This is a genomic window from Synechococcus sp. MIT S1220, from assembly GCF_047303025.1.
GTDB lineage: Bacteria > Cyanobacteriota > Cyanobacteriia > PCC-6307 > Cyanobiaceae > Parasynechococcus.
Genome location: NZ_CP138939.1, coordinates 969,726 through 1,023,596 on the forward strand (window position 1 = coordinate 969,726; position 53,871 = coordinate 1,023,596).

The window sequence follows — 53,871 nt, forward strand, 5'->3', positions numbered from 1 at the left end:
GAATGAAAGCAAGAACAGCGTGTCCTCCAATTACATCTTCCAAGCTGCTGATCGACAGGAAATTAGTCTGGTAACCCCAAACCATTGCAAGATCAATGTTTGGTTCAACTTTGCGTACTGCGCCGATTGCAGTGTCATAGATGCCATGACGCTGCGCCCATTCAACAAATGCGATGACCCCTAAGCCAAGGAAGATCAGATGATGGCCCAGAATGAAGGTCAGTTTTTTTGGATCATCCCATTCAAAGTGGAATTTGCTGGCTCGACCCTCCGCTTCTGATAAGTTTTTCGGCGCTCGCAATGTATGCCAAATGCCTGCAGCTCCAAGCACAGCTGACGAGACCAGATGAAATGCAGCTATTGCGATATATGGTTCTGTATTGATAATCACACCACCTTCACCAAGACCGAGTCCTAAGCCTGCGAGGTGAGGAAGAAGAATCAACTCCTGCTCTCCCATCGGTACACCACTGTTGTACCGCGCTAGTTCAAACAGTGTGAATGCGCCGGCCCAGAACATGATGAGGCCAGCATGAGCCGCATGAGCGGCAATGAATGAACCTGAGCGTTTGGCTACTCCTGAATTGCCTGCCCACCAGTCATACGAGACTGATGGGTTTCCATAGGACTGCATGAACGAGAGTGTCGGGCATAAAAAGAGTAAACATCCATGCTGCTTCTCTCATTGGTCAGTTCACATTTCTTTCTGGCACTGAATCAAATTACGCGTTCGATCTGCTCTTTTATACTAATCAATGTGACACATATTCCTTGCAACGATTAATATTTTATAACTTAAAAATGTGCTTTAATTACTTACAGAGCGTCAAAAATGCTACATCTGCCTCTTTAGGATTTTTGTCCTTGTTTGCCTTCTCAAGCTCAAAGAAACAAACTCCATTGCGAGCTGGCCCCAAAAGAATTACAGGACTCGCTGTCAGGTTTCTATCGTCGAGATCGGCCTTGTTTGTTGATCAGATAAAATCTAGTAAGGTGATTTTTGCTTTTTCACCACAATTCCTCTTCGCAGTTGGTTCGCACTACTAACTCTGAAGTAGCATAAGATACGCAAAGCAAAGAGTAGCCTTCTTTCAATTGTTCATCATCAAGGAAGCTTTGGTCTGACTGATCCAATGTTCCCGATATGATTTGCGCAACGCATGAGCTGCATGCCCCGGCCCTGCAGGAGTAGGTCATATCGATACCTGCTTCTTCGGCTGCATCAAGAATGTATTCATCATCTGGACATTCAAATTCTCGCATTCCAAGTGGAGTATGAAGTTCTACCTTGAAACTTTTCATTATAATGAAAATTCATCGTCGTACGATATACGTTTGTTTTCCTTTTTACAGTTGCATGTTCAACCTTCCTCGGAAAATAGCTTACCTCCGAACTTATCAAATTATACTAATTTCAAAAATTATGGTTTGCAAGGCATTAATTCTTAGAGGGATATTTGAATCGTCTGCTTGCTAAGTGTGTTAAATCTGGTCGTATTGGCCTGGGGCATTCTTTTAAGCTAAAAAAGTCTTAAATCAATTATGTCTGACAATTCTTTGCGAGTTTCTCATCGTTTAGGCCCTGTCCATGGATGGCGTTCAAAGCGGCTTAAAATTGCTGTTGCGCTAAGGAAACAAGGTTGGACATACAAAGCAATTGGTGAACATCTTTATATCCACCCAAAATCAATCATGCGTGACATAAAATGCTACGTGATTAAATCGCGTGAGAAAAAAATGTTACAAGAAGTCAAAGGATAAATTTCGAGTAGGAATCTCTGCTTGGAGCTTTGTTGGTCCTAGAGATTCTTCTTCGGAGGGGTAATTCCAGTGTTATCTTTGAGTGAGCTTCAACGAATCGTGAAGATTGCATTTGACAGATTAACGATCCCAACTGTGGCAAGCACAGAAATTATGCTTACACTCACAATCCATATCTGATAATAGACACCAGTTGGCTTTTCGTAAATCCATGCATTAACACCTATTTTCCTTGAGCTATAATTTAAATGTTCTTCTATAGACATCATTAGCCCTTTTTTTATGAGCGTATCCCTCCATATTTCGCCATATCTAGGCAGTGCTTGATAAACTGGTATTTCGCCAGTGGCACGACCAGTAATGCGACGATTTGTCTGGCTTGGAACACGATCATATCCAAATTTATTCATATATTCTTCACTTTCTAGGAGATAATCAACATAATTTGAAAAACCAATTTCTGCTATTTTTACTGCATAGGATCTTACTTCACTATCGGAATAGGTGTATCTGCCGAGGGCCCTTCCAATGACTTGCTTAACTACACGCTCATTATTATTACACAATACATATTTTTGGTAGAAGTAATCGGAGAGAAGAAGACCTCTGATGAAGTCTCGAATTGTTATGCTTCCATTGCGCAGCTGAGATTCTAAAAATTGATCGCGGTCTGATTGAAGAGGGCTGAATAAAATCTGCTTATAACATTTTTCGATGGTTGCTTCTATTGTTGATATTCTATCTGAAGGGTCAAATTTTTCTTTTTCTGCATTGAGTGTTAAAACACGCGAATTTTGAGTTTTCAGCTCGAACGGCAACGTTGGTAAGTTGGATTTCATACGGCGGGAGAATCGTCTTAACAGTAGGCCTTCTCGTCCAGAATCTGCTTGGTTGTGAATGCCAAGCAAATTATTTGCAAGCATTTTGTATAAAAAGTCAATCAGTAGTTGTTTAAAGAGCGTGGCGGCTGTTTCATTCGCTTCTCCAGTAATTTTCAATGATTTTGTACAAGTTTATTCTTTGAAAAATAATCCACCTGATTCGCTTTGTTTTAAAGTTGAGCCGGCTGATGTTTTCCTTGGCTTAATTCGTTATCGATGATGAGTAGAGCAGAAGGATGATTGTCTGCGAACCGAACACGTCCTAGCAAATGAGCAAACTCATGCTCGGCCTGATTTTGCTTTTCAATCATAGGATCAAGAAATACAGTTGTCCTGATGTCACTACTCCGTTCAGCCATTGCATAAAGTTGCTGAAGAGATGTTGTAAGATCTGATTCCATTAGGAAGGATGTTGCCACAGTATCTTCTATTGAGGTCCAAGACTGTTTTGGACGTTCGAGTGAATCAAGCTGGACCGTTTGCCCTCTAGAAATAAGGTATTCGCCAAATTTTTCAGCATGAATATGTTCATTTTTTGATTCTTCGCTGAAATAGCTTGCAAAACCTCTTAACTCTCTTTCTGCACACCAGATCGCAGCTGCAAAATAGGCAACATGTGCCTGCCGCTCCTGGTTCAAATGATGCTGAATTGCATGGAGAAGATCACTCTCCATCGCCTCCGCAATAGCTCGTCCGGATGGACCCAGCAGTAGGTCCACCGATGATTGAATCGATGGTTGTGGGGTCGGCATTCAATATTCTGCCCATTTGGGCGATATAAGTGTTTAAATGATACCGCTTGCCGTGCACCGCCGCATTGCTGTTGTGAGATTTGCACCATCGATTGCGATGTCCATTCTCAATAAAAAATAAGGTTGTAATCCACAATTAGATCACAACCTTAATTTCTCTTTCCGTTATTTCTGAATGGAGTTAGAACTTATTTCCAACCACTTGCCGCCATGATTTGTATGGCTTTTGGTTGTGTTTTGCCCAGTTGGCTTATCGATACATTATCTGGATTGAATTGACCAAATGCTTTTAACTGACTTGCATTCCCAAAACCTTTCAAAGGATATTCATAGGTTGGCCCTGAAATCTCTCGGCTTCCTTTCGCTGAAGCCAAATACTCGATCAGTTGTATGGCTTCTGATTTGTTTTTTGCTGACTTTGCCATTCCAGCTGCACTGATATTGACATGTGCTGGGTTGGGCATGATCAATTTGATTGCATTACCCAGCTCTTTGTCCTTTGCACCAGTTTTCCCTGCCTGCATTCTCGCTAGGTAATAGTGGTTAACCACACCAATACCACATTTTCCTTGACCAACAGCACGAATAAGGGAAACATCACCACTGAAGAATGGCTGCCCTACGTTGGCGACCATTCCTTTGACCCATTGTGTTGCTTTGGCTTGACCTTTCAGGATGATTTGGTCAGCAACGAGTGATTGGTTGTAGACGTTTTTGCGCTTACGAAGACATAATTGCCCTTTGAATTCAGGCTTTGCCAGGTCTGCGTATGTTTTGATTGAACTGGGATTAACTTTCTTTGGATTAACGATGATGGCACGAACACGTCGGGTTAATCCAAACCATCTGTTTTTTGGATCTCGGTACTTAGCTGGCACATCTTGTTGTAATTTTGTAGATTGAATTGGTGCAAGCAGCCCTGCATCAGCTGCATTATTAATCCGAGCAGCATCCACCAGCAAAATGACATCAGCTTTGGAATTGGAGCCTTCACGCTTAAGGCGTTCCACAAGCGAAATTCCTGTCGCTTCGATCAAACGAATTTTGATCCCAGTATTTTCACTAAAGGCTTTAAATACCTGGCGATCGGTGTTGTAATGGCGCCCTGAATAGACCCTTACCTCACGGGCACGTGAAGCCGAAGGTGTTGCGATCCCAACAGTGAGGAGCAAACCAGCTGCTGCAAGAGAAAGTTTTTTCATTCTTGTTAAACTCATACTTTTCAGGATAGTTATCGGGGCGGAGCTGCCAGTGATATTTGCACAACATAACTGTATATAATGTACGTGCTGTCCTTGGCTACGATCGCACTTAAGGTCTGTTGTCTATGGATATTCTGAGCACGTCTTTGCTCCACGCCGACGAGGTTGCACAGCTTGGTGATCTCTTGATCTCAGATGAAAGTTTGTGGCTGGACGGTCGTTTGACCGCAGGTGAATTTGCGGCAAAAGTAAAAAGCAATAAACAGCTGAATCCATCCTCCAAGGAATGCGAGAAGGCAACTCAAATTGTTTCAAGTAGGCTAAAAGCTCATCCCCTGATCAAGAGTTTTTCTCTCGTTCGCAGGGTCCATTCCATTTTGTTTTCGCGATCCGAGGTTGGCGATGGTTATGGATGGCATGTCGATAATCCTTTTGCAAAGCTGGGGCGCCGTGATTTGTCCTTCACTTTGTTTTTAACGGAGCCGTCATCTTACTGTGGCGGTGAACTTGAAGTTCAAAATATGCAGGGATCTGATTCCTACAAACTTGCTGCAGGTGAGGTTCTTATCTATCCAAGTACTGCCCTTCATTGCGTTCGAGAAATCACTTCTGGTGTCCGACTTGTCTGTGTTGGCTGGATCGAGAGTTATGTCCCCTCCCACGAAGATCGGCTTCTGCTTTTCAATCTTGATGCTGGTGCCAAGGGCCTGCTGGCCCGCCATGGTCGTTCAGCCGAATTGGATCTCATCTACCAGGCCTATGCGAATGCCGTTCGCAGGCTGGCCGGCTAATGATGTGACTTTTATTACTCAGGCTTGTGCGAAATGACTTTACTTAAGTTTTGAAGTCTGTCGATAATGTGGTATTGCATTGGCATCTATGGCTAAAGCTTCACCTGTTTCCATCTTCTTAGCAGCGTCTTCGCTTTTACTTGCTTCAAGTACAACTACGCTTTCCTACGCGCAAGATGCGGGTGGTTTAAAAGAGTGGAATACGGATCAGGGTGTTGATGAAAAGAGCACCCTCGATCAGGATGCTGAAGCTTTACAGAAAAAAGCTGAAGAGGAAGACATCTGTGTACCCATTGGTGAGGGTGAAAACTGCTGGTGATTGATACGTTCTTTTTTCACTGATTTCAAAGATTATTGGTTTGACTTGCAAAACGTAATGGAGTCAAAAAAAAGGCGCCAATTGGCGCCTTTCTATTTTGTTTCGATTGTTTAAATTAGAACTTGAATGAGGTCTTCACAAGACCACCAAGTTTGTTGGCACCGTCAACTTGCTCCTGACCCTTGGCATCATCAACCCAGAAGATTGCTGGGGTCACTGTGATGTTGTCGGTAACGCGGAAATCGTAATAAGCCTCGATGGCGAAGTTGGTGTCGTCTGGATAGCCCTGGCCCTTTACAGCTGTGGCATAGCTCGAGTAGGAGCCGAAGCCCAGGCCCAGCTTATTGCCTTCCATGAAGGCATCCTTCCAGTTCAAACCAACCAACCAGCCTTTGACGGCTTCAGAGTTACCGTCATATTCGCTCTCGGCCCAGCCGAAATCAATACCGGCGCTGATCGAAGGAACCCAGCCGGAATCATCAGGAGACCAGTAGCCGCGCAGGCCAACGGCGCTCAGAGGATGGCCAAGGTCCTTAGCCCTGGGAGTGGAATACCCCATCGCTGCTTTTGCCCCCGAACTGATACTGCAGGTTTCTACGCCTGCTTCGTCGGTAACGCAGACCTCTTTTTGTCCGGCATTTTTCAACGCATACAGAGCAGAGATGTACCACTTACGGTTTCCATAACCAATTTGGCTCAGGAAGTAAGCATCGGTATTTTCGCCGAACATGCCTTCCTTGGAATCGCCCTTGGCTCCATCGCCACCATCAGCAACGTAGTTGGCTGCCGCATTCCAAGCTGCTTCACCTGGAGCCACGTTCTGGCGCCATTGGACACCGAAACCTTGACCTGTGCTGGCACCCATGACCGCACCGTATCCACCCAGTTTGAAAGCTTTCAGGATCGGCTTGTAACGGGTCGGTGTTTCGACCATGTAATAGTTCTCGATGAGTGCACCAACAGTGACTTTGAACTCACTGCCCATCGGGAAGGTGTACCACATCTTGTCGACCTTCAGAGTGTTGTCACCACCCTTTGCAGCCGCTAAATAAGAATCGCTCTGGTTAAACGGGTTGGTAGCGCCGTAGTTACCCGCACGCAGACGGGTGTAAAGGAGATCCTTACCGGTGAAGGATGTGTTCAGATTCAGGGTGGAGCGATAGGCGAAGTTGAACGCATCGCTAGTGCAGGAGCCCGGTGATTCGTCGTTGCACTCATCCCGGTCGTCGTACTTCACAGCGCCCATCACCCAGGTGGCCGAGCCTTTGAGCTTGGTGGTGGTGGAGAACTGGGTGGCTTCCAGTTCGCCGACGCGGGCTTCCAGACCGTCAACGCGGCCGCGGATGATCCCCAGCTCACGCTCGAATTCCTTGATCAGACGAGCAAGATCGTCAGTTAATTCAGTGACACTGTCGAGGCAGGAGTTCAGCAGAGCGGCAGCCTCGTAACGGGTCATCGCCCGGTTGCCGCTGAAGCTGCCGTTGGGATAGCCGGCGACGCAGCCGTAACGCTCGATCAGGTTGGCCAGTGCCTGGTAAGCCCAGTCGGTCGGGTAGACGTCAGAAAACTGGGTGATGCTGGTGACCTGCTCAATGTCTTCGTCGGACGCGTAGTCCGACACGCCGTTGATGTTCAGGTCAGCGGCGTTGGCCGCCACAGGAGCCAGAAGGCCGAGAGCGGCAGGCGCCACCAGCAGCTGCTGGAAGAGTTTCATGAGGTTCCTCACACAGGAATGCCCCCTACGGGAGCCTATTTATTTTGGAGAAGAAAAAAGTATCGACAAGAACAAACGACGTCTTATGGTGTGACTTTTTTTACAATAATTCAGTGCAAAAAAGAGGGCACCCTGGTTACCCTTTCTTGTTTGGCGTGAGTCATCCGATGGCCACAGCCACAGGCAACAAATTCTTTATAGTTCTCGGGTGACATCGTCAATGGTCGAATGACGTCCTGGTAAGTGACAAATGTTTCCCCTCAATGTTCGCCCCGTTTTGTTTAACGAAGCTTGTTGCTGGGTGCAACATGTCATCTCTCTGCTGGTATCATTTGGTAAGAGCTTCCAGGTCTGATGGCTGACCAATTGTCTTTTGAAAAAAGGGAAGTCAGTTTTAAAACACAAAAGAAGAAGAGCTGCAAAAAATCTAAATGTTCCAAGTGGAAGGGCGGATCTTGTCGCTGTGGACGCGGATAGCCTTTAACTTCTGTGTTGTGCTTCTTAAATATTCAGTTGGCATGTTATGGCATTTTTCATTTCATCAATTTTAATGAGTTCTTGTGACCGCATTTTGCTTATTGCTCTGCTGACCGTAGATCGCGTCGTACCTATGATCTCAGCGATGCGATGATGCGACAAAAGAAATTCGAGTCGAAAACCTTCGGTTGTCCTCTTCCCGAAGCGTTCGATGAGGAGTTTGATCAGTGCTGTCAGTCTTTCGTCGGCTTTTGAGGGATGTCTAATGATGTAAAGCTCGAAAAGCCACTGTGATAAGAAGTCCTCTTCGTCTAGATTTGGCTGTGTTTCTTGGCTGATTTCTAAGCAGACGTCTGTAACAGCTTCAATCAAAAGCTGATAATTCCTGGGTTGGCGAAATGTTCCGCATTCTGCTGGTGACATCAGCGCAAGCGTCGCTTCGATTTGCGATTCGCTTTTTAATGTTGCAAGTCTCAGAATGCCGCTCTGAACATCAATCTTCAGCCAATGCTGAGACGTCCCCTGAGGCAGCACCAGTGATTGCATCGCCTTAAGGCGAATCGGCCTGCGCTTCTCCGGGAGCCGGGACGGTGACGTGCTCATTGAGCGGCTAGTTCGTAACAATTTATACGCCAATTTGAATTATTTTTTTGCTTCTCATTGCGTTGTCGTGGGCTGAAAGTGAATCCCATGGTTAAGCTTTTCGGCCTGATCTCATGGTAACAGTGCATATTTCTTTGAATCTTTTACCTGTAGCTTGTTTATCTCACTGGCGATCCGGGTTGTTATTTTTTGATGTGTCAGGGTGCATCTGCTGCGCGTAACCAGAGCGTGGAATCGATATCAATTTGTTGAAGCGTCTCCATGTGCTCATCTGTCATCGCTTGCGCTTCGGCGTCAGCGCCGCTGAGAGATAGCGCGGAAATTCTTCGTATGCACCAATCGCTCAAGGCATTAAGCCTTAAATGACGTCTGAACTCAATTGTCTGATTGGACTCCAAAAGTCGAGCCTTTGTGATCGTTGGAATTTAATTGATACGTATGAAAGTTGTCTTTTAAATCCCTACGTCTGCTCGTGATGCTTGCTACAGGTTCAACAGACTCTCAAAATGATACCAGCCTGTCATGCCTAGGGCTCTGATCGCGACGGTTTTTTTTGAGGGCACCATTTTCGTTCGTCAGCTGTAAGTCATTCCAATTTTTGATTTGCTGTCGTTTGATGTGTTCTTTGGCACAAATCTGTTGAGCCTCCCAATTGGCATATCTGTACGGGGTAGCCCCTCATCAAGTCGTTTTCAGTGAGTTGATTCAACGAATTGAAGAGCCGTCACGTCTGAGGGCACTGTCATTCCCGCCTCAGGTTCATGGGGTGTTGTCCATTCGCAGCCCCCCTCTGGCGAAAAATGCGAATGCCATGGGGAGATCAAATGGTTCTTTGTTCGGCGCATGGGTGGTTCATCGTCAGGAGTAGGTGTCACTCCGCGACATCCGTGGATGGGGTCTTCAGCTCTTGCGCTCTTGGCCCAACCCGTAACGGAAGAGTATCTGTCTCCTTGAGAGTCGAATGGCTGTCGTGTGGCTGCTCCGAGGGGCTTATCAGTGTTTTTGGCTGCCTGGATACCCCCTTGGCGTTGCCATCCGTCCGTTAATGAGGTACGTGCTGCTGTTCCCGACCAGGACCAATGTGAGCATGTCGATACTCACAGGATCGAGAGCGTCCAGCGTCGTCAGGCTCACTTTCTCATCCACGCGCCCCAGTTGATGGGCAACGGCGACTGGTGTCGATCCATCGCGCTTGTTCAGCAGCAGCTCTCGAGCACGACCGAGCTGCCAATCCCGCCCTTTTGATCTTGGGTTGTAGAGCGCGACCACGAAATCCCCCTCGGCTGCGGCAGTCAGGCGCTGTTCGATCACAGGCCAAGGCGTAAGCCGATCGCTGAGGCTGATCGTGCAGAAATCGTGCATCAGCGGCGCGCCAACCCGTGCAGCGGCGAGCTGAAGGGCCGAAATCCCTGGATGAACCTCAAAACTGGGCCTTGCTTCCTGAGGCTGTTGCAACCAAAGCTCCAGCGCCAGCCCCGCCATGCCGTAGATCCCGCTGTCACCAGAGGAAATCAAAGCAACCTTTGCGCCTTGCTGTGCCATGGCCAAGGCCTCCTCACACCGGTCCCATTCACGTGTCAGTTGCCCTTCGATGCGCGCTTGATCGATGCGCCGCAGTGGCTCCAGCAGGTCGAGATACAGGCTGTAGCCAACCCAGGCCACGCAACGCGTTAGGGCATGGCGAGCATCAGTGCTGAGCAGCGAAAGGTCACCCGGCCCACTGCCGATCAAATGCAGTTCCCCGCGTTGTGGGGCATGGGCCTCTTGGGAGATTGCGATGGCGACGGTTGCGGCTCCCTGTTCTCCGCATGCAGCCCGTTCGATTCGTTTGATCTGGCGCAACTTCCCCGTTTGCCCTGAGGCCAGAAGTGCTGCCGCTTCGGCGACAGACGCGGTTCCCATCTCGTCGCGAACCCGTTCCGAGGGTGTTGGTACAGCGACCTGGTTGAGTTCCTCAGCGCAGAAGGTCCGAAATGTCCACTGGCGTTGCTTGACCAGAGTGAGCAAGGCTGCTTCATCGGCTTTGCGATCGGCGCTGGCGATGCCAGCTACGGCTTCAATGGCCACCTCGGCCTGCTCAAGTGCCTTGTCAACGGCGCGTTCCACAAGTCTGAGGCTTGTATTGCGTTCACATCCCACCCCGATCCAGGCACAGGCGGGATGCCATCGACAAGCACTGTTCTGATCCGGGCCGATGCTGAGTTGAGCTGTGCTGTTGTCGGTTTCGGCCAGGAGGGGATGGTTTGCGCTGTCTCTCCATGGCGTAAGCCCGCTGTTTTGTTCGATTGTTGCCATCTGCCCACGGGCCTGCTGCTGCATGAGCTGTCTCCAGGCCTCTGTCCGACCGCCTCGCTTCCAGCCCCATGCCTTACCGAATTGATCCAGGGCTAGCCGCTGCTGGCTTGCCGCCGCCCCTGTGAGAACAGCTTCTCCGCCGAGATCAGCTGCATATTCCCGAGCCAGTTGTTCGGCGCCGCTGGAGTGGCCGCCTAGGAGAGGAATGATCCACTGGCCTTTGGGATCGAGCACAAGCACGGCCGGATCGTGATCCTTCCCCCGGAGAAGCCGTGAAATCAGTCGCGTAACGGCGCCAGCCGCTCCGATGAACAGGATCACGTTGTCCTGACTCCAGTGCGTTTCCAGGGCTTCGGACCAGTTCCCTTCTCCTGGACCGAGCGTGTCGATGGATCCTTTCCGCTGCAGTCGCTGCAACAGCGGCAGGCTGGCAGGCGACAGCCCGATGGCAAGCGTTCTGCCCGGGGAAGGTTTTGTTAATGCAGTCAGCTCGGCTCTCTCAGCTCTTCCTCTGATCTTCCCAGGCTGGATCCCGGTTCGTTCATCGATGTCGGGGAGGGCTCGGCCTGTGGCTCCTCGTTCTGATCCGTGTTGGGATTTGCAGCAGCATTCCTTGGATCAGTCTCCGAAGCATGGTTTTGATCGATGCCCTGATCAATGGCGGGGTCAGGGGGTACCAAGACACCCTGCGGGTCTTTATCAGGGAGAACAGACGAGCTGGAGATCTCCTCCTCCGAGATGGCTGTGTCTGAATCGCTAGCAACCGCTGCATCGTTCCCCGCTGCATTGGAAGCGGCTAGCTCCGGTGCAGCTTCATCCAAAGCATCTTTATCTGAAGTATCTCTATCGGAAGGGGCCGCATCGAGAGTGGTGGAGACATCGATTTGAGATTGGTCTGAATCCACAACCTCGGCCCCATACCCGGTCTCGGTTTTGAGTGCCTTGTTCAGAGGTTCACCGCTGAGGTGTGCCAAAGCGTTGTCACTCAGGCTGCCCTTCAACCAGGCGGGACGATCGCCCGGGGGCGCTGGCACATGCAAGAGACGATTGTTGAACACGGGTGTGATCGGCTCTCCAAGGGCGTCAAGCAATTCCATCTGGACTGTGAGCTGATCGGAATCCGTTGCTCCCTTGAGCCAGATCGACTCCTGTTGGTTCAGGCGGATGCTCTGACCATTCACGCTCAGTCGAAGGGTCCAGCGTTGGTCATCTGCGCGCAGGTTCTGCAGGGGTGCATTCCAGATCAGCCAATCGAGAAGCAGGGGGTCGCCGCGGTGCCACGCCGTTGGAGCGATCGGTACCAGCCAGGGTTCATGGCGGCCAGGCTGCGTGCCGATCAGTTTGTCCCAGAGATGGAGACGCCAGTTGATTGCTGCCCCAGGACGTTTCACCGCTTCACCCCAGGGATAGGCAGCCCAGGCACTGAAGCGATGGCTTCCAGGTTGGAGATCCTCGACATCGAGATGGACGTTCCCGTCATCCAGAGACTTCACCAGCACGGGAGGGCGGTCGTCGATTTGAACTGCCACATGGGGGCCGATCTCTCGGTTCGCTTTGTTGATGTCTGGCTCGTCGCTATCGGGGGTGTCGATGTCGGGCAGGTTGAACAGTGGCCAGTCCTCGACCTGAAGAATCAGATGAATGTGATCCGTTGTGAGGAGCGCATCATCCGCTGGCGACACGAGCCGAAGCGTGGGGTGTCTCTTCTCGAGACGTTTCTGAATGTCCTGGACGGCGTCAGGTGGAGGAACTTCTTGCAGTCGGTTTTTGGGTGAGCGTTTCGAAGAAATTGAGCGGCTCTCTTGGCCTGGCCAGCGAAGCCAGGCCAACTCTGTGGCCTGGAGGGATGCCAGGGGAGTGAAGAGGATGACAAGGGCTAATAGCCCTCCGAGCATTGGCCTTGCTCCCACCCGGGCCATGACATTCCGGCGAATTCCCCCATTCTGGACAGCGACCCTCCCCTATCCAATTGTTCTCATTCAGAACAAATATTTTGAGTTAAAGGTATTAGTAAAAACTCCTGAATCAATGTTTTCAGTTGAGGACCAGCCTTCTGCAGACCGCAGGCTGTGACTGGCCATCGATCGGATTGAACCTTTGTAACTCGGGGGCGAAGAAGGTCATCCTCCGCCTCTATGCTTTCGCGAGAGGTCCCCTTTTCGGGGCCCAAAGCTCCAGCTCGCGGAAAGGGGTTTCCCTCGAACGCAAGTTGTTGCCCGGCAAGTCAGGCCTTTTGGCCCTATGCGCCGGGGCCCCGTCGGGTTTCGGCCCGCCGGAGGGGTGGCCCACCACCTCGATCCCGTCCCTCGAGGAACGACTCGATGACCATCAGCCCACCAGAGCGTGGGAACAGTGCGAAGAGCCAGGTCGAGAAGGTCGACAATCCAGCGACCTTCGAGCTGTTCGGAAAGCCCGGACACTTCGACCGAGCCCTCGCCAAGGGTCCCAAAACCACAACCTGGGTTTGGAACCTCCACGCCAACGCTCACGACTTTGACGCTCATACGAGTGACCTCCAAGAGGTTTCTCGGCGGATCTTCTCCGCACACTTCGGCCATCTGGCCGTCATTTTCATTTGGCTCAGCGGTGCCTTCTTCCACGGCGCTCGCTTCTCCAATTATTCCGGTTGGCTCGCCGATCCCACCCACGTGAAGCCCAGTGCTCAGGTGGTGTGGCCGATCTTCGGCCAGGAAATCCTCAATGGGGATATGGGTGCCGGCTTCCAAGGCATTCAGATCACTTCAGGCCTTTTCCACGTCTGGCGTGGATGGGGCATCACCAGCGAAACCCAGCTCATGGCTCTGGCCATCGGTGCGCTTGTGATGGCCGGCCTGATGCTCAACGCTGGTGTTTTCCATTACCACAAGGCAGCTCCGAAGCTGGAGTGGTTCCAGAACGTTGAGTCGATGCTGAATCACCACCTGGCAGGTCTGCTGGGTCTCGGTTCACTGTCCTGGGCTGGCCACCTCATCCACGTATCCGCTCCAGTTAGCAAGCTGATGGATGCGATCGACGCCGGCCAACCGCTGGTGCTCGATGGAAAAACCATCGCCACCGTGGCGGACATCCCCCTGCCGCACGAGTTCTTTAACCAGGACCTGCTGGCACAGCTTTATCCCGGCATCGGTGCGGGGATCGGAGCCTTCTTCTCAGGCAACTGGGCTGCTTACAGCGACTTCCTCACCTTCAAAGGTGGGCTGAATCCTGTCACGGGCAGTCTCTGGATGACCGATATCGCACATCACCATGTGGCGATCGCCGTCCTGTTCATCGTTGCCGGTCACATGTACCGCACGAACTGGGGCATCGGTCACTCCATCAAGGAGATCCACGAAGGTCAGAAGGGTGATCCCCTGCTGTTCCCGGCTCCCAACGGTCATGACGGTCTCTATGAATTCCTGACGACCTCCTGGCACGCCCAGCTGGGCCTGAACCTGGCGATGCTCGGCTCGCTGAGCATCATCGTGGCTCAGCACATGTACGCCATGCCTCCGTATGCGTACATCGCCATCGATTACCCGACACAGATCGGTCTGTTCACCCACCACATGTGGATCGGTGGATTCCTGATCGTCGGTGGCGCCGCTCACGCGGCGATCGCCATGGTCCGCGACTATGACCCCGCCAAGCACATCGACAACGTGCTGGATCGGGTGCTCAAGGCGCGCGACGCGATCATCAGCCACCTGAACTGGGTGTGCATCTGGCTCGGAGCCCACAGCTTCGGCCTGTATATCCACAACGACACCATGCGTGCCCTGGGCCGTCCCCAGGACATGTTTAGTGACTCGGCGATTTCGATTCAGCCGATCTTCGCCCAGTGGATCCAGAACGCCCACGCAGCAGCAGCCGGCAGCACCGCTCCGAACGCCCTTGCCGGCGTGAGCGAAGTGTTCAACGGCTCTGTTGTGGCCGTTGGTGGCAAGGTCGCCGCTGCGCCCATGCCGCTCGGCACGGCCGACTTCATGGTGCACCACATCCACGCCTTCACGATTCACGTGACGGTGTTGATCCTGCTGAAGGGTGTGCTCTACGCCCGCAGCTCCCGCCTGATTCCAGATAAAGCCAACCTGGGCTTCCGCTTCTCCTGCGACGGCCCCGGCCGTGGTGGCACCTGCCAGGTGTCTGCCTGGGACCACGTGTTCCTGGGTCTGTTCTGGATGTACAACTCCCTGTCCGTTGTGATCTTCCACTTCTCCTGGAAGATGCAAAGTGACATCTGGGGGACCGTGAATGCCGATGGTTCCGTCGCGCATATCACCAATGGCAACTTCGCCCAGAGCGCCATCACCATTAATGGCTGGCTGCGTGACTTCCTGTGGGCTCAGGCCGTTCAGGTGATCAACAGCTATGGCTCGAACACCAGTGCCTATGGCCTGATGTTCCTCGGAGCCCACTTCGTCTGGGCATTCAGCCTGATGTTCCTGTTCAGCGGCCGTGGCTACTGGCAGGAGCTGATCGAGTCCATCGTCTGGGCTCACAACAAGCTGAAGGTGGCTCCTGCCATCCAGCCCCGTGCGCTTTCCATCATCCAAGGCCGTGCCGTGGGTGTCGCCCATTACCTTCTGGGCGGAATTGCGACCACGTGGGCCTTCTTCCACGCCCACATTCTTGTGGTCGGCTGACTTCACCTGACCTTTCCCTCTAATGGCAACGAAATTTCCTTCGTTCAGCCAGGGTCTGGCCCAGGACCCGACAACCCGCCGCATTTGGTACGGGATCGCCACGGCTCACGACTTCGAGAGCCATGACGGAATGACGGAGGAGCGCCTCTATCAGAAGCTCTTCTCCACTCATTTCGGTCACCTTGCGATCATCGGCCTGTGGGTTTCGGGCAACCTGTTCCACATCGCCTGGCAGGGCAACTTCGAGCAGTGGGTCGCCGACCCTCTGCACGTGCGCCCTATCGCACACGCAATTTGGGACCCTCACTTCGGTCAGGGTGCCATCGACGCTTTCACTCAGGCGGGAGCGTCTTCACCGGTGAACATTGCGTATTCCGGTTTGTACCACTGGTGGTACACGATCGGCATGCGCTCCAACGCTGAGCTCTATCAGGGTTCCATCTTCATGATGATCCTGTCGGCCTGGGCTCTATTTGCCGGCTGGTTGCACCTGCAGCCCAAGTTCCGTCCCTCCCTGGCTTGGTTCAAGAACGCTGAATCACGTCTGAACCACCACCTCGCCGTTCTGTTCGGCTTCAGCTCAATCGCCTGGACCGGTCATCTGGTTCACGTCGCTATCCCTGAAGCTCGCGGACAGCACGTCGGCTGGGACAACTTCCTGAACGTGCTTCCCCACCCCGCAGGTCTGGGACCCTTCTTCACGGGTAACTGGGGTGTCTACGCCGAAAACCCCGATTCTCTGAATCAGGTCTTTGGTAGCTCCGAAGGAGCCGGCACTGCTATTCTCACCTTCCTTGGTGGTTTCCATCCCCAGAGTGAAGCGCTCTGGCTGACGGACATTGCGCACCATCATCTGGCCATCGGTTGCCTCTTCGTGATCGCAGGCCATATGTACCGGACCAATTTCGGTATCGGTCACTCCATCAAGGAGATCCTCGAGACCCATAACCCACCCAAGGGCACCCCAGGTGACCTCGGAGCTGGCCACAAAGGTCTCTACGACACCATCAACAACAGCCTGCACTTCCAGCTCGGCCTCGCCTTGGCTTCCCTCGGCGTTGTCACCAGCTTGGTGGCGCAGCACATGTACTCGATGCCCTCGTATGCCTTCATTGCGAAGGACTACACAACGCAGGCAGCTCTGTACACCCACCACCAGTACATCGCCATCGCCCTGATGTGCGGTGCCTTCGCTCACGGCGCGATCTTCTTCATCCGTGACTACGACCCCGAGGCCAACAAGGACAACGTCCTTGCTCGGATGCTCGAGCACAAGGAAGCGATCATCAGCCACTTGAGCTGGGTCTCTCTTTTCCTGGGTTTCCACACCCTCGGCCTCTACGTCCACAACGATGTGGTCGTTGCCTTCGGCACTCCTGAAAAGCAGATTCTGGTGGAACCCGTCTTTGCCCAGTTCGTCCAAGCTGCATCAGGCAAGGCGATCTACGGCTTCGATGTGTTGCTCTCGAATGCACAAAGTTCCGCCAGCCTGGCCTCCCAGAACATCCCTGGTGACCACTACTGGTTGGATGCCATCAATGGCAACACGGACGTGTTCCTGCCGATCGGCCCAGGCGACTTCCTGGTTCACCATGCCATCGCTCTCGGTCTGCACACCACCACCCTCATCCTGGTGAAGGGTGCCCTGGATGCCCGCGGTTCCAAGTTGATGCCCGACAAGAAGGACTTTGGTTATTCCTTCCCCTGCGACGGCCCTGGCCGTGGCGGCACCTGCGATATCTCTGCCTGGGACGCTTTCTATCTGGCTGTCTTCTGGGCTCTGAACACCGTGGGTTGGTTGACCTTCTACTGGCACTGGAAGCACCTGGCGATCTGGTCCGGCAACGTGGCCCAATTCAACGAATCCAGCACCTATCTGATGGGCTGGTTCCGCGATTACCTCTGGCTCAACTCCTCTCAGTTGATCAACGGATACAACCCGTTCGGCAGTAATAACCTGGCCGTCTGGTCCTGGATGTTCCTGTTCGGTCACCTGGTGTGGGCCACCGGATTCATGTTCCTGATCTCCTGGAGGGGATATTGGCAGGAGCTGATTGAGACCATCGTCTGGGCCCACCAGCGCAGCCCCATCGCGAACATGATGGGTTGGCGTGATAAGCCTGTTGCTCTCTCGATCGTTCAAGCCCGTGTTGTCGGACTAGCCCACTTCTCCGTTGGCTATGTCCTCACCTATGCGGCCTTCCTGATCGCGTCGACATCAGGCAAGTTCGGTTGATTCATATCTGACCCACTGGTCTGATTCACGAGTCGTTCACTTATCCCGCCCAGTGATTGGGCGGGTTTTTTTATGTCTTTGAGTGCTTTTTCGGTGGTTCTGTGGGTTCTGTGATTCGCAGGTGGTAAACCAGAAAAAACGGGCCTAATCGGTCCGTTGCACAGTTTCAGGTCGGCTGGATCGCTTAAAAAACAGACACCACCGGGAACAGTTCATTCACATCGTCCTGGGCGGATGGTTCAGTGGACCGGTGATGGGCATGACCGATACCAACAACGAGGGATTTGTTGTTGTTGCCGCCTGAATATTGCAGATCGTTTTTGCTTACTTTTTTAACCCCCACTATCTTGGCGAGAGTGTGGTTGCCTTTGTTGGTCTTGATGAACGTGTTGCCATTGCTTTTGGTGACCTTGATATCACCTTTGCTCTATCCGCCCACAAGGATAATGTCCTTGCCTTTTGTACGAGAGTCCTTGATTAAGGCTGTTCCGACCCCGTCAAGGTAGACATAGTCTTTCCCTTTGCCGCCAACCATCGAGCAATCGTATCTGCAGCTTTGCCAAGTTGTTTTTGGATGCTGCTTGGTCTGTAATCATCCAAGTCAATATCAATATCAATATCAATATCAATGTCATGGATGACATCGTCCAAGATATTGTTGACGCCATCTTGGATATCGTCCAGACCATCTATGACTTTGTCGGGAACGAAACTCATGAATCAATATCGGTTGGACCGCTCCTTCCTTAGCCAATCAAGCAACCTTCGGGTGCATGCCGCGGGTGCCATTCCAAAACAAGTAATTTTCGTACCAACCCTGTCGGTCTGCTTTCTGCCTAACATCCCGTCGTCGCTGGCGAGCGATGCTGGATCAATGGAGTTTGTTAGTGCGCAATGTCGGCGAATCGAGGGGAAGTTTCGACACATTCGACAGTGAACTTCAACTTAAGAAGCGACAACCGTCCGTTCTCAGCCTTGAACCGGCAGAGGCTGGGGTCCCGATCAATCTTCGCTTGCTGTTCTGGCCGGACAATCCCCCTCAGCACCAAGATCCTTTCCAAGGGGAACCTGTTCGCCAGATCAATCAGTGCTTCTATCAACCGGATGATGCGCTGACATTTTTCCCAACAGGGAGTTTCAGTCGCGGCACGTTCCAGGTGGCGCCCTGGTCCCGAGTGATCTCGGAATTCTGCTGTCTTTTCCAGGATCGCCGCCATCGGTCTTGTGCTCACTTGGGATGCTTCCGGTCGATTTGACAATGCGGTGTTAATCCGGGAAATCCGTGCTGGCTCCACTGCTGTGCATCAACCTGCACTGTGTGTGACTGATCTTGTCGGGGCCTGGCAGGGAGAGGAGGTTGCGGTGAGTCGACCATGCGGAGCTTTTTCCTCAGAGGTGGTTCTGCAGCGGCGATACGACAGCGGAGGCGGATCGGCGATCATGCGTCAGAGGGTGCTTCATCGGGTGGTGCGTTGAGCATTGCGGCGCTAGCTAAAGAACCCCTTCGTCCTTTGTATGACGGTTGTCTTGAAAGCCTTTCCCTCGCTTGTCACAGCTTTCGTGCTCACATCACTCAGTTTGTTGGACCCCGGAAAGGCCGACACACGCAAAGTGTTTTGTCATCTGAATGTGAAATCGTCCGTTATCAAACAAACGAACCAGGCAGCCCGTTGTCAGTTCAGTCAGTTCCAGGGCAATGCCTACGTGGTGATGTATCCGAGCAACCGTTCTCCTCTGGAGTTTCAGTTCCCTTCCGCCAAGCAGGGGATGACTTATGAGCGCAGCAACCATGAGGGTGGGATTCGCTTCATTACTCCTGTGCTCACGCTGAAGGTCTTCTGGGAAGATCCGGGCACGAGCCATCGTTTCTGATCACCTTGCTTGAGGATCATCGAGCCACCCTCGTCCTCCCACCCTTCAGGACGAAATAGACCGTTGGCACCACAAACAGGGAGAGCAGTGATGACACCAGCAGCCCGCTAAAAACCACTGTGCCAATGCTGATTCTGCTGGCGGAACCCGTTCCGACTGCCAGCAGGAGAGGAAGAAAGCCTGCCAGTGAGGTCACTGCTGTCAGCAAGATTGGTCGCATTCGATTGACAGCGGCACTCACGATCGCAGTTTCGAAGGACACCCCCTCCTTCAGACGTTGGTTGGCAAATTCAACAATCAGAATGCCGTTCTTTGCAGCGAGGCTGACCAGTACGAGCAGTCCCATCTGGCCGTAAACATCGAGCGGTAATCCCCTTAATTTGAGGCCGATTAAAGCGCCCATCAGTGCGATTGGCACCGTGAGCAGGATGATTAAAGGATCGAGAAAACTTTCATACAACCCTGCAAGGAGCAGGTAAACAACCACGACGCCGAGGCCGAACAGGACCCAGCTCGACTCAGCTGCTTTCTGTTCTTCCAGGGCGAGCCCAGTGAAGGCAAGCGTGATGTTGTTTCCACCAACAGTCTCCCCAGCCCGCTCCAGCAGCTGGATCGCCTGGCCGGTGCTCACTGCCGGTTTAGGGATCGCAGTGATCGAGATCGATCGCTTCAGATCGAAGTGTGGAATGGCGTTGGCGCCCTCCTCGCGAACCAGACTGGCCACATTGGAGAGAGGGATCAAGTTCCCATCCCGGCTACGTACCGTCATGGTCAGCAGATCGTCCGGGGTGGCCCGTCCTCGGCCCTCAAGTTGCAGATAGATCGTGCGGATCCTTCCTCCTTCATAGGTGTCATCGATGTAGCGACCACCAATGGCGGTGCCGATGTCGCGCAAAGTCTCCGCGTAGTTGAGATTCAGAGCGGCCATCTGGCTGCGGTCCAGCTCCAGGCGCCAGCGGGGAGAACTGGCATCAAATCGGGTGCTGACCCGTTCGAATCCACCGCTGGCCATGGCTGTGCTGATGAAGCGCTTCGAGACCGCTTCAAAGTCCTTGAGGTTCAGGCGCCCACCACTGCGATCCAGCAATTGCATCGACAGTCCGGCCTCGCTGCTGAAGCCGCGAACTGTTGGAGGGGTCGTGACCACCACCCGCGCGGTGTTGATGTTTGCCCGCAAGGCCTGATTCAAGCGCCGTTTCACGGCTTCACTGCTCTGATCGGCAGCGCGCCGCTGGTTCATGGGCCTCAACCTGAGGAAGAACGCCCCTTTGTCTTCACCCACCTGGCCAAAGGAGAAGCCTGCATAAAAATTCCCTGAGCGAACCAGGGGCTCCTCGGCGACAACGGATTGAATCCGTTTCATCACCGCAGTAGTGCGCTCAAGTCCAGCACCTTCCGGAAGGCTGAAGTACCCCCGGATTTGCCCCTGATCTTCATTCGGGATGAATGCTGTTGGCATGGTGGACAAGCCGATGCCCGTGACCAGCAGGCCCAACAGCAGCACCACCACCACCAAACGTCCCTGCTTCAGGCATGGAACCAGGACGCGTTCATAGCGGCTCTGCAGGAAGCGCATCCCTCTGCGGAGCTGATCACTGAACCGTCGGAGTGGTTGCGGTAAGGAGCCTCCCCCCGGTCCAAGCACCCGAGCGCAGGCCATTGGAGTGAATGACAGCGCGTTGATCGTGGAAAAAAGAATCGCCCCGCTGATGGCAAGGGCGATCGGTTGATACAGGCGACCGATGGACCCTGGGATCAGGAGCACGGGCAGAAAGACTGCTGCCAAAACCAGAGAGGTGGCCACCACCGCACTGGCCAGTTCGGCCATGGCATCTTCCGCCGCATCCTGGGGGCGGTCACCCCGTTCGATTCGCCCGGCGATGTCTTCGCTCACCACGATGGCATCGTCTACAACAATCCCAGTGGCCAACACCAATCCGAACAGGATCAGGCTGTTGAGTTGTGAACCGCTGAAGCGGACCACCATCAGGCTGCCGATCAGGGCCACTGGAACGGCGATGCCGGGAATCATCGCCAGCCGCCATCTCCCCAACATCAGCACCAGGACGACGAGCACCAGCAGCACCGCGTCCCGCAGAGTTGAAAAGGTGCGGTCCAGATTGGCCTGCACCGTGTCGGCCACGTCGGTGATCAGCTGCATCTCCAGCCCGGGAGGAAAGCTTGGTTCGAGGCTGTCCAGCTGTTCTCTGACCTGGCGGCTCACCTCGAGCGCATTGGCTCCATCCCGTTGGTACACACCGATGGCCATCGAGCGCTCACCCTGCAAGTTCATGCCTGTGAGGCCGTAGCGCTTCTGACCCAGTTCGGCCCGACCCACGTCTCGCAGTCGCAGGGTTCCCCCATCGTTCAGGCGACGGAGCACAAGGTTGTTGAAGTCCTGCGCACTGCGGAGCCGGCCTTCCGCTTCCACGGGAAGGCTGATCAGCTGCCCTGCAGGGGCTGGTGCAGCGCCAAGGTTGCCGATTGCTGCCAGAACATTCTGTTCAGCCAGGGCTCTGGTCACATCACCGATCGTGAGATTGGCTTGTTCCAGGCGTTCGGCATCCAGCCACAAACGGAAGGCCAGATCATCTCCGCCAAAAATGATCACCCTCCCCACCCCTGGCACGCTCAGCAGCGAGTCCCGCAGGGTCTGATCCAGCCAGCCCCTCAGATAGGTCGGCTCGTACATCCCTTCGGGATGACTGAATCCGAAGATCATGAGCAGATCCTCGGAGGAGCGATTCACCTGCAGCCCTTGGCGCGAGACCGATGGAGGCAGGCGCCGCGTCGCCAGATTCACCTCGTTCTGCACCTTGATCGCATTCAGTTCGGGGTCTCCTTCGCTGAAGCGCAGGCTGATGCTCGTGCCCCCCTGTCGACTGGTGGACGAAATGCTGTCGACCCCTTCCAGGCCGTTCAGTTGTTGCTCAAGAACGGTGGTCACGCTCTGCTCCACCACTTCCGGTGAGGCAGCAGGAAAGACAGCCCGCACGCTCACGCGCGTCGGAGCGAGCGGGGGGAGGTCCTCAAGGCCAAGTCCGAGCAGGGCGATCAGCCCCGCCAGCACAATCAGCAGGCTGCACACAATCGTGAACACCGGTCGGCGCAGAAACGGTTGAGAGAGCGACCGCACCGGTGAGAGCTTTCAACATGCTGCGGAATCTTGGCAGCAGAAAACCCCTGGATGACGAGTTTCGTCGTCCAGGGGTTGATCCGATTCGAGTGGAGTCAGTTGGGACTGATGAGTTCAGCTTCAGCCGACGCTCCAGACCCCAGCTGCGATTTTGAACAGTTCTTGGACGTGCACGGTGTTGCAGAGGAACCATGCAAAAACAGCTCCGCCGCAGCCACCAAGCCAGAAGCCACTGGTGAAATCTGCCCATCCCGTTCGGGTGAACAAATCAGCCGGAGGATTCGCAACGGTCGCATCCGACGGGGGAATGTTCGGCTGCTTCCCAGGCTGGTTGTAAAGCAGGAAGAGCAGGCTGAGGATATGAATGGCACCGATCGCAGCCAGCAGACCAGCTGTTTGCTGGTATTCGGTGTTCCGAAGGGGGCCGCAGATGGTGAAGGGGCCGAACAGGAGATAGCCGAAGGCTGCACCGGTTTCAAGGCCTCGGAAATTTGGTGAAACGCCGGGGCGGTACAGGGGCAGATTGTTGATCAAACCCTTGATGAAGTATCCGCTGTTCACCGGAGTGGCCAGGTTGCCGACGCAGGGATCGGAAACGGGAGTGACGGTCATGTTCTGGAAATGCTGATGGTTTGTGGAGATCCGCAGCCTGCGGTCACTCGGCAGCGGTGATCACTCGACCAACCAGAACGATGAACACTGCAGGAAAGACGATTCCTGTGATGGGAACAAAAATCGCGGGCAGCCAAGCAGCAGCGAAATCTCCAGTCATGTCGAGGCCAAAAGCTTCGCCGTTACTGTAGGGATCCTCCATCTGACGGCTTCTTCAGAGCCGACACGGCGACATAAAAGTTCAACCCAGATGCAGAACGTTCTCCTGCCCGTTGTTGCCATCGCTCTTGGAGCGGGCCTCCTGATTTGGCGTCGACCGACGAGGCCTTTGCTGCGCAGCACTGATGTTTCGGATGTTGCTGAACTCAACCGTGCCCAACTGGAGCTGGTGATCGAGACGTCGACGGCGTCTGACCCGCAGGACTCCCCTGAACCGGTCACCTGGCAACCCCCGGCAACGGCGCGGGAGAGATGCATGCTGCAAAACAAGTTGCGGTTGTGCATGGATCAGGGGCCGGATCAGAGGCTCGAGGCTGTCCGGATGGCTGCTCTCTGGGGTGGGGCGCAGGCTCTGCCTGTGTTGCGTCGGGGACTTCGAGACTCCGATAGCCGTGTGGTGATTGAGTCTGCTGCAGCTATCGAATCGCTTCGCTCTGTCAGAGCAATTCAGCCGGCCCCATCGGCCCGTCCACCGCGCAATGTGGCGCGGATGCGATAGATCGGCCGGTTCTGGCTTTCGTGATACGTGCGGATGAGCAGTTCGCCAAGCAGGCCGAAACAGAACAGCTGGATCCCAGCCAGTCCAAGAACAACGGCCAGGGTGAGCAGGGGCCGATTGGCGATGTTCTGTCCCATTAGCTTGATCACCAGCAGATAGGTGCTGGCCAGAAGGCTGGCGGCAATGGCGATCAGCCCACCGAAGCCGAAGACGTACATCGGACGCGTCAGGAAACGCTTCATGAACCAGACCGTCAGAAGGTCCATCAGCACGCGGAATGTGCGGTCGATTCCGTATTTGCTGCTTCCGAACTGCCGCGCCCTGTGATTCACCTTCACTTCGGTGATCCGAGCTCCTTCGATGAAGGCCAGGGCCGGCAGGAAACGATGCAGTTCTCCGTAGAGCCGCATATCGGTCAGCACTTCCCGTCGATAGGCCTTCAATGAACAGCCGTAATCATGAAGACGGACGCCGGTGACACGGCCAATTAACCGGTTTGCGAGACGGGAGGGCAGCTTGCGCTGAATGGCGGCGTCCTGCCGCTGGTGGCGCCAACCGCTCACCAGGTCGTAGCCCTCCCGAAGCTTCTGCAGCAGCATCGGGATGTCGGCGGGGTCGTTCTGCAGGTCACCATCCAGGCTGACAATGACGTCACCGCTGGCTGCATCAAAACCAGCTGCCATCGCTGCGGTCTGGCCGTAGTTTTTGCGCAGTAAGACCGCCACGAGTTCCGGCACGGTTCCGCTGAGCTGTTCGAGCACCGTTGCCGTGCCGTCGCTCGAGCCGTCATTGACCAGCACCAGTTCAAACCGTTCTCCACTGGGGCGCAGGGCAGTGAGGAGCTGATCGACCAGGTGGGGAAGACTTTCTTCTTCGTTGTAGAGCGGCACCACCACGGATAGATCGAGGCGATCCAGCTGGGAGGTCATCAGGCCGCTTTGTGGTTGGCCAGAAACCTAAACGGGCCTTGTTTCCAACAATGTCCTGCGCCCATGAACAGATGGAAGACGCGCGTAGGCGTGCTGGGTTAGGGATGGATGCAATCGCCGATGCCCGCTCGTGCCCATGCTCTGGGACGCCTTGGCCCGCCAGCTGGATTCCGTTCGTGCTGTTGGCTTGACGACCTCCTCAGATTCCTCAGAGGTCGAAGCTCCGGAACTCACCCGGGGACGCCGGCTTAAGAACGCACTGACAGCGATCCAGAATTCCGGCAACAGTCAGATGATCGAGTCCCTCCAGGCGGCGCTGCAAGGGCGTCAGGCCCGCTTGGAGTTACCGGATGTGCCACGCCCCGGACAAAACGCCATGAGCGGACCTGAGGTCTACCTATCCCACACATCGGAGCGCTTCAAAAGGAACCGTTAGCGCATGCCTCAAGCGAGATGGGTGCCGTCATGGCATCGCACCACGCGGCCTGCGCCGCGCAGCTCGCTGCGGTAGTGGGATGCCACGGGGTGATCGTCCGTGCTGTTGATGCTGTCGATCCCGATGCCGTTCCTTCCATGGTCTCGGCCGGAGCTGTGTCTGTAGACGCCACCTCCCAGGTGCAATCCGACATGGGTGCACCGCCTGGGTGATCCGAAGAAGAGAAGATCTCCGGGGCGCAACAGCTGCGTGTCATCTGGACGGACGGCAACCGGGCTGCAGAACTGTTCCTGTTGATAGGCGTCTCTTGGGATCCAGATTCCCTGGCTTGCAAACGCCAGCTGCATCAGCCCTGAACAATCCAGGTTCGGGCGGAGAGTCCCCCCCCAAACGTAAACATTCGGCATTGTTTCGGTGGCTTCGCTCCAGCCCAGAACATCGGGCAGTCGATCAGTGATCGTGCTCTCGCTCAGTTGTTCTGGACGCCAGGGTGAGCAGCTGACGGCCTGGTCGATCACATCCTCTCGCTCCAGCCAGCAGCGGTATCCATCCTCCAGGAGTTGGACGTGTAGACGACGATCTGTGCCATTCAAAAGAAGAAAGCGTCTGCCCCGATGAGCCTGGGTGGCCAGGCCCGGACCACTGACCCTGGCGTAGCCATTCACGTCTCTGCCCAAGAGCCAGAGACTGCCAGGTTGTAGCAGTTGATCGGCGAGGGGTGTTCCTAGGGTCGCCATGGCCGATTGCTGTCGCTTTGGTTTTTTACCGCCCCGATCAGGCGATGGCGTCCCGTCTGGAGTCGGTCCTGGATGCGTTGGATTCCGAGGGCCGGCCTGGTTTGCGCAACAGCCTGGCGCTGACATGGATTCGTTATGAGAGCACCCAGCCCTTGGCAGGTCAGGGGATGGGGACCGGCTGGAACGAAGCGCGCTTGACCTACCCCGCCAGTGTGGTGAAGTTGTTCTTCGCCGTTGCTGTCGAGCGTTGGCTGCAGAGGGATCTCCTGCCTGACAGCGAAGAGCTCCGCCGGGCGATGCGCGACATGATCGCCGACTCAAGCAACGACGCTACCGGTTTGGTGGTGGATCTGTTGACTGGCACCAGCAGTGGCCCTGAACTGCATGATGAACGATGGCAGCACTGGCAGCGCCAGCGAAGGCTGATCAACGACTGGCTTTCGAGCCTGGACTGGCCGGAACTCGCATCTGTGAACTGCTGCCAGAAGACCTGGGGAGATGGTCCATATGGCCGTGAAAAGCTTTTTTATGGTGCCGACAACAGCAATCGCAACGCCCTGTCGACATCAGCGACTGCGCGCATGCTCGAGGCCGTGATGACCGGTGCCGTGGTGTCGCCCCCCGCCTGCCGTCGGTTGCAGGAGCTGTTGGGACGCCCGTTGGATCCTGATCAACGCAAGGCGGATCCCGAGAATCAGGTGGATGGCTTTCTTGGTGCGGGTCTGCCCGGTGGAGTGCGCCTCTGGAGCAAGGCAGGTTGGATGAGCCAGGCACGCCACGATGCTGCCTGGTGGCAATTGGACGATCAGCCGCCGATGCAGATGGTGGTGTTCAGCTGGGGCCGTGATCGCTCCCAGGATGAAACACTTCTACCTGATTTGGCGAGAGCTTTAAGCGAATACTCGGTCGCTGAGAGCGACTGAATTCAGCGTTTAATTCGGAAAACGGAGAGGGAGGGATTCGAACCCTCGACAGAAGTTGCCTCCTGTAACTCCTTAGCAGGGAGCCGCTTTCAACCACTCAGCCACCTCTCCAGCGGCGCTCCAAGTTTACCAAGAGCAGGTCGAACGTCAGATTTCAACGCGCGGTAGTCGCTGTTTGAAACCGCAGAGGATTTCCCATGGGATGGAGTCACAGCGTGAACTCCAGTCCTGCGGACTGATCTGGCTCTCCCCATCGCAGCCGAGCAGTGTCACGCTGCTGCCGGTGTCCAGCTCAGGCGCTTCGCTGGCATCGAGCAGCAGCTGATCCATGGTGATCGCTCCCACCTGGGGGAGTGCTTTGCCACGGTGCAAAGCGTGAATTTTCCCACTGAGGGAGCGCACCACACCGTCGGCATAGCCGATTCCAACCACCGCCAGACGGGTGGGACGTTCGCTGATGAAGCGGTGTCCATAACTGGCGCCGACGCCGGCACGAATGGAACGGATCAGGGTCACCCGAGCCTTGACGGTCAGGGCAGGCTGGAGGGGGATCACGCCCTCGAGATGCTGGGCTGGGGCATGGCCGTACAGAGCCAAGCCGACGCGCACCATGTCGTAGTGCAGATCGTGGCCGAGCAGGGTGCCGGCGGAGTTAGCGAGATGGCGGCAGAGATCTCTGCCCCGTCTAGGCAAATGGTTGAGAACGTCCTGAAACCGTTGGTTCTGCTGAGCGGTGATCGCAGCATCGTTGCCGTTCAGGTCTCCATCAGCGCAGGCCAGATGGCTGTAGACCCCACGCAATTCGAGGTTTTCAAGCTGGCGGATCGCATCCACCAATCTGGGGCCTTCTTCCCAGTTACATCCCAGTCGAGCCATGCCGGTGTCCAGCTTCAACTGCACCGGAAAGCGGCGGCCTGTGCCATCTGCGAGGTTCTGGCAAAGCAGCGCTTCGCGCATCCCGCTCAACGTGGGCATCAAGGCCCAATCCAGGCAACTGCGAAGCTCCTCGGGCTGTGTCAGGTTCCCCAGAAGAAGCACCGGTGCTTCGATAGCAGCCTGCCGAAGCTCGATTCCCTCCTGCAGGGTTGCCACGCCAAGACAGGTCGCCCCTCCCTTTAAGGCAGCACGGGCAACGGTCACAGCCCCATGGCCATATCCATCTGCTTTCACAACTGCCATCAGTGAGCTTCGTTCCGCCAGATGACGGCACAAAGCGGCAGCGTTCGCCTCGATCGCCTGAGGTGATACTTCGACCCAGGCCCGCTGGCAAGGATCAACATCGGCACTGAAATCCCTGAATCCGTCCGCGGCAGCTCTGCTCAGCTCAGACATCGGATTTGAGTGCTCGGCATTACCGAGAAATTCCGTGTGCTCTCGATAGCATGACGTTTAATCAGGGAGCTTGCATGGGCCAGGTTCTCGTTCTCAATGCGTCATATGAACCCCTGAACATCACCACGTGGCGTCGCGCCATGGTGATGATGATCAAGGGGAAGGCCGAAAGCCTTGAGCAGGATTCCACCCGGCAGATACGTCGTGGTACTCACCTGCCCACGGTGATCCGACTCCGTCAGTACGTGCACGTGCCCTTTCGCCAGCTGCCGCTGACGAGGAGAAATGTGTTCCACCGAGATGGTCAGCGTTGTCAGTACTGCGGCTGTAGTGGGGAACAGCTCTCGATCGACCATGTGATTCCCCGCAGCCGTGGCGGGCAAGACACCTGGGAGAACGTGACCACGGCATGTCTGGCCTGCAATGTCCGTAAGGGCAACAGGACTCCGAAGGAAGCAGGGATGCCATTGACGCGGGTGCCCCGTCGCCCGTTGAGCAGTTTGAGTTTCGAGGCGACCCGTCAGATCCATTCGGGTCGCCACCAGGAGTGGGCCAAATATGTGATCGGCGTGCAACCGGGAGACACCTGATTCAGTTCTCGTCCTGATCGCTGAGTGCTTCGAGTTTCTGCCTCTGCTCTTCAGCGATGCAGGCACCAATGAGATCTTCAAGCTGGCCGTCCAGGACCGGTTCCAGAGAGAAATTCCGTCCGAGTCGGTGATCGGTGGTCCGGTTGTCCTTGTAGTTGTAAGTCCGGATTTTTTCGCTGCGGTCTCCACTCCCAACCTGCGCGCGGCGGTCGCTGCTTTCCTGTTCTGCGGCTGCGGTCATCTCCATTTCAAGCAATTTGGCCCGCAAGATTTCAAGAGCCCGCTCCCTGTTCTGGAGCTGCGAGCGTTCCTGTGTGCAAAAGACACGGATGCCGGTGGGCTTGTGGAGAAGATCCACCGCCGTTTCAACCTTGTTCACGTTCTGACCGCCTGCACCACCGGATCTAGCCGTGCTGATCTCAAGGTCCTTGGGATCCAGTTGCACTTCGACTGCATCCGCTTCTGGCATAACAGCGACCGTGGCTGTTGATGTATGGACCCGGCCCTGCGATTCGGTGGCCGGAACCCGCTGAACCCGGTGGACACCCGCTTCAAATTTCAACTGACTGAACACTCCGTCTCCTTTCACCGAGAGGATCAATTCACGGAATCCCCCAAGATCGGCCTCGGTCGCGCTAACGGGTCGCACGGTCCAGCCGGTTTTCTGGCTGTAGCGGTCGTACATGCGCGCCAGATCGCCGGCCCAGAGGCATGCTTCATCGCCTCCAGCACCCGCACGGATCTCGAGCATCACACTGCGGTCGTCACGGGGATCGCGCGGCAGCAGTGCCAGGGTCAGCCGCTCCACCAGCTTGGTGTGTTGTTCGGCCAAGGATTCCAGTTCCTCTTGCGCCAGAGCCTCCATGGCCTGATCGCCACGGCTGTCTTTCAGCAGTTGGCGGGCTTGCTCCTGTTCCTGTTCGACGGCTTGCAACGCTTCAAAATCGAGCACAAGCGGCTCGAGGCGCGACCGCTCCCGGGCGATCGATTCGAGACGCTTGGGATCTAAAGCGACGTCGGGATCAGCCAGCTGCCGCTCAAGACTTCGGAAGCTGGCTGTGGCTGTTTCCAGCCGCGTAACGAGGGTCGAGGCGTCCATGCCCCGGACTCAACCTCAGGAGTTGGCTTCCGCCTTGGATTCGGCGTCAGCTTTGGGGTTGTCTGCACCAGCTTTTTTGCTGCCCATACCGTATTTGCGCATGAAACGATCCACCCGTCCTTCGGTGTCGAGAATCTTCTGAGTGCCGGTGAAGAAGGGGTGGTTCCCACTCCAGACGTCAACGTGGATTTCGGGCTGGGTGGAGCCTGTGGTCATCACCACTTCTCCGTTGCAGATCACCTTGGCGTCGGGATACCAGGTGGGATGGATGTCGGGTTTGGGCATCGGAAACGAATCAGCGCTTGGAGAACTGCGGAGCCTTACGGGCTTTTTTGAGACCGTACTTACGACGTTCCTTCGCCCGGGGGTCACGGCTCAGGTGACCTTCTGACTTGAGCGGTTTGCGGTTGTCCACGGACAATTCACAAAGCGCTCGAGCAGCCCCCTGTTTGATGGCACCGGCTTGACCGGTCAGACCGCCCCCGCTCACGTTGACAAGAACGTCGTATTCGGTGGTTAGTCCGAGGGTCTCAAGGGGAGCCTTGACCGCTGCGATGTAAGCGGGGTTGTAGTTCAGGTAGTTGTCACCAGGGCGACCGTTGATGGTGATCGTGCCGTTGCCCGGTACAAGGCGCACACGAGCGACTGATGTTTTGCGGCGACCGGTTCCCCAGTAGACGACGGAATTGCTGGTCATTGGGCGGAGGCTGATGGATTGAGCTGAAGGGGCTGAGGCTTCTGGGCGGCATGGGGATGGTCGCTGCCCTTGTAGACCTTGAGCTTGCGGAACATCTGGCGGCCGAGCGCGTTGTGAGGAAGCATTCCCTTAATCGCCTTTTCAACGATTCGTTCGGGAATGCGCTCCTGCAGGGCCTCGAAGGTTTCCACTTTCATACCGCCTGGGCGGCCGGAGTGGCGGCGGTAGAGCTTTTGCTGCGGTTTGCGGCCACTCACCTTGATTTTTTCGGCATTCACCACCACTACAAAATCACCTGTGTCGAGGTGTGGGGTGAAGCTTGGATTGTTTTTGCCGCGCAAAACGGCTGCGACCTCGGTGGCGAGGCGGCCAAGAGTCTGATTCTCAGCATCGACCAGGTACCACTGGCGATCGATCGAATCAATGGGGGGAATGGAGGTCTTGTTCATCTCGCCGGCAGGCCGGTTCGGAAATACCCCTTTTAAGGGGCTGGGCAGGACGTCAGTTCCGTTCTGGATCTGACAAAAGCTCAAGAATCGAGCTTACTCTTCGACGAATCCCCTTCGTCATGAATGGGGGATCACCGGAGATCTGGTCCGGTCGATTCCGGCAGAGGCGGAGGATCCGGAGGTGGATCACTCTCAGCCAGAAAAAACCACGGTTGGCAATCGTACCAGCCGCTCCTGCTGAAGATGTCCTCGCCATATCCAGCTCTCAGAAAGCAGAGCCCCCGGGCAGGAGCCGCTTCCCTCACTTCACTGCGTCGGCGCTGCCGCCATCGCAGCTCGAACTGATCCGTGCTTAGTCGCTGTTCCCCAACGGACACCAGCTGCGCCATCAGCAGCCGAACCATGCCATAGAGAAATCCGCTCGCCTGGATCTCAACGATGACAAGGTCCCCACGGCGCTCCAGATGCACCTCCTGAACAGTGGTACGAGCGTGGGCGCGGCGGCTTCCGGCGCGCATGAAGGCGCTGAAATCATGCTGGCCGACCAACCCTTGCAGCGCGGTTCTCATGCGCGTTTCGTTCAGGCGCACGTGATAGCGATGCCAGGTCCAGGCGGATAGGAAGAGGTTGGGTCGTCGGCCGTTGTGAATCGTGTAGCGGTAACGCCGATAGACAGCGTCGTAACAGGCATGCCATGTCCTTGGCCGCCTGACTGATTCGCGCACACGAATGGTGGGCGGTAGACGCCCATTCAGGGCCATCGCCCATTTGGTGGCTGGAATCCGGTCGGAAGCATCGAAGTGCACCACCTGTGCAGCGGCATGCACCCCTGAATCGGTTCGACCGGCTGCAAACGTCTGGATCGGTCTTGTTGGGTCAAGGGCGCCAATGGCTTCTTCCAGAACCCCTTGCACGCTTCGACCGTTGCGTTGTCGCTGCCAGCCGCAAAAAGAGGTTCCCTCGTACTGCAGGCTGAGCGCGATCCTCTCAAGGGATGCGTTCTCAGATTCAGCAGACGAGGGATGGTGGATCAACCGTCAGGTTGGGAGGCGAGTGCCGAGGAGAAAGGCGTCAGACCAATTCGATAATGGCCATCTCAGCGTTATCACCACGGCGACGCACCGTGCGGGTGATGCGCGTGTAGCCGCCACGACGGTCGCCATAGCGATCAGGTGCCTTATCAAACAGGGCGTGCACCAGTTGTTTGTCGTAGATGTATCCCAGGGCCCTGCGTCTGGATGAGAGGCTTCCGTCTTTGGCCAGGGTGATCATCCGTTCCGCTTCGTCGCGGAGAGCCTTGGCACGTGCTTTGGTGGTCGTCACACGACCTTCACGAATCAGCTGGGTGGTGAGAGCACGGAGCATGGCCTTCCGCTGATCGGCGGGTCGACCCAGCTGTGGTACTCGGCATTGGTGACGCATGGTTCGTTCGGAATCGGAGAAGGATCAGGGCTTGGGAGGGTTCGGAAGGAAGGCCGTCAGGCCGTGGTGCGGCTCTGGGGGATCGAAATGCCGATGCGCTCAAGAGCTTCGATCACTTCATCAGCAGATTTCGATCCGAAATTCTTGATCTCGAGAAGATCCTCGTAGCTGAAGCCCATCAGATCCGAAACGGAATTGACCTGAGCACGCTTCAGGCAGTTGTAAGCGCGAACCGAAAGGTTCAGTTCTTCCAGAGGGATTTGTGCCTCAGTGGACGGTTCGGGTTCGACGCCGGGTTCTTCGACGAGGGTAACGGTCGCCAGGGGTTGAAACAGTTCAATTAACTGATTGGCGGTCTGGGCGAGAGCGTCGTCGGGAGTGATGGAGCCATCGGTCACGATCTCCATCCGCAGCCGCTCTCGTGCGGAGCCACCTTCAGCGACCGCTGTTTCGTCGATATTGAAATTGACGCGACGCACAGGCATGAAAACCGCATCGATCTGTAGGAGATCGATGGCCGTCAGATCTTCATTGTTCCGGTCAACAGGGCGATAGCCAACGCCACGCTCGACATGGACTTCGAGTTCAAGGCTGTGACCGTCGGCAACGGTCGCGATGGTTCGATCGCCGTCGACCACCTGAACTTGGGATGAGAACTGCAGATCACGTGCCTTCACTTCAGCCGGACCCGCAACGACGAGGCGCCCGATCTCCAGATCATTGGATCGGCTGTTGACGGAAAGCTGTTTGCAGTTGAGCAGGATGTCGAGAACATCCTCTCGAACGCCTGGGATGGTGGCGTATTCGTGGTTGACACCTGCGATCCTGATCGCAGTCACGGCACTGCCCTCGAGTCCACCCATCAGGACGCGACGCAGTGCATTACCGAGTGTTGTGGCCTGGCCACGCTCGAGGGGGCCAATCAGGAACACACCACTCTGGGAGCGGTCCTCGGACACCTGATGCTCGATGCGATCGATCTGGTACTGCAGCACGGTCTGATGCGGGATAGGGAGCGGGAACCGAAAGAGGAGAGCGGCTCAGACGCGGCGGCGCTTGGGCCGACGACAACCGTTGTGGGGGAGGGGAGTGACGTCGCGGATCAGCGTGATTTCCAGGCCAGCGACCTGAAGCGCGCGGATGGCGGTTTCTCGGCCCGACCCCGGACCCCGGACCAACACTTCGATTTGGCGCATGCCTTGCTCGAGGGCGCGACGTGCTGCCGCTTCAGCTGCGGTTTGGGCGGCAAAGGGAGTGCCTTTACGAGCTCCTTTGAACCCGCTGGCACCGGCCGAGGACCAGGAGATGACCTCGCCGGATGTATCGGTGATCGAAACGATCGTGTTGTTGAAGGTGCTCTGAATGTGGGCGACGCCATTGGGGACGTTGCGCTTGGCCTTCTTGGGACCTGATTTCTTGGCTGGTTTGGCCATGGGCCGGAAATGCTCGGGTAAGGAGGGACAGGAGGGGGATTATTTCTTCTTGCCAGCCACGGTCTTGCGCGCTCCGCGGCGGGTTCTGGCATTCGTCCGGGTGCGCTGACCACGAACGGGAAGACTCATGCGGTGGCGACGTCCTCGCAGGCATCCAATGTCCTGCAGGCGCTTCAGGGCCATTCCCTCCTGCCGGCGCAGATCACCTTCGATCGTGAAGGCTTCGGTTGCACCTCGAAGTTTCTGGACGTCTCCGTCCTCGAGATCCTTGACTCGGATGTCGGGGTTGACTCCTGATTTGGACAGGATGGAACGAGCCCTGTTCGGGCCAATTCCATAGATGTATGTGAGGGCAACTTCGACCCGCTTGTCGCGGGGAATGTCAACGCCGGCGATCCGTGCCAAGGAAATTCAATCGAGAAGGTACAGAAGCCTCCGAAATAAAGGAGGCGGGAAACTGGGTGGCAGGGTCATGAACCCAAACCTGAAGCTGTTAGCAGGGGGGTCAGCCCTGGCGCTGCTTGTTACGGGGACGCTTCTTATTGATCACGTAGATGCGACCTCTGCGCCTGACGATTTGGTCGTCAGGACTGATTTTTTTGACTGAGGAACGCACCTTCATGAGGCGAAGCTCTCCAAATTTCCAAACGGCAACCCTATCATGTTGGTCAAATTAGGGTCGAGCTGATCCGCTCTGTGATTTCTTCGACAGATCCGTCTGCAGCCACGGATAGAAGCAACCCCTTCTTCCGATAGAAGTTGATCAAAGGGGCAGTTTTCTCTCGGTAGACCTCCAGTCGATTCCGGATCACGTTTTCGTTGTCATCGGCGCGTCCACGGGCCAGCAACCGTTGGATCAGCACAGCGTCATCCAACTCAAGCAGCACAACGGCCTGGATCGGCTGATTGAGATCCTTTAATAATGGTTCGAGAGCCTCTGCCTGGGGCACGGTTCGGGGAAAGCCATCCAGGAGCCAGCCTCCGCCCGAGAAGGATTTCATCTGGTTTTCGACAATCGCCAGCACAAGGGTGTCGCTCACCAATTCACCGCGATTCATTACGGTCTCAGCTTCTTGGCCCAGGGCCGTGCCGGCGGCTACTTCAGCGCGAAGAAGATCTCCTGTGGAGAGGTGTTTCATGCCGTTGGTCTCGCAGAGCCGCGCGGCCTGGGTGCCCTTGCCGGCTCCAGGTGGACCAAGGAAAAGCAGGCGGGTTTTCATCGCTGTGTCGTGAATTGGATTCTTTGAAGAAGAGAAAAGGAGTCCTGGATCACTGGCGCACGAGCCCTTCGTAACGCTGAGAGATCACATAGGTCTGGACCTGCTTGGCGGTGTCAATGGCGACGCCAACCAGAATGAGAAGTGATGTTGCACCAAGCCCCTGGAAGGTCTGCACATTGGTTGCCCGCTCGACGGCAGAAGGAATGATGGCGACAGATCCAAGAAACAGACCGCCGAGCAGGGTGAGGCGGTTCTGTACGCCAGAGAGGTAAGTCGCCGTTGCACTGCCGGGTCTCACGCCAGGGATAGCGACTCCACCGCGCTTGAGGTTTGTGGCGATGTCTGACGGGTTCACCGTCAATGAGGCATAGAAGTAGGAAAAGCCGAGAATCAGCGCGAAAAACAGCAGTGCATAGGCCCAGCTGCCTGGCCTCAGAGAACTCGCCAATCTAATGAGATCGGCATTCTGAGTGAAATTCGCAATGGTGATCGGGAGAAAGATCAGTGCTGAAGCGAAAATGATCGGCATCACGCCGCCAGCATTCAGTTTCAGTGGTAAATAACTTTGGCGCGTTGGTAAGACACTCGATCCACCCACCTGACGTTTTGCGCTGACGATCGGGAGCCGCCTGGCCCCTTCCTGAACGAAAATGATGCCAACGATGGTGACCAGGAAAACAAGAAGCAGAACAATGATTCCAATCACCTCACTGCGTTCTTTGGCCGTTTGCGCCTGATCGATGGTTGAACTCAGAGCATTCGGCAACGTCGCGACGATGTTCAGAAAGATGACGAGCGACGCGCCCTGCCCAATCCCGCGTTCAGTGATCACCTCGCTTAACCACATCACCACCATCGACCCGGTGACCAGGGCCAGGGAGGTCTGAATCACAAACACCGGTTCGCTGAGGCCCTCGACCGCGAACTGGCGGAGGATCATCGCAAAGACAATGCTTTGAACCAAACCCCAGCCAAGGGCGACGTAGCGGGTGATCTGGGCGATCTTGCGCCGGCCGGCCTCCCCCTCGTTCTTCTGCAGGTCTTCAAGCTGCGGAAGGGCAGCTGTTAGCAGTTGAAGGATGATCGAGGCATTGATGAAGGGGAGGATGCCAAGTGCGAAGACTCCAAGCCGTGAGAGCCCGCCGCCGGTGAAGATGTCGAGAAAGCCGATCAGATTCCCGCCTTTCTCGATAAAGGACGCAAAGGCATCACCATCGATCCCAGGGATCGGGATAAAGATCCCGAGCCGGACAAGCATGAGCAGTCCAAGGGTGGTGAGCACCCTGTTGCGCAGCCCTGAATTGGTGATCATCTGAGTGATCACTTCGGCGGCATTGGGGTTGCGTCCCCGACTCAGAAGCATGGCTGAAAGACTTGGATGGGCTTGATGCTGCGAAGCCGCCCTCAGACATCAGTCCAGGGGCGGCTCAGACCTTAGAGCTGAGCGCAGGCGGCCCCGCGGTGATCAGTTCAGGAGTTCGCAGGTGCCGCCGGCAGCTTCGATCTTGGCGCGGGCTGAAGCTGTGAACGCTGCAGCCTGAACCGTGAGGTTCTTGGCGGTGAGTTCACCATTGCCAAGCATTTTCATGGGGTGCTTGGGATTGGTGACGATGCCGTCCTTAACCAGAGAGTCGAGGTTGGCGGTGCTGCCGTCCTTGAGAGCGTTCAGTGCTGAAACATTCAGCACTGTGAACTGCTTGGGGTTCACCAGAGGAAAGTGCTTCAGCTTCGGTACTCTGCGATACAGAGGCATTTGTCCACCCTCGAAGCCTGGACGGGTGGGGCGGCCAGAACGGGACTTTTGGCCACGCATGCCGAAACCACAGCTGGCGCCCTGGCCAGCGGCGATGCCACGACCCTTGCGCAGTTTGCGGCGACGGGCACCCTTGTTGGCTTTGAGGGAATCGAGTCGGAGAGTCATCGCGAATCAGGAGTAGATCTGCTCGAGGGAGATTCCCCGTTCCTTTGCCGTCTCCTTATGGGTTCGGAGACTGGACAGGGCAACCATGGCAGCCCGGGCATTGTTGAGAGGAGTCTTGCTGCCCAGACGCTTGGCCAGGACGTTCTTGATGCCGGCGAGTTCCAGCACTGTGCGGATTGAGCCACCCGCGATTACACCGGTGCCTGGGGCAGCCGGACGAATCAGCACACTGGCAGCGCCGTCACGACCGTTTGAAAGGGTTGGAATCGAGCTGTGGCGTGTGAGAGGCACTTTGACGAGATGCTTTTTGCCATCGGCAACGCCCTTCCGGACGGCGCCGATCACATCACCGGCCTTGCCGACACCGACACCGACTTGGCCTTTTTCGTTGCCGACGACAACGATGGCCCGGAAGCTCATCTTCTTGCCGCCTTTGACGGTCTTGGAGACACGTCGGATTTGCACCACGCGCTCCTGCCATTCGGAATCGCGCTCCTGGTTGCGGCGATCACCGCGACGGCCGCGACGTTCGCCACGGCCACTGCGGCGTTGTTCCTGCTGCTGGCCTTCGGCGGCAGCGGGGACGTCGGCAGCACCTGGGACGTTGTTGGAGTTGGTCTGAGGGGAGGAATCGGTCATGGGTCGATCAGGGATCAGAACTGAAGGCCCGCTTCCCGGGCTGCATTGGCGAGGGCCTTGATCCGGCCGTGATAGAGGTTTCCACCACGGTCGAAGACCACTTGCTGGATCCCTTTAGCGATGGCGCGTTTGGCGACGAGTGCGCCGACGGCAACGGAGGCATCACAGCTGCCAGCTGCGGCTTTGAGGCCGCCGCGCAACTCCTTGTCGACAGTGGAGGCTGAGCAGAGCGTGCTCTGGGCCTCGTCGTCGATGAGCTGGGCGTAGATGTGATTGTTTGAACGGAACACGGCAAGCCTTGGGCGTGCCGAGGTGCCACTGATGTGGCGGCGCAGACGCCGGTGACGTTTCTGGGTCTGCTGTTTGCGGGATTGAGTGGACATGATTATGGGAGTGGAGGGACGTCGGGCGGAGGGTTATTTCTTGCCGGACTTGCCTGCCTTGCGCAGGATCCACTCGCCTTCGTACCGGATGCCCTTGCCCTTGTAGGGCTCAGGCGGACGGATGGCCCGGACCTTGGCGGCTTCGTTGCCCACCAGCTCCTTGTCGATGCCAGACACAATCACCTTCGTGTTGTTCTCCACGTTGAAGGTGATGCCTTCGGGGGCATCCATCTCAACTGGATGGCTGTAGCCGGCACTCACCACAAGCGTCTTGCCCTTGACCTGGGCGCGGGAGCCCACGCCGATGATCTCAAGGCTCTTGCTGTAGCCATTGCTGACGCCTTCAATCATGTTGGCGACCAGAGCCCGGCAGAGGCCGTGACGTTCGCGGGATTGACGCTTTTCGCTCGTGGGAGACACCACGATGGTGCTGTCGACCTGACTGACACTGACGCCATCAGGAAGGGTGCGCTGCAGTTCTCCCTTCGGACCTTTCACCGTGACGGTGAGGCCATCGAGGGACACGGTGACCTTGTCGGGGACAGGGACCGGGTTTTTGCCGATACGTGACATGGTTCAGCTCCGGATCAGTAGACGTAACAGAGCACTTCGCCCCCGACGCCTTCTCGGCGGGCATCGCGGTCGCTCATTACACCTTTTGAGGTGGAGATGATTGCGACACCAAGGCCTCCGAGGACCTTCGGTAAACCGCGAGTGTTCTTGTAGATGCGCAGGCCAGGCTTGCTCACCCTTTGCATCGAGCGAATGGTGGGTAGGCGGTGCTTGCCGCTGTATTTCAGAGCAAGCACGATCTGGGTGCGAACACCCTCTCCTTCCTCGCTGATCTCGGAGATGAATCCCTCCTGCTGCAGCACCTTGGCGATGCTGCGGGTCATGCGTGAGGCGGGAATCTTGGTGGTCTCGTGACGCTTCTCACTCGCATTGCGAATGCGGGTGAGCATGTCGGAAATGGGGTCGTGGTTGGCCATAGGTGTCGACGGGGAGGGCTCAGTTGCTGCGGAACGGCATTCCCATCTCGCGGAGGAGGGCCCGGCCCTCTTCATCCGTACGGGCAGTGGTCACGATGGTGATGTCCATGCCCCTGATGGCATCGATCTTGTCGAAGGAGATCTCAGGGAAGATGATTTGCTCGCGCACCCCGAGGGTGTAGTTGCCACGCCCGTCGAAACTCTTCGGGCTCACACCCCGGAAGTCGCGGATCCTTGGCAGAGCCAGATTGATCAATCGTTCCAGGAAGGCGTACATCCGTTCGCCGCGCAGGGTGACCGCACAACCGATCGGCATGCCTTGGCGGATCTTGAATCCGGCGATGGCCTTCTTGGCGCGGGTCACGACCACCTTTTGGCCGGTGATCTGAGCGAGCTCGTTCACCGAGGCCTCGAGGGACTTGGCGTTCTGGGCTGCTTCACCGAGGCCACGGTTGACGGTGACCTTGAGAACCTTCGGGACTTCGTGGATGTTCTTGAGGGAGAGATCCTTCAGCAGTTTTGGCTGAATGGTCTCCCGATAACGCTTTTTGAGTGACATGACGGGGTGGGGGGTGCTTCTGGGCTTGGTCAGAAGTCAGGCGAGCAATGCCGATCGACGTGAACGATCAGTCAAGTAATTCGCCGGTTTTCTTCAGCCGGCGCTTTTTGCTGCCGTCCTTTTCAACGACGATTTCAACGCGGCTGGCCACTTTTTTGGACGTGGAGTACAGCATCACGTTTGAAGCATGCAGGGACGCCTCTTCCGTGACAATGCGGCCGCTTTCACCTTCCTGCGTTGGCTTCTCGTGGCGGGTGCGCATGTTGACGCCCTGCACGATCACGCGATTGTCATTGGGAAGGGTGCGGAGCACTTCGCCTGTTTTCCCTTTGTCCTTGCCGGCGATCACCTGAACGGTGTCGCCCTTGCGGATCCGCATCTTGATCCGCTCAGAGGTTTTGGCCTTAATGGTTGCTGTCGCCATGGTCAGATCACCTCCGGAGCGAGGGACACGATTTTTGTGAAATTGCGTTCCCGCAGCTCCCGGGCCACCGGGCCGAACACTCGGGTGCCCTTGGGATTGTTGTCCGCGTTGATGATCACGGCTGCGTTGTCGTCGAAACGGATCGAATTGCCGGTATCACGTCGCAGGGTGGCTTTGGTGCGAACCACAACCGCTTTCACGATGTCCGATTTCTTGACGCCCATGTTGGGCATGGCGTCTTTGACGGCGGCCACGATCACATCACCCACGTGGGCATAGCGACGGTTGGTTCCCAGCACGCGAATGCATTGGATCCGCTTGGCACCGCTGTTGTCAGCAACGGTGAGGAAGGTCTCCTGCTGAATCACTGGGACACCTCCTCGGGTTTGGCCTCAGCCTTTGCGGACTTGGAATCTGCTTTTGGGCTGTGGCTGAGAACTTCTGCGATGGCCCAACGCTTGTGGCGGCTCATCGGACGGGTCTCGGTGATCCGAACCCGATCGCCGACGCGACAGCTGTTGTCCTCGTCGTGCGCTTTGTAGCGGGTGGTACGGCTAACCGTCTTCTTGTAGATGGGATGGGGGAAGCGGCTTTCGACCGCAACAACCACCGTTTTTTCCATCTTGTCGCTGACGACGGTGCCGACCCTTTCCTTGACTGCCATGGGTACAGGGGGGGGGATCAGGACGCTGTGGAGCGCTGTCGCTCCGACTGCACCGTCAGCAGTTGGGCCAGCTTGATGCGGACCTCTTTGAAACGGTGCGTGTTGTTCAGTTGGCGGGTAGCCTGCTGGAAACGGAGCTGGAACAGTTCGCGGCGGAGGCCATCGATCTGTTCGGTGATGTCCGAATCGGACAGCTGGCGAACCTTTGCGGCGTTAGGACGGGCCATGGTCAGGACTCCACGGAAACGGTTTCAGCAGCTGGGCCATCGCTAGCGGCCTTCTGCTGGTCCTGTTCATCCAGGGTGATGAACTTGGTCTTGACGGGCAGCTTGTACTGCGCCAGGCGCATCGCTTCCCGCGCAATGGTTTCGGTGATTTCCTCACCACCCATCTCGAACAGGATCCGACCGGGTTTGATCACAGCGACCCAGAATTCAGGGTTGCCTTTACCGGAACCCATGCGGGTCTCGGCGGCGCGCATGGTGACGGATTTGTCCGGGAAGATGCGAATCCAGATCTTTCCTCCCCTCTTGACGTAGCGGGTCATGGCCCGACGACTGGCCTCGATCTGGCGCGAGGTGATCCAGCCGCATTCCTGGGCCTGAAGGGCAAATTGCCCGAAGGCAATGGTGTTACCGCGTGTGGCGACGCCGCGCATGCGGCCACGGTGCATCTTGCGGAATTTGACGCGTTTTGGACTCAGCATGGTTCAGGCCTCCTGTTCAACCCTCGTTGGAGCGGTCTTCGAACTGTTGGGGCCGACGGCTGGCCCGACGGCGGGGTGTGGCACCCACCGGGATTTGTGGGGCTTGATCCCCCAGCACTTCACCTTTGAACACCCAGACTTTGATTCCGAGTACCCCGTAGGTGGTGGTCGCCACCTTGGTGGCGTAGTCGATGTCTGCCCGCAGGGTGTGAAGGGGCACGCGCCCTTCACGGGTCCATTCCGTCCGGGCGATTTCGGCGCCATTCAGACGACCTGAAACCTGGATCTTCAGGCCAAGAACCCCAGCGCGCTGGGCGCGCTGGACGGCCATCCGGATCGTGCGTCGGAAAGCAACGCGCTTCTCCAGTTGCTGGGCGATGTACTCGGCCAGCAGAAACGCGTCGCCGTCGACACGCTCCACCTCGACGACGTTGATCCGCACCTGGCGGCTCTTGTCACCGACCGTTTTCAGGATCCCCGCACGCAGGTCCTCGATGCCGCTGCCCTGACGGCCGACCAGAACCCCGGGTCGAGCTGTTTTCAGCTCGACTTCGAGTTGATCGGCTTTCCGAGCAATCAGAACATCACTGATGCCTGCAGATCCGTACTTCTTATGGATGAAGCGACGGATCCGGTCGTCCTCCTGGAGGAGGGCCGGATAGCTCTTGCTGGGTGCGAACCAGCGTGACCGGTGTTCCTGGGTGATCCCCAGGCGCAGACCGGTTGGGTTGATTTTGTGTCCCATGGGTCAGAGTCCTCGAGGGTCAGGAATCGGTCTGAGCTGCCACAGCGATGCTGATGTGGCAGGTCTGCTTTTTGATCGCGAAGGCGCGACCCTGGGCGCGGGGCCGATACCGCTTCATTGATGGGCCCATGTCTGCAATGGCGCTCGAGATCACCAATGAGGAGGGATCAAGGCCCAGGTTGTGCTCTGCATTGGCGACGGCGGAGCGCAGCACCTTGGTGATCGGGCCGGTGGACCGATAAGGCATGAACTCGAGCATGATCAGGGCATCGCGGTACGTGCGACCTCTGATCTGATCGAGAACCCTGCGCACCTTTGAAACGGAGCCTCGGATGAAGCGACCGTGGGCTTGGGCAGTCGGAGCCGTGGGTGTGGACGAAGTCATGGCGTCAGCGGCCTCCTTTCTTGTCTTTGATGTGGCCCTTGAAGGTGCGCGTGGGAGCGAATTCCCCGAGCTTGTGACCCACCATTTGCTCGGTGATGAACACCGGCACGTGGGTCCTGCCGTTGTGAACGGCAATGGTGTGGCCGATCATCATCGGCAGGATGGTTGAGGCCCTTGACCAGGTTTTGATCACGGACTTGTCGTCGTTCTCGTTCTGCTTTTCAACCTTGCGAAGCAGGCTGTCAGCAATGAACGGACCCTTTTTGAGTGAACGTCCCATAGCGGTTTAGGCAAGCGGCAAAACGATGGTTGGCATCAGGAATCGCGTCCGCCACGGCTCCGCTTGGAGGTCTTGCGACGCTTCCGGAGCACGTATTGGTTGCTGGGCTTGTTCCGCTTGCGGGTCTTGAGACCGAGGGCGGGTTTGCCCCAGGGGGTCACCGGGCCGGAGCGGCCGATGGGTGCCCGCCCCTCACCACCACCGTGGGGGTGATCGCAGGGGTTCATCACACTGCCGCGCACCTGAGGACGACGGCCGAGCCAACGTCGACGTCCGGCTTTGCCGAGACTCGTGTTGCGGACTTCGGAGTTGCCCACTTCGCCAAGGGTGGCATAGCACTCGCGACGAACGAGGCGGACCTCAGTGGACGGGAGCTTCAAGGCGACGTAGTCGCCTTCCTTGGCCATCACCTGAGCACTGGCTCCGGCTGTGCGAACCATTTGTCCGCCGCGTCCGGCATAGAGCTCGACGCAATGAACGCTGGATCCCAGCGGGACCGAAGAAAGCGGCATGGCATTGCCGCTCTCGATCGGGGCCTCAGGACCGGAGACAACGGTCTGACCGATCTGAATACCAGCCGGGGCAAGGATGTAGCGCTTCTCGCCATCGGCGTAGAAGAGCAGAGCCAGACGGGCGTTGCGATGGGGGTCGTAGTGGATGGCCGCCACTTTCGCGGGGACTCCGTGCTTGTTACGACGGAAATCCACAACGCGGTAAAGGCGCTTGTGGCCACCGCCGCGATGGCGGCAGGTGATCACACCACGGTTGTTACGACCTTTGCGGCGGTGTTTGGACACCACCAGCTTTCGTTCCGGTTTGCGGCCGGTGACCTCACTGAAATCAGTGACCACCCTTGTGCGGGTGCCTGGGGTGTAGGGGCGGTAGTTACGGATTGCCATGACGAATCAGACCCCTCAGGACTCAGGGAAGAGTTGGATCGCGTTGCCTTCAGCGAGGCGCACCACGGCTTTCTTCACTTGGGCGCGTTTGCCGGCGAAGCGACCCATGCGGCGACTGCGCCGCGGTGGATTCATGGTGCTGACGCCTGTGACCTTCACATCAAACAGTTGCTCGACAGCAGCCTTGATGTCTGGCTTTGCGGCGCGATGGTCCACCTCGAAGGTGTACTGGTTGATCTCAAGGGCGCGGGTGGCCTTCTCGGTGATCAGTGGTCGACGGATCACATCCGCCAGACGTCCCTGGAAACGCTCAGTCATTTCCGTACACCTCCTGGATGGTTGCAAGAGCGTCTTCACCAATCACCAAGGCATTGGCGTGGAGAAGGTCGAAGACGTTCAGCTGATCAGCTGCGATCAACTTCACTTTTTCAAGGTTCCGTACGGAACGACGCACCACATCGCTGGGCGCCGAGAGAACGATCAGCACTTTGGCGTCAGCTTTGATGCCAAGACGACCGAGCGCGGCTGTCACCTCTTTTGTTTTGGGCGTGTCGAGAGCAGCGCCGAAATCCTTCACCACCTTCGTGTCCGCGATGCGGGACATCAGAGCGGTCCGAAGCGCCAGGCGACGTTCCTTGCGGTTCATCGCGAGGTTGTAAGTCCTGGGCTTCGGTCCGAAGATGATGCCGCCACCGGGACGCAGTGGTGTGCGGATCGAGCCCTGACGAGCGCGACCCGTTCCCTTCTGCTTGTAGGGCTTGCGACCGCCACCACGAACTTCCGATCGGGTGAGGGTGCTGGCTGTGCCCTGGCGGCTGTGAGCCTGCTGACGCAAGACCGCACGGTGCATCAAGTCCACCGCAGTGGTTTCCTTGGCGACTTTCAGATCAAGGCTTGCCTTGCCGGCTTCCTTGCCCTGCCAATCATGGACGACACAGTCAGCCATCACTTACCTCCTTTGGCGGGCTTGTTTCCCACCCGTTTGGCTGGACGGATGTTCAAAAGGGAACCCGGTTTGCCGGGAACGGAACCCTTCACCACGAGCAGGTTGCGCTCGCTGTCGATCTTCAGGATCGTCAGTCCGCGGGTGGTGATTTTCTTCCCACCAAACCGCCCGGCCATCCGTTTTCCCGGATAGATGCGACCCGGTGTGGTGCCGGCGCCGGTGGAGCCGGGTTCACGATGGTTCTTGGAACCATGGGTCATGGGGCCTCGGCTGAAGCCGTGCCGCTTCTGGTATCCAGCAAAGCCACGACCCATCGTGTCGCCGCTGACGTCAACTTTCTGACCGGCTTCGAAATCGCCGACGGTGACGGAACCACCCAGCTCGAAACCTTCAACGGCATCGACGCGATATTCGCGTAAGTGTCGAAGAAGGCTCTCGCCGGATTTTGTGAGATGGCCCTTGGCGGGCTGATTGATCAGCTTCTCGCGAGTTTCGCCGAAGCCGATCTGCACTGCGGCGTAACCGTCGGTGTCAGTGCTCTTGAGTTGGGTGATGCGGCAGGGGCCGGCCTCAATCAAAGTGACTGGGACCGCTCTGCCCTGCTCGTCAAAGAACTGAGACATACCCAGTTTCTTCCCGAGAATGCCGATGGACATGGGAGGTGAAAGACGCCAGCTGGACAACCACCGTCCGAGGAGCGGACAGGGCCAGGGTTGCTGATTGAAGAAAGACCGCAGTCACAATGCGAATGATCCGGAAGATCGAAAATCGAAATCGGATTGATTCGACGGGAGCTAGCGAGCAAATCAGCGAGGCTGGGACTTGATTGAGCTCATGAGTTGAGTTCAAGCAGTTTCCCGGCGGTTTCACCTGGGCAAAGCCGCACTGGCCTGAGGATCCGGCGCAATCGCCGAATCTGTTCCACCTTCTGGAGGCCCGGCTAGCGGACGGGCACAGAAATGCAGAACAAACAATGACCATACAACACAGCTCAATCGCTCCTACCTTTTGCTTTTCTGCTGCCAGACTCTCTGGAAACGTTGAGCCGTCATGCCTCTGCTTCTCTCTGGTCGGGGATTCCGTCGAGAGCTCGATGCCAGTGGTTGCCTGGCTTTGCACGCTCCACTGGAGGGTGGGGCGGAAACGCGTCTGCTTAGGCGCATGCGGGGGGCCGGCTACCGCACCCGGATGATGTCAGCTCGGGGTTTGGGGGATCCGGAGGTGTTTTTGACGCAGAAGCATGGTGTGCGTCCACCGCATCTCGGCCATCAGAGTGTTGGCCGTGGCGCAGCGGTCGGGGAGGTTCAGGAGGTTGTTCCCCTGCTCGGCGATCTGATGGATGGTGATGCGCCTGTTCTGCTTTGGCTGCTGGAGGGACAGGTGCTATCCCGATCCGAGTTGCTCTCGCTGTGTGAGCTCTGCCGCCGGGAGCCCCGATTGCGGATTGTTGTTGAGATGGGTGGGGCTCGTAGCTTGAGATGGCAGCCATTGACTCAACTGCTACAGGGCTGATTCCGGACCCGGAGTGCGCCCTCTCTCAAGGACGCTGGGTCAAGTTGATCTGTGGGGCCAGCAATCAGGATCTCCCAGCGATCGCCGACTTATGTGCGGTTTTTGGCGCAGCTGGTGTCCATTGCGTCGACGTCGCCGCAGACCCCGCCGTTGTGAGAGCCGCTAGGCAGGGCTTTGGCTGGCTCGCGGCGCAGGGTCTGCCGGTGCCCTGGTTGATGGTCAGCCTCAGCGATGGAGCCGATGCCCATTTTCGAAAAGCCTGGTTCGACCCCAAGTTCTGTCCTGCGGACTGCTCGAGACCCTGTGAGCGCGTCTGCCCTGCGGGGGCGATCACTTCTCATCTAGGGATTCTTGCGAATCGATGTTATGGATGTGGGCGTTGCCTCCCCGCTTGCCCGAGGGGCTTGATTCAGGAGCATGAGCATCGTCTCGATGCTGACGAAATCGCCACTTCGTTGGCAGAACTTCGCCCTGATGCCATCGAGATCCATACCGCTCCTGGCCGTGCCGAGGCTTTCGAGTCTGTTGTGTCTGCCCTTGCATCCTCAGCCGTTCCCCTCAGGCGTCTGGCCGTGAGTTGCGGTCTCGAGGGCCACGGTCTGACGCCTCCCCATCTCAGCTGGGAGCTTTGGCAGCGTCATCATTGCCTCCGCCGTCATCGATTCCGTCCCCTTTGGCAGCTGGATGGACGACCGATGAGCGGGGATGTGGGCAGCGGCACCGCCCGTGCGGCAGTCAGCCTCTGGCGCGCGATGCAACCGCTGGCACCTCCTGGTCCCCTGCAACTTGCCGGAGGAACGAATGCGAGCACGCTGAGCCTTCTTTCATGGGAGGAACGCCCTGCAGGAATTGCATTTGGAGGAATGGCGCGCCGTCTTCTTATGCCGCTTCTCCTCTCTGCCCAGGATCGGGGCGAGACCCTCAGGGAGTCCCCTCAGGATTGGAAGAAGGCATTGGACTTGGCCGTGTCTCTGGTGCAGCCATGGCTCGATAGGCCGTTGGCGGGGAACTCCTGCTAGAAGGCGGCAAGGGTATTCACCCATGACCACACAGAGGATCACTGACGACCTGGATCGTCTCATCGAGCTTCTGCCGGACCCTGTCAGGCAGGCGTTGGAGACGCCTGAACGGCGGGATCAGTTGCTGGAGGTGGTTCTCGACCTTGGTCGGGTGCCGGAAGCGCGCTACCCAGGCAAGGCGGTTGCCCTGGATGCGTCGTCTCTCACTCGTGATGATCTTGAGGCGGTTGTCCACCGTCTCGGACAATTCGGTGCCGATAACAGGGCGGGCATCGAGCGCACATTGCACCGCATCAGCGCGATCCGCAACCGTCAAGGGGATGTGGTGGGACTCACCTGTCGCGTCGGTCGTGCTGTCTTCGGAACGGTCGCCATGGTGCGTGACCTGCTCGACAGCGGTCAGTCGCTTCTCCTGATGGGTCGGCCGGGGGTTGGTAAGACCACGGCCTTACGAGAAATCGCAAGGGTCTTGGCTGATGACCTGCAACGCAGGGTGGTGGTGATCGACACCAGCAATGAAATTGCCGGTGATGGCGACATTGCTCACCCTGCGATTGGGAGAGCCCGGCGCATGCAGGTGGCCAGGCCGGAACATCAGCACCAAGTGATGATCGAGGCGGTTGAGAACCACATGCCTGAAGTCATCGTCATTGATGAGATCGGGACGGAATTGGAGGCTCAGGCAGCCCGCACGATCGCGGAACGCGGGGTGATGCTCGTGGCCACAGCCCACGGCAATGCCCTAGCCAATCTGATCAAAAACCCCACCCTGAGCGATCTGGTTGGAGGGATTCAATCCGTCACGCTTGGGGATGAAGAGGCGCGTCGTCGTCGAAGTCAGAAAACGGTCCTCGAGCGGGCAGCTGAGCCAACCTTCCCCGTTGCGGTTGAGATGCACAGCCGTCATCGCTGGGCTGTGCATACGGATGTGGCCACCACGGTCGATCAACTTTTGAGGGGGCAAATCCCGTTGACACAGGAGCGGGAGTTGGGGGCTGACGGGATTGTTCAATTGGTTGATCCTCCAACTGAAACTCGCACTGCACGTCGTCCCAGCCGTCCGACCCTGGCGGCCGTGCCCGCTTCCTCTCCAAGCGGTCCTCTTCAGTCCGTTGAGCATCAGCCCGATCCTCCACAGGAGGACGAAGCTCCGCTGGACACCGAGGATCTTCAGGTGCTCTGTTGCGGGCTGTCACCTCAACTGGTTGAGCAGGCCATCCGACGCCGTCGATGGCCTGTCAGGGTCGTGGATGACATCGGAGATGCGGATGTCGTGCTCAGCGTTCGGCAGGGGTTGGGGCGTCAGCCCCTCCTGCGTCGCGAGGCCAGGGACCGTCATGTGCCCATCCTCGTGATCAAGACCGATTCGCTGGCCCAGGTGGAACGCGCCTTGGAGCGTCTGGTCTCTAGGCGCGAGCAACCCGATGGTTCTACCGAGGCTGCACCGGAGGACAGGGACGATGCATTGGCCGGTCTCGAGGAGTGTCGTCTTGCTGTTGAGCAGGTTGTGATGCCGGAGGGCCGCCCTGTGGAGCTGCTCCCCCGCAATGAAAGGGTTCGGCAGATGCAGGCGGATCTGGTCAGTCGCTACAGCCTGCGCAGCGATGTCTTCGGACAGGACGATCGATGCCGACTCAGGGTGTTCCCACCTTGAGATCAAAGGGTGGATTGACGAAGGTGAGGCTGCTGTGGGTAACTATTGGGACGCCGGTGCTCCGCCGAATGCGGAACCATCGGAATGTTGGGCCGTCGCCAAGTGGTAAGGCAGCGGGTTTTGGTCCCGCCATTCCTAGGTTCGAATCCTAGCGGCCCAGTTTTTTCCTATGGCTGACCGTCCCCTGGTTGTCTTCGATTTCGACGGAGTGATCGTCGACGGGATGGCTGAATACTGGTGGAGTGCTTTCACGGCCGCTGAGTCTCTTCTTGGAGAGATCCATGGCCTGACCCGTGATGTGGTCCCGGACGCCTTCCGGCAGGTGCGCCCATGGGTGCATCACGGCTGGGAGATGGTGCTGCTGGCAGCTGAGATGCCCCATCTGGATCAGAAGGCCTGGTTGGAGGATTATCCGGCCGAGCAGCAGTGCGCCATGCTGCGGCGTGGATGGCATGGCGAGCTCCTGCAGGATGCGCTCGATCGCACCCGTGCTGATGCTGTGCGCTCGGATCGTCACGCCTGGTTGGACCTTCATCGCCCCTATCCAGGTCTGGTGGAGCGGCTCAATGGGTTGGCCTCTGAGGGGGCGGACTGGGCAGTTTTGACGACCAAGAGCGAGGCATTCACGGCCGAGTTGCTTCAGTCGATTGGGCTCAATCCCTGGCACCTGGCCGGTCGCGAGGCTGGTTCCAAGCCGGATGTTCTGCTTCAACTGATGCAGAACCGTTCCTTGCGCGCCTTCGTTGAGGACCGCCGCGCCACTCTTGAGCTGGTGCGGCAGACCCCAGGACTTGAGGCTCTGCCCTGCTTGCTGGTCGCCTGGGGATATCTCAAGCCTTCAGACTGGTCTGGTCTTCCGCCAGGGATTCATCGTCTTGACCTCGATGGCCTGTCGGCACCCTTGGCGCAATGGCCTTAATTCGTTAGGGTACGCCTGTACTACATGAGACGATTCGCCGCTCCTGTGGCATTGGATCTCTCGTTCCTTAGCTTCAGGTTGCTTCCATGCCTGCAGAGATGAAATCCACCGCTCCCGGTTCCGATCCTCGTTCATCCGGTGAGCGCGACAAGGCCCTGAATCTTGTGCTCGGTCAGATCGAGCGCAATTTTGGGAAGGGCTCGATCATGCGCCTTGGAGATGCCTCCAGGATGCGGGTGGAGACCATCTCCACCGGAGCTCTCACCCTTGATTTGGCCCTTGGTGGCGGCTATCCCAAGGGCCGTGTGGTCGAGATCTATGGTCCGGAGAGCTCGGGCAAGACCACCCTCACCCTCCACGCCATTGCAGAGATTCAAAAACGTGGTGGTGTAGCTGCCTTCGTCGATGCAGAACATGCTCTCGATCCGGTCTACGCCGCGTCGCTCGGGGTGGATGTCGAGAATCTGCTGGTTTCTCAGCCGGATACCGGCGAAATGGCGTTGGAGATCGTCGACCAGCTGGTCCGCTCCGCCGCTGTCGACATCGTTGTGGTCGATTCGGTGGCTGCGCTGACACCGCGTGCCGAGATCGAGGGTGAGATGGGAGATTTGGCTGTGGGCAGCCAGGCCCGGCTTATGAGTCAGGCGATGCGCAAGATCACCGGCAACATCGGAAAGTCCGGGTGCACGGTGATCTTTCTCAACCAGTTGCGCCTCAAGATCGGAGTCACCTATGGCAACCCTGAGACCACAACGGGTGGCAACGCGTTGAAGTTCTATGCCTCTGTACGGCTTGATATTCGCCGCATCCAAACGCTGAAGAAAGGAACGGAGGAATTCGGAATCCGGGCCAAGGTCAAAGTCGCCAAGAACAAAGTGGCGCCTCCTTTCCGTATCGCCGAGTTCGACATCCTCTTCGGTCGGGGAATCAGCACGCTGGGTTGTCTCCTGGATTTGGCAGAGGAAACAGGAGTGGTGGTGAGGAAAGGAGCCTGGTACAGCTACGAGGGCGACAACATCGGCCAGGGTCGTGACAACACCATCACGTGGATGGAGGAGAATCCCGATACTGCTGCAACGGTCGAAACACTGGTCCGTCAGAAACTTACTGAAGGGTCTGAAGTGAAAGCCAATTCGATGCGACCGCTTGCAGCAGCTGCCAGGAGTAACGCTGAAAAGCCCGCTGCTGGGGGTAAAAAGGAATCCGGAGCCGCGGCTTGATGGTCAGGCTTAAGTGCTGACTGGAGATTGAACGGGGGAGGAGATGCTTGATAAACCAAGCTCCTCCTTGCTCTGTTGAAGTGCAGCAGCCATCCGTTGCAATTCCTGGATGGCCTCTGCCCCTTCCAGCTTGACCAACTCACAACCGTCCCTGGATTCCAACCAGCTGATCCCAAAATCAGAGACCCGAAAACGAACCATGTGAGCGGCTCCTAGATCTGCGACGAAGGAAGCGCCCTGGTGATGTTGATCATCACCACAGACGTAGCAGGTAGCTGTGAGACCTCGAGCCTGGAGGCTGTCTGTGAGGGCCTGAAGGCTCATCACAAGATCCAGGACGAGGGATCTGTACTGCTCGGCCAGGCGTAGAAACATTACAAATATCGTTCTTAAAAGATCTTAAAGTTTTTCTTCACAATCCGTGTTCAGGGTGTGTCCGCCAGGGTCCACCACCCGGCTGCTGGACCGACAAAGCGCACAGTGATCCAGAACACCACCAGGCCTGAAATGCCGATCCAGGCACCCCGTGTTGTTAAGGCGATGAATTGCTGGGATTGTTTCTGAGTCAGCGGCAACCAAGAGATGATCCGCGGGGAGGTGTCCTTCGGTTTGCTCGGTTTGGCTTGGCGAGGTGGCAGCCCCTGAGCTGACCGACGGCGAGCTTCTCCCATTAGGTCCAGTTGTCCGTTTCGTTCAGGGTAAAGAGCTCCAGCAGCCTCGGAACGATCAGTCCGGCAGGAGTCTCTGGAGAGGAACCCAGGGCTCGAGGCGCTGAAGCACCTGCTCTCCCCAGCCTCTGCCGCGGATGCGGCCGTCCAGCACAGCCAACCGTCCTCCACTGCGCCTGAGCGGTGCCATGGCCGCCGGCAAGAGGCTCAGTGCTTCGGGTAACAACAGGGTGCGAAACCAGTCGCGACCCTGTTGTTTCATGACCTCCACCCTGGCAGACGTCAGTGGGCACTCCAGGCTCGCGATTGGAAGCAACCCAATGATGAGTTGATCGAGCTCGGGCAGTCGATCTTGGTGCTGGAGCCACCAGCTCCAGCGCGCGCTGATCACACCATTCACATCGGGAGCTGTGGATTCCTCCATCACCCTGCTGCCGAACTCACCGGCCAGTGCGCTGGTGAGGCGTCGACGCAGATCCCGGTCATCGAGCAGAAGCATCGTCAGTCCTGCACGGCCAAGGATCAGCCTTCGGCTCTGCTCCAGTAGATGGGTTGCGAAAACCTCCGTATTGGGAAGGGGCTGGCGCCGGGGTGCATAGAGGGGCAGCGGTTCCTCAAGATCCGGTTCTTTCAGGCTGGCACTCACATCGGCGTGAAAACCTGCTTCTTCGAGTTCGCTCTGGAGCCGATTGGTGTCGCCAATGCTGTTGAGAAGCAGTGCAGGTCTGTCGTTCAGGAGTCCCGGTAAGAGCGGCAGGGGTTCAAGAGGCTCGAGGTGCCAAGTCCATTGCAGGAGGCTGTGGTCAAGCTCCGCCCAGCTGGCCCACTGCCTGGGATCAGCTTTCAGCAAAGCTCCCCAGGGTTCTGGGCAATGGCCGATGACCCGAAGCAGATCGCGCAGTGCTTGGGGGTCTCCGCCATCCAGTCGCATTTGGGCATCGACGCGCGACGCCTGACCAAACAGCCGGCGCGTCAGACGGTCGTGAATCTGCTGGAGAGCCTGATCGGCTTCTGGATGGGCCCGTCTCAGTTGTTCCCAGTCCGTGGATTGAATTCGGATCGCCATGTCGCGCCGGAGTCGGCGGGTCAGTTGATCCGCCTGCGGAAGGAGGAGCTGCCGTTGCCCAAGGCTGTTGTTGCGGTAAGCCTCAACCAGTTCCGCCGTATTCATCAACCACAGGGTCTGATCGCCGGGAGGTTGAGGGCCTTCCCAACAAGGAAGGCGAAAGCCCAGCGCATGGAGCTTTGGCAGCTCAACCTGTTGCAAGTGGCGACGCTGCTTGGCATTGACAACGAGGGCGATCTCTCGGCTGCCAAGACAGAGCGGCACAAGCAGTCCAAGCCACCAACGCTCATGACTGCAGGGGGCGAGGTGGATCAGGGTGCTGTCCCGTCGCCGCAGGCTTCGGCCCACCAGACGGCTCAGCGTCAAATGATGGGGCCAGTCCGAGGCCCCCTGCCGCAGCAGTGTCTTGAGCTGAAGGTGAGCCTGCGCTTCAAGCATCCGGGCACCTTAAGCAGAGTTGACCCCGGGAATCGTTCATCGCAATCCATCGATCAACATGGAGGCAGTGCAACAGCGGTGACATGAACCCACAGCCGCGGAAAGTAGGGGTTGTGGGGCTGGGGTTGATCGGGGGATCCATCGGCCTCGACCTGCAATCTCAGGGGTGGCATGTCCAGGGACTGGTTCACCGGCAGGTCACGGCTGAACGGGCGCTGGCTCGCAGACTGGTTAATCAGGTGAGCACCGAGCCTGCCTGCCTTGCTGATTGTGAGCTGGTGGTCTTGGCGTTGCCGATTCCGTTGCTGCTCCATCCAAACCCCTCTTTGGTTGCTGCTCTCCCTCCCGCTGCAGCGGTGACGGATGTGGGCTCGGTCAAGCAGCCGGTTCTGGATGTCTGGAGCACGCTTCATCCACGCTTTGTGCCCAGCCATCCGATGGCCGGAACTGCTGAGGCTGGGGTGGAGGCAGGTCTCCATGGCCTGTTTCAGGGGCGGCCTTGGATTGCAACGCCGAACAGCAGCACGGATTCCGCTGCGCTCGAACAGATTGAGCAACTCGCCAGGAGCCTTGG

General features: G+C 57.0%; 67 protein-coding genes and 2 tRNA genes (2 of these 69 running past the window's edge). 19 read left to right on the forward strand and 50 right to left on the reverse strand.

Annotation, left to right across the window (positions count from 1 at the left end; genetic code table 11):
* The 5 genes from SIB64_RS04505 to SIB64_RS04525 form a co-directional block, all read right to left on the reverse strand.
* Nucleotides 1-634, reverse strand: partial view of a chlorophyll a/b binding light-harvesting protein gene (locus SIB64_RS04505; RefSeq protein ID WP_413442104.1) — the 5' portion only. 401 nt of this gene lie to the left of the window's left edge; only the first 634 of its 1,035 coding nucleotides appear in the window; the start codon lies at nt 632-634; the stop codon falls past the left edge of the window.
* 374 nt (nt 635-1,008) lie between these two features.
* Nucleotides 1,009-1,302, reverse strand: coding sequence for a 2Fe-2S iron-sulfur cluster-binding protein (locus SIB64_RS04510; protein WP_413442105.1), 294 nt, complete (start codon nt 1,300-1,302; stop codon nt 1,009-1,011).
* A gap of 548 nt (nt 1,303-1,850) precedes the next feature.
* Nucleotides 1,851-2,759 carry a phycobilisome rod-core linker polypeptide gene (locus SIB64_RS04515; RefSeq protein ID WP_413442106.1) on the reverse strand — a complete coding sequence of 303 codons (909 nt, stop codon included), beginning with the start codon at nt 2,757-2,759 and terminating at the stop codon, nt 1,851-1,853.
* A gap of 53 nt (nt 2,760-2,812) precedes the next feature.
* On the reverse strand, nt 2,813-3,394 hold the full coding sequence (locus SIB64_RS04520; RefSeq protein WP_413442107.1) for a ferritin: 582 nt from the start codon (nt 3,392-3,394) through the stop codon (nt 2,813-2,815).
* A gap of 188 nt (nt 3,395-3,582) precedes the next feature.
* On the reverse strand, nt 3,583-4,596 hold the full coding sequence (locus tag SIB64_RS04525; protein WP_413442108.1) for an extracellular solute-binding protein: 1,014 nt from the start codon (nt 4,594-4,596) through the stop codon (nt 3,583-3,585).
* Between the two features lie 125 nt (nt 4,597-4,721).
* On the opposite strand from SIB64_RS04525, the gene SIB64_RS04530 reads away from it, so the two are divergent.
* Nucleotides 4,722-5,387, forward strand: coding sequence for a Fe2+-dependent dioxygenase (locus SIB64_RS04530; protein WP_413442109.1), 666 nt, complete (start codon nt 4,722-4,724; stop codon nt 5,385-5,387).
* Between the two features lie 88 nt (nt 5,388-5,475).
* Complete coding sequence (locus tag SIB64_RS04535; protein ID WP_413442110.1) at nt 5,476-5,706, forward strand: hypothetical protein; 231 nt, start codon at nt 5,476-5,478, stop codon at nt 5,704-5,706.
* Nucleotides 5,707-5,821: 115 nt separating this feature from the next.
* Here the strand turns inward: SIB64_RS04535 and SIB64_RS04540 are convergent, their stop codons facing one another.
* The 4 genes from SIB64_RS04540 to SIB64_RS04555 all read right to left on the reverse strand — a co-directional run bounded on the left by SIB64_RS04540 (nt 5,822) and on the right by SIB64_RS04555 (nt 12,714).
* The gene (locus tag SIB64_RS04540) at nt 5,822-7,420 is read right to left on the reverse strand and encodes an iron uptake porin (RefSeq protein WP_413442111.1); all 1,599 of its coding nucleotides are present in this window, start codon (nt 7,418-7,420) and stop codon (nt 5,822-5,824) included.
* Nucleotides 7,421-7,921: 501 nt separating this feature from the next.
* Nucleotides 7,922-8,443, reverse strand: coding sequence for a Crp/Fnr family transcriptional regulator (locus SIB64_RS04545; protein WP_413442112.1), 522 nt, complete (start codon nt 8,441-8,443; stop codon nt 7,922-7,924).
* 1,050 nt (nt 8,444-9,493) lie between these two features.
* Nucleotides 9,494-11,212 carry a precorrin-3B C(17)-methyltransferase gene (cobJ, locus tag SIB64_RS04550; protein WP_413442113.1) on the reverse strand — a complete coding sequence of 573 codons (1,719 nt, stop codon included), beginning with the start codon at nt 11,210-11,212 and terminating at the stop codon, nt 9,494-9,496.
* Between the two features lie 68 nt (nt 11,213-11,280).
* Nucleotides 11,281-12,714: a hypothetical protein gene (locus SIB64_RS04555; protein ID WP_413442114.1), complete on the reverse strand. Its 1,434-nt coding sequence runs from the start codon at nt 12,712-12,714 to the stop codon at nt 11,281-11,283.
* A 402-nt stretch (nt 12,715-13,116) separates the two neighbouring features.
* Here SIB64_RS04555 and psaA point away from each other — a divergent pair, with 402 nt between their 5' ends.
* From psaA to SIB64_RS04570, 3 genes are all read left to right on the forward strand, one after another.
* Nucleotides 13,117-15,420 carry a photosystem I core protein PsaA gene (gene psaA / locus SIB64_RS04560; RefSeq protein WP_413442115.1) on the forward strand — a complete coding sequence of 768 codons (2,304 nt, stop codon included), beginning with the start codon at nt 13,117-13,119 and terminating at the stop codon, nt 15,418-15,420.
* Nucleotides 15,421-15,442: 22 nt separating this feature from the next.
* Nucleotides 15,443-17,656 carry a photosystem I core protein PsaB gene (gene psaB / locus SIB64_RS04565; RefSeq protein ID WP_413442116.1) on the forward strand — a complete coding sequence of 738 codons (2,214 nt, stop codon included), beginning with the start codon at nt 15,443-15,445 and terminating at the stop codon, nt 17,654-17,656.
* Nucleotides 17,657-17,963: 307 nt separating this feature from the next.
* A complete protein-coding gene (locus SIB64_RS04570; protein ID WP_413442117.1) occupies nt 17,964-18,137 on the forward strand; it encodes a hypothetical protein in 174 nt (57 codons plus the stop codon).
* Here the strand turns inward: SIB64_RS04570 and SIB64_RS04575 are convergent.
* Nucleotides 18,134-18,373, reverse strand: coding sequence for a hypothetical protein (locus SIB64_RS04575; protein ID WP_413442118.1), 240 nt, complete (start codon nt 18,371-18,373; stop codon nt 18,134-18,136). The two genes, SIB64_RS04570 and SIB64_RS04575, sit on opposite strands and share 4 nt — an antisense overlap.
* Nucleotides 18,374-18,519: 146 nt before the next feature.
* Between SIB64_RS04575 and SIB64_RS04580 the strand changes: the two genes are divergently transcribed.
* From SIB64_RS04580 to SIB64_RS04590, 3 genes are read left to right on the forward strand one after another with little or no spacing between them, the layout of a single operon-like run.
* Nucleotides 18,520-18,912, forward strand: coding sequence for a DUF3598 family protein (locus SIB64_RS04580; RefSeq protein WP_413442119.1), 393 nt, complete (start codon nt 18,520-18,522; stop codon nt 18,910-18,912).
* Between the two features lie 7 nt (nt 18,913-18,919).
* Nucleotides 18,920-19,132: a hypothetical protein gene (locus SIB64_RS04585; RefSeq protein WP_413442120.1), complete on the forward strand. Its 213-nt coding sequence runs from the start codon at nt 18,920-18,922 to the stop codon at nt 19,130-19,132.
* Nucleotides 19,133-19,171: 39 nt separating this feature from the next.
* Nucleotides 19,172-19,528: a hypothetical protein gene (locus SIB64_RS04590; RefSeq protein ID WP_413442121.1), complete on the forward strand. Its 357-nt coding sequence runs from the start codon at nt 19,172-19,174 to the stop codon at nt 19,526-19,528.
* Between the two features lie 16 nt (nt 19,529-19,544).
* On the opposite strand, the gene SIB64_RS04595 is transcribed toward SIB64_RS04590, so the two are convergent.
* The 3 genes from SIB64_RS04595 to SIB64_RS04605 form a co-directional block, all read right to left on the reverse strand.
* Nucleotides 19,545-22,664 (reverse strand): efflux RND transporter permease subunit, encoded by a 3,120-nt coding sequence (locus SIB64_RS04595; protein WP_413442122.1) that lies wholly within the window; start codon nt 22,662-22,664, stop codon nt 19,545-19,547.
* 120 nt (nt 22,665-22,784) lie between these two features.
* Nucleotides 22,785-23,330 carry a photosystem I reaction center protein subunit XI gene (locus tag SIB64_RS04600; protein WP_413442874.1) on the reverse strand — a complete coding sequence of 182 codons (546 nt, stop codon included), beginning with the start codon at nt 23,328-23,330 and terminating at the stop codon, nt 22,785-22,787.
* Nucleotides 23,320-23,436: a photosystem I reaction center subunit VIII gene (locus SIB64_RS04605; RefSeq protein ID WP_006851672.1), complete on the reverse strand. Its 117-nt coding sequence runs from the start codon at nt 23,434-23,436 to the stop codon at nt 23,320-23,322. Before SIB64_RS04605 ends, SIB64_RS04600 begins: the two co-directional genes overlap by 11 nt.
* 90 nt (nt 23,437-23,526) lie before the next feature.
* Between SIB64_RS04605 and SIB64_RS04610 the strand changes: the two genes are divergently transcribed.
* On the forward strand, nt 23,527-23,994 hold the full coding sequence (locus SIB64_RS04610; protein ID WP_413442123.1) for a HEAT repeat domain-containing protein: 468 nt from the start codon (nt 23,527-23,529) through the stop codon (nt 23,992-23,994).
* Here SIB64_RS04610 and SIB64_RS04615 read toward each other — a convergent pair.
* Nucleotides 23,943-24,923, reverse strand: coding sequence for a glycosyltransferase family 2 protein (locus SIB64_RS04615; RefSeq protein WP_413442124.1), 981 nt, complete (start codon nt 24,921-24,923; stop codon nt 23,943-23,945). The genes SIB64_RS04610 and SIB64_RS04615 overlap by 52 nt on opposite strands.
* Before the next feature lie 136 nt (nt 24,924-25,059).
* Here SIB64_RS04615 and SIB64_RS04620 point away from each other — a divergent pair, with 136 nt between their 5' ends.
* Nucleotides 25,060-25,359, forward strand: a complete 300-nt coding sequence (locus tag SIB64_RS04620; RefSeq protein WP_413442125.1) for a hypothetical protein — start codon at nt 25,060-25,062, stop codon at nt 25,357-25,359.
* Between the two features lie 8 nt (nt 25,360-25,367).
* On the opposite strand, the gene SIB64_RS04625 is transcribed toward SIB64_RS04620, so the two are convergent.
* Nucleotides 25,368-26,096: an NlpC/P60 family protein gene (locus SIB64_RS04625; protein ID WP_413442126.1), complete on the reverse strand. Its 729-nt coding sequence runs from the start codon at nt 26,094-26,096 to the stop codon at nt 25,368-25,370.
* Nucleotides 26,097-26,113: 17 nt separating this feature from the next.
* On the opposite strand from SIB64_RS04625, the gene SIB64_RS04630 reads away from it, so the two are divergent.
* On the forward strand, nt 26,114-27,019 hold the full coding sequence (locus SIB64_RS04630; RefSeq protein ID WP_413442875.1) for a serine hydrolase: 906 nt from the start codon (nt 26,114-26,116) through the stop codon (nt 27,017-27,019).
* A gap of 22 nt (nt 27,020-27,041) precedes the next feature.
* On the opposite strand, the gene SIB64_RS04635 is transcribed toward SIB64_RS04630, so the two are convergent.
* Nucleotides 27,042-27,130: transfer RNA gene (locus tag SIB64_RS04635), tRNA-Ser, on the reverse strand.
* Nucleotides 27,131-27,166: 36 nt separating this feature from the next.
* On the reverse strand, nt 27,167-28,351 hold the full coding sequence (gene alr / locus SIB64_RS04640) for an alanine racemase (protein ID WP_413442127.1): 1,185 nt from the start codon (nt 28,349-28,351) through the stop codon (nt 27,167-27,169).
* Between the two features lie 74 nt (nt 28,352-28,425).
* Here alr and SIB64_RS04645 point away from each other — a divergent pair, with 74 nt between their 5' ends.
* The gene (locus tag SIB64_RS04645; RefSeq protein ID WP_413442128.1) at nt 28,426-28,941 is read left to right on the forward strand and encodes an HNH endonuclease; all 516 of its coding nucleotides are present in this window, start codon (nt 28,426-28,428) and stop codon (nt 28,939-28,941) included.
* A gap of 1 nt (nt 28,942) precedes the next feature.
* On the opposite strand, the gene prfA is transcribed toward SIB64_RS04645, so the two are convergent.
* From prfA to rplC, 30 genes are all read right to left on the reverse strand, one after another.
* Nucleotides 28,943-30,040, reverse strand: a complete 1,098-nt coding sequence (prfA, locus tag SIB64_RS04650; RefSeq protein ID WP_413442129.1) for a peptide chain release factor 1 — start codon at nt 30,038-30,040, stop codon at nt 28,943-28,945.
* Between the two features lie 15 nt (nt 30,041-30,055).
* Complete coding sequence (rpmE, locus tag SIB64_RS04655; protein WP_413442130.1) at nt 30,056-30,325, reverse strand: 50S ribosomal protein L31; 270 nt, start codon at nt 30,323-30,325, stop codon at nt 30,056-30,058.
* 10 nt (nt 30,326-30,335) lie between these two features.
* Complete coding sequence (gene rpsI, locus SIB64_RS04660) at nt 30,336-30,737, reverse strand: 30S ribosomal protein S9 (RefSeq protein WP_413442131.1); 402 nt, start codon at nt 30,735-30,737, stop codon at nt 30,336-30,338.
* Nucleotides 30,734-31,186, reverse strand: coding sequence for a 50S ribosomal protein L13 (rplM, locus tag SIB64_RS04665; RefSeq protein ID WP_413442132.1), 453 nt, complete (start codon nt 31,184-31,186; stop codon nt 30,734-30,736). Before rplM ends, rpsI begins: the two co-directional genes overlap by 4 nt.
* Nucleotides 31,187-31,317: 131 nt before the next feature.
* Nucleotides 31,318-32,220: a tRNA pseudouridine(38-40) synthase TruA gene (gene truA, locus SIB64_RS04670; protein ID WP_413442133.1), complete on the reverse strand. Its 903-nt coding sequence runs from the start codon at nt 32,218-32,220 to the stop codon at nt 31,318-31,320.
* Nucleotides 32,221-32,257: 37 nt separating this feature from the next.
* Nucleotides 32,258-32,608, reverse strand: a complete 351-nt coding sequence (gene rplQ, locus SIB64_RS04675) for a 50S ribosomal protein L17 (protein WP_413442134.1) — start codon at nt 32,606-32,608, stop codon at nt 32,258-32,260.
* Between the two features lie 56 nt (nt 32,609-32,664).
* Nucleotides 32,665-33,603 (reverse strand): DNA-directed RNA polymerase subunit alpha, encoded by a 939-nt coding sequence (locus tag SIB64_RS04680; RefSeq protein ID WP_413442135.1) that lies wholly within the window; start codon nt 33,601-33,603, stop codon nt 32,665-32,667.
* Nucleotides 33,604-33,648: 45 nt separating this feature from the next.
* A complete protein-coding gene (gene rpsK / locus SIB64_RS04685; RefSeq protein WP_413442136.1) occupies nt 33,649-34,041 on the reverse strand; it encodes a 30S ribosomal protein S11 in 393 nt (130 codons plus the stop codon).
* A 39-nt stretch (nt 34,042-34,080) separates the two neighbouring features.
* Nucleotides 34,081-34,446: a 30S ribosomal protein S13 gene (gene rpsM / locus SIB64_RS04690; RefSeq protein WP_413442137.1), complete on the reverse strand. Its 366-nt coding sequence runs from the start codon at nt 34,444-34,446 to the stop codon at nt 34,081-34,083.
* A 100-nt stretch (nt 34,447-34,546) separates the two neighbouring features.
* A complete protein-coding gene (gene rpmJ / locus SIB64_RS04695) occupies nt 34,547-34,663 on the reverse strand; it encodes a 50S ribosomal protein L36 (protein WP_011295453.1) in 117 nt (38 codons plus the stop codon).
* A 46-nt stretch (nt 34,664-34,709) separates the two neighbouring features.
* Nucleotides 34,710-35,261 (reverse strand): adenylate kinase, encoded by a 552-nt coding sequence (locus SIB64_RS04700; protein WP_413442138.1) that lies wholly within the window; start codon nt 35,259-35,261, stop codon nt 34,710-34,712.
* Nucleotides 35,262-35,310: 49 nt separating this feature from the next.
* Nucleotides 35,311-36,624, reverse strand: a complete 1,314-nt coding sequence (gene secY, locus SIB64_RS04705) for a preprotein translocase subunit SecY (protein WP_413442139.1) — start codon at nt 36,622-36,624, stop codon at nt 35,311-35,313.
* A gap of 102 nt (nt 36,625-36,726) precedes the next feature.
* Complete coding sequence (rplO, locus tag SIB64_RS04710; RefSeq protein ID WP_413442140.1) at nt 36,727-37,182, reverse strand: 50S ribosomal protein L15; 456 nt, start codon at nt 37,180-37,182, stop codon at nt 36,727-36,729.
* Between the two features lie 6 nt (nt 37,183-37,188).
* Complete coding sequence (gene rpsE, locus SIB64_RS04715) at nt 37,189-37,821, reverse strand: 30S ribosomal protein S5 (RefSeq protein ID WP_413442141.1); 633 nt, start codon at nt 37,819-37,821, stop codon at nt 37,189-37,191.
* A gap of 14 nt (nt 37,822-37,835) precedes the next feature.
* Entirely contained in the window at nt 37,836-38,204 is a 369-nt protein-coding gene (gene rplR / locus SIB64_RS04720; RefSeq protein ID WP_413442142.1) for a 50S ribosomal protein L18, read from the reverse strand.
* 33 nt (nt 38,205-38,237) lie between these two features.
* The gene (gene rplF / locus SIB64_RS04725) at nt 38,238-38,777 is read right to left on the reverse strand and encodes a 50S ribosomal protein L6 (protein WP_413442143.1); all 540 of its coding nucleotides are present in this window, start codon (nt 38,775-38,777) and stop codon (nt 38,238-38,240) included.
* A 14-nt stretch (nt 38,778-38,791) separates the two neighbouring features.
* On the reverse strand, nt 38,792-39,193 hold the full coding sequence (gene rpsH, locus SIB64_RS04730; protein WP_413442144.1) for a 30S ribosomal protein S8: 402 nt from the start codon (nt 39,191-39,193) through the stop codon (nt 38,792-38,794).
* Nucleotides 39,194-39,212: 19 nt separating this feature from the next.
* Nucleotides 39,213-39,752, reverse strand: a complete 540-nt coding sequence (rplE, locus tag SIB64_RS04735) for a 50S ribosomal protein L5 (RefSeq protein WP_413442145.1) — start codon at nt 39,750-39,752, stop codon at nt 39,213-39,215.
* Nucleotides 39,753-39,819: 67 nt separating this feature from the next.
* Nucleotides 39,820-40,176 carry a 50S ribosomal protein L24 gene (gene rplX, locus SIB64_RS04740; RefSeq protein WP_413442146.1) on the reverse strand — a complete coding sequence of 119 codons (357 nt, stop codon included), beginning with the start codon at nt 40,174-40,176 and terminating at the stop codon, nt 39,820-39,822.
* A 2-nt stretch (nt 40,177-40,178) separates the two neighbouring features.
* Nucleotides 40,179-40,544, reverse strand: coding sequence for a 50S ribosomal protein L14 (gene rplN, locus SIB64_RS04745; RefSeq protein WP_413442147.1), 366 nt, complete (start codon nt 40,542-40,544; stop codon nt 40,179-40,181).
* Nucleotides 40,541-40,840 (reverse strand): 30S ribosomal protein S17, encoded by a 300-nt coding sequence (rpsQ, locus tag SIB64_RS04750; RefSeq protein WP_413442148.1) that lies wholly within the window; start codon nt 40,838-40,840, stop codon nt 40,541-40,543. Before rpsQ ends, rplN begins: the two co-directional genes overlap by 4 nt.
* Before the next feature lie 17 nt (nt 40,841-40,857).
* Nucleotides 40,858-41,067, reverse strand: a complete 210-nt coding sequence (gene rpmC / locus SIB64_RS04755; RefSeq protein WP_413442149.1) for a 50S ribosomal protein L29 — start codon at nt 41,065-41,067, stop codon at nt 40,858-40,860.
* Nucleotides 41,068-41,069: 2 nt separating this feature from the next.
* The gene (gene rplP / locus SIB64_RS04760; protein WP_413442150.1) at nt 41,070-41,546 is read right to left on the reverse strand and encodes a 50S ribosomal protein L16; all 477 of its coding nucleotides are present in this window, start codon (nt 41,544-41,546) and stop codon (nt 41,070-41,072) included.
* A gap of 16 nt (nt 41,547-41,562) precedes the next feature.
* Nucleotides 41,563-42,291 (reverse strand): 30S ribosomal protein S3, encoded by a 729-nt coding sequence (gene rpsC, locus SIB64_RS04765; RefSeq protein ID WP_413442151.1) that lies wholly within the window; start codon nt 42,289-42,291, stop codon nt 41,563-41,565.
* A gap of 19 nt (nt 42,292-42,310) precedes the next feature.
* Nucleotides 42,311-42,676, reverse strand: coding sequence for a 50S ribosomal protein L22 (gene rplV, locus SIB64_RS04770; RefSeq protein WP_413442152.1), 366 nt, complete (start codon nt 42,674-42,676; stop codon nt 42,311-42,313).
* Between the two features lie 4 nt (nt 42,677-42,680).
* A complete protein-coding gene (gene rpsS / locus SIB64_RS04775) occupies nt 42,681-42,956 on the reverse strand; it encodes a 30S ribosomal protein S19 (protein ID WP_413442153.1) in 276 nt (91 codons plus the stop codon).
* Between the two features lie 35 nt (nt 42,957-42,991).
* Nucleotides 42,992-43,855: a 50S ribosomal protein L2 gene (gene rplB / locus SIB64_RS04780; RefSeq protein WP_413442154.1), complete on the reverse strand. Its 864-nt coding sequence runs from the start codon at nt 43,853-43,855 to the stop codon at nt 42,992-42,994.
* A gap of 15 nt (nt 43,856-43,870) precedes the next feature.
* Nucleotides 43,871-44,173 carry a 50S ribosomal protein L23 gene (locus SIB64_RS04785; RefSeq protein WP_413442155.1) on the reverse strand — a complete coding sequence of 101 codons (303 nt, stop codon included), beginning with the start codon at nt 44,171-44,173 and terminating at the stop codon, nt 43,871-43,873.
* A complete protein-coding gene (rplD, locus tag SIB64_RS04790) occupies nt 44,166-44,801 on the reverse strand; it encodes a 50S ribosomal protein L4 (RefSeq protein ID WP_413442156.1) in 636 nt (211 codons plus the stop codon). Before rplD ends, SIB64_RS04785 begins: the two co-directional genes overlap by 8 nt.
* Nucleotides 44,801-45,457, reverse strand: coding sequence for a 50S ribosomal protein L3 (gene rplC / locus SIB64_RS04795; RefSeq protein WP_413442157.1), 657 nt, complete (start codon nt 45,455-45,457; stop codon nt 44,801-44,803). The genes rplD and rplC overlap by 1 nt, the downstream gene beginning before the upstream one ends.
* A gap of 394 nt (nt 45,458-45,851) precedes the next feature.
* On the opposite strand from rplC, the gene SIB64_RS04800 reads away from it, so the two are divergent.
* The 6 genes from SIB64_RS04800 (at nt 45,852) to recA (ending at nt 51,125) form a co-directional block, all read left to right on the forward strand.
* Complete coding sequence (locus tag SIB64_RS04800; RefSeq protein ID WP_413442158.1) at nt 45,852-46,313, forward strand: NAD(P)H-quinone oxidoreductase subunit N; 462 nt, start codon at nt 45,852-45,854, stop codon at nt 46,311-46,313.
* On the forward strand, nt 46,280-47,332 hold the full coding sequence (locus SIB64_RS04805) for an LdpA C-terminal domain-containing domain (protein WP_413442159.1): 1,053 nt from the start codon (nt 46,280-46,282) through the stop codon (nt 47,330-47,332). Before SIB64_RS04800 ends, SIB64_RS04805 begins: the two co-directional genes overlap by 34 nt.
* Before the next feature lie 22 nt (nt 47,333-47,354).
* Nucleotides 47,355-48,986 (forward strand): AAA family ATPase, encoded by a 1,632-nt coding sequence (locus SIB64_RS04810; protein ID WP_413442160.1) that lies wholly within the window; start codon nt 47,355-47,357, stop codon nt 48,984-48,986.
* 88 nt (nt 48,987-49,074) lie between these two features.
* A tRNA-Gln gene (locus tag SIB64_RS04815) sits at nt 49,075-49,146 on the forward strand.
* 9 nt (nt 49,147-49,155) lie between these two features.
* On the forward strand, nt 49,156-49,905 hold the full coding sequence (locus SIB64_RS04820; RefSeq protein ID WP_413442161.1) for an HAD family hydrolase: 750 nt from the start codon (nt 49,156-49,158) through the stop codon (nt 49,903-49,905).
* Between the two features lie 86 nt (nt 49,906-49,991).
* Nucleotides 49,992-51,125: a recombinase RecA gene (gene recA / locus SIB64_RS04825; protein ID WP_413442162.1), complete on the forward strand. Its 1,134-nt coding sequence runs from the start codon at nt 49,992-49,994 to the stop codon at nt 51,123-51,125.
* 9 nt (nt 51,126-51,134) lie between these two features.
* Here recA and SIB64_RS04830 read toward each other — a convergent pair whose 3' ends face one another.
* From SIB64_RS04830 to SIB64_RS04840, 3 genes are read right to left on the reverse strand one after another with little or no spacing between them, the layout of a single operon-like run.
* The gene (locus SIB64_RS04830) at nt 51,135-51,500 is read right to left on the reverse strand and encodes a DUF1815 family protein (RefSeq protein WP_413442163.1); all 366 of its coding nucleotides are present in this window, start codon (nt 51,498-51,500) and stop codon (nt 51,135-51,137) included.
* Nucleotides 51,501-51,550: 50 nt separating this feature from the next.
* Nucleotides 51,551-51,796 carry a DUF2839 domain-containing protein gene (locus tag SIB64_RS04835; protein WP_413442164.1) on the reverse strand — a complete coding sequence of 82 codons (246 nt, stop codon included), beginning with the start codon at nt 51,794-51,796 and terminating at the stop codon, nt 51,551-51,553.
* A gap of 55 nt (nt 51,797-51,851) precedes the next feature.
* Nucleotides 51,852-53,297, reverse strand: a complete 1,446-nt coding sequence (locus SIB64_RS04840) for a helicase (protein WP_413442165.1) — start codon at nt 53,295-53,297, stop codon at nt 51,852-51,854.
* An 83-nt stretch (nt 53,298-53,380) separates the two neighbouring features.
* Between SIB64_RS04840 and SIB64_RS04845 the strand changes: the two genes are divergently transcribed.
* Nucleotides 53,381-53,871: the 5' portion of a prephenate/arogenate dehydrogenase gene (locus tag SIB64_RS04845; RefSeq protein WP_413442166.1), read on the forward strand. Its footprint extends 421 nt past the window's final position; the window shows 491 of its 912 coding nt (coding positions 1-491); its start codon is at nt 53,381-53,383; its stop codon lies off the right edge, out of view.

Coding starts and splice junctions, on each gene's coding strand:
- SIB64_RS04510 (WP_413442105.1), bottom strand. CDS start 1,302: ATGAAAAGTTTCAAGGTAGAACTTCATACTCCACTTGGAATGCGAGAA.
- SIB64_RS04520 (WP_413442107.1), bottom strand. CDS start 3,394: ATGCCGACCCCACAACCATCGATTCAATCATCGGTGGACCTACTGCTG.
- SIB64_RS04525 (WP_413442108.1), bottom strand. CDS start 4,596: ATGAAAAAACTTTCTCTTGCAGCAGCTGGTTTGCTCCTCACTGTTGGG.
- SIB64_RS04530 (WP_413442109.1), top strand. CDS start 4,722: ATGGATATTCTGAGCACGTCTTTGCTCCACGCCGACGAGGTTGCACAG.
- SIB64_RS04535 (WP_413442110.1), top strand. CDS start 5,476: ATGGCTAAAGCTTCACCTGTTTCCATCTTCTTAGCAGCGTCTTCGCTT.
- SIB64_RS04540 (WP_413442111.1), bottom strand. CDS start 7,420: ATGAAACTCTTCCAGCAGCTGCTGGTGGCGCCTGCCGCTCTCGGCCTT.
- SIB64_RS04545 (WP_413442112.1), bottom strand. CDS start 8,443: ATGCAATCACTGGTGCTGCCTCAGGGGACGTCTCAGCATTGGCTGAAG.
- SIB64_RS04555 (WP_413442114.1), bottom strand. CDS start 12,714: ATGGCCCGGGTGGGAGCAAGGCCAATGCTCGGAGGGCTATTAGCCCTT.
- psaA (WP_413442115.1), top strand. CDS start 13,117: ATGACCATCAGCCCACCAGAGCGTGGGAACAGTGCGAAGAGCCAGGTC.
- psaB (WP_413442116.1), top strand. CDS start 15,443: ATGGCAACGAAATTTCCTTCGTTCAGCCAGGGTCTGGCCCAGGACCCG.
- SIB64_RS04575 (WP_413442118.1), bottom strand. CDS start 18,373: ATGAGTTTCGTTCCCGACAAAGTCATAGATGGTCTGGACGATATCCAA.
- SIB64_RS04580 (WP_413442119.1), top strand. CDS start 18,520: ATGCTGGATCAATGGAGTTTGTTAGTGCGCAATGTCGGCGAATCGAGG.
- SIB64_RS04590 (WP_413442121.1), top strand. CDS start 19,172: ATGACGGTTGTCTTGAAAGCCTTTCCCTCGCTTGTCACAGCTTTCGTG.
- SIB64_RS04605 (WP_006851672.1), bottom strand. CDS start 23,436: ATGACTGGAGATTTCGCTGCTGCTTGGCTGCCCGCGATTTTTGTTCCC.
- SIB64_RS04610 (WP_413442123.1), top strand. CDS start 23,527: ATGCAGAACGTTCTCCTGCCCGTTGTTGCCATCGCTCTTGGAGCGGGC.
- SIB64_RS04615 (WP_413442124.1), bottom strand. CDS start 24,923: ATGACCTCCCAGCTGGATCGCCTCGATCTATCCGTGGTGGTGCCGCTC.
- SIB64_RS04620 (WP_413442125.1), top strand. CDS start 25,060: ATGCTCTGGGACGCCTTGGCCCGCCAGCTGGATTCCGTTCGTGCTGTT.
- SIB64_RS04625 (WP_413442126.1), bottom strand. CDS start 26,096: ATGGCGACCCTAGGAACACCCCTCGCCGATCAACTGCTACAACCTGGC.
- alr (WP_413442127.1), bottom strand. CDS start 28,351: ATGTCTGAGCTGAGCAGAGCTGCCGCGGACGGATTCAGGGATTTCAGT.
- SIB64_RS04645 (WP_413442128.1), top strand. CDS start 28,426: ATGGGCCAGGTTCTCGTTCTCAATGCGTCATATGAACCCCTGAACATC.
- prfA (WP_413442129.1), bottom strand. CDS start 30,040: ATGGACGCCTCGACCCTCGTTACGCGGCTGGAAACAGCCACAGCCAGC.
- rpmE (WP_413442130.1), bottom strand. CDS start 30,325: ATGCCCAAACCCGACATCCATCCCACCTGGTATCCCGACGCCAAGGTG.
- rpsI (WP_413442131.1), bottom strand. CDS start 30,737: ATGACCAGCAATTCCGTCGTCTACTGGGGAACCGGTCGCCGCAAAACA.
- rplM (WP_413442132.1), bottom strand. CDS start 31,186: ATGAACAAGACCTCCATTCCCCCCATTGATTCGATCGATCGCCAGTGG.
- rplQ (WP_413442134.1), bottom strand. CDS start 32,608: ATGCGTCACCAATGCCGAGTACCACAGCTGGGTCGACCCGCCGATCAG.
- rpsK (WP_413442136.1), bottom strand. CDS start 34,041: ATGGCCAAACCAGCCAAGAAATCAGGTCCCAAGAAGGCCAAGCGCAAC.
- rpmJ (WP_011295453.1), bottom strand. CDS start 34,663: ATGAAGGTGCGTTCCTCAGTCAAAAAAATCAGTCCTGACGACCAAATC.
- SIB64_RS04700 (WP_413442138.1), bottom strand. CDS start 35,261: ATGAAAACCCGCCTGCTTTTCCTTGGTCCACCTGGAGCCGGCAAGGGC.
- secY (WP_413442139.1), bottom strand. CDS start 36,624: ATGCTTCTGAGTCGGGGACGCAACCCCAATGCCGCCGAAGTGATCACT.
- rplO (WP_413442140.1), bottom strand. CDS start 37,182: ATGACTCTCCGACTCGATTCCCTCAAAGCCAACAAGGGTGCCCGTCGC.
- rpsE (WP_413442141.1), bottom strand. CDS start 37,821: ATGACCGATTCCTCCCCTCAGACCAACTCCAACAACGTCCCAGGTGCT.
- rplR (WP_413442142.1), bottom strand. CDS start 38,204: ATGTCCACTCAATCCCGCAAACAGCAGACCCAGAAACGTCACCGGCGT.
- rplF (WP_413442143.1), bottom strand. CDS start 38,777: ATGTCACGTATCGGCAAAAACCCGGTCCCTGTCCCCGACAAGGTCACC.
- rpsH (WP_413442144.1), bottom strand. CDS start 39,193: ATGGCCAACCACGACCCCATTTCCGACATGCTCACCCGCATTCGCAAT.
- rplE (WP_413442145.1), bottom strand. CDS start 39,752: ATGTCACTCAAAAAGCGTTATCGGGAGACCATTCAGCCAAAACTGCTG.
- rplX (WP_413442146.1), bottom strand. CDS start 40,176: ATGGCGACAGCAACCATTAAGGCCAAAACCTCTGAGCGGATCAAGATG.
- rpsQ (WP_413442148.1), bottom strand. CDS start 40,840: ATGGCAGTCAAGGAAAGGGTCGGCACCGTCGTCAGCGACAAGATGGAA.
- rpmC (WP_413442149.1), bottom strand. CDS start 41,067: ATGGCCCGTCCTAACGCCGCAAAGGTTCGCCAGCTGTCCGATTCGGAC.
- rplP (WP_413442150.1), bottom strand. CDS start 41,546: ATGCTGAGTCCAAAACGCGTCAAATTCCGCAAGATGCACCGTGGCCGC.
- rpsC (WP_413442151.1), bottom strand. CDS start 42,291: ATGGGACACAAAATCAACCCAACCGGTCTGCGCCTGGGGATCACCCAG.
- rplV (WP_413442152.1), bottom strand. CDS start 42,676: ATGACTTCGTCCACACCCACGGCTCCGACTGCCCAAGCCCACGGTCGC.
- rpsS (WP_413442153.1), bottom strand. CDS start 42,956: ATGGGACGTTCACTCAAAAAGGGTCCGTTCATTGCTGACAGCCTGCTT.
- rplB (WP_413442154.1), bottom strand. CDS start 43,855: ATGGCAATCCGTAACTACCGCCCCTACACCCCAGGCACCCGCACAAGG.
- SIB64_RS04785 (WP_413442155.1), bottom strand. CDS start 44,173: ATGACTGAGCGTTTCCAGGGACGTCTGGCGGATGTGATCCGTCGACCA.
- rplD (WP_413442156.1), bottom strand. CDS start 44,801: ATGGCTGACTGTGTCGTCCATGATTGGCAGGGCAAGGAAGCCGGCAAG.
- rplC (WP_413442157.1), bottom strand. CDS start 45,457: ATGTCCATCGGCATTCTCGGGAAGAAACTGGGTATGTCTCAGTTCTTT.
- SIB64_RS04800 (WP_413442158.1), top strand. CDS start 45,852: ATGCCTCTGCTTCTCTCTGGTCGGGGATTCCGTCGAGAGCTCGATGCC.
- SIB64_RS04805 (WP_413442159.1), top strand. CDS start 46,280: ATGGCAGCCATTGACTCAACTGCTACAGGGCTGATTCCGGACCCGGAG.
- SIB64_RS04810 (WP_413442160.1), top strand. CDS start 47,355: ATGACCACACAGAGGATCACTGACGACCTGGATCGTCTCATCGAGCTT.
- SIB64_RS04820 (WP_413442161.1), top strand. CDS start 49,156: ATGGCTGACCGTCCCCTGGTTGTCTTCGATTTCGACGGAGTGATCGTC.
- recA (WP_413442162.1), top strand. CDS start 49,992: ATGCCTGCAGAGATGAAATCCACCGCTCCCGGTTCCGATCCTCGTTCA.
- SIB64_RS04830 (WP_413442163.1), bottom strand. CDS start 51,500: ATGTTTCTACGCCTGGCCGAGCAGTACAGATCCCTCGTCCTGGATCTT.
- SIB64_RS04835 (WP_413442164.1), bottom strand. CDS start 51,796: ATGGGAGAAGCTCGCCGTCGGTCAGCTCAGGGGCTGCCACCTCGCCAA.
- SIB64_RS04840 (WP_413442165.1), bottom strand. CDS start 53,297: ATGCTTGAAGCGCAGGCTCACCTTCAGCTCAAGACACTGCTGCGGCAG.